Origin of the sequence: Granulibacter bethesdensis CGDNIH1, assembly GCF_000014285.2 — a bacterium.
GTDB lineage: Bacteria > Pseudomonadota > Alphaproteobacteria > Acetobacterales > Acetobacteraceae > Granulibacter > Granulibacter bethesdensis.
Genome location: NC_008343.2, coordinates 454,909 through 512,579, shown reverse-complemented (window position 1 = coordinate 512,579; position 57,671 = coordinate 454,909). Strand labels below are relative to the sequence as shown.

At 61.7% G+C, this 57,671-nt stretch carries 45 protein-coding genes and 1 other RNA gene (2 of these 46 only partly in view); 33 read left to right on the top strand and 13 right to left on the bottom strand.

Features of this window, described 5'->3' with window-relative positions:
- The 7 genes from GBCGDNIH1_RS14675 to GBCGDNIH1_RS14645 all read right to left on the bottom strand — a co-directional run.
- Positions 1 to 1,113 carry the 5' portion of an OprO/OprP family phosphate-selective porin gene (locus GBCGDNIH1_RS14675; RefSeq protein WP_011631158.1) on the bottom strand. 549 nt of this gene lie to the left of the window's left edge, so 1,113 of the gene's 1,662 nt are visible here — the first part of the coding sequence; the start codon lies at positions 1,111 to 1,113; its stop codon lies beyond the left edge, outside the window.
- Positions 1,114 to 1,302: 189 nt separating this feature from the next.
- Positions 1,303 to 2,025, bottom strand: coding sequence for an acetoacetyl-CoA reductase (gene phbB, locus GBCGDNIH1_RS14670; RefSeq protein WP_025318189.1), 723 nt, complete (start codon positions 2,023 to 2,025; stop codon positions 1,303 to 1,305).
- Positions 2,026 to 2,157: 132 nt separating this feature from the next.
- Positions 2,158 to 4,776: a cation:proton antiporter gene (locus tag GBCGDNIH1_RS14665; RefSeq protein ID WP_011631156.1), complete on the bottom strand. Its 2,619-nt coding sequence runs from the start codon at positions 4,774 to 4,776 to the stop codon at positions 2,158 to 2,160.
- 239 nt (positions 4,777 to 5,015) lie between these two features.
- Positions 5,016 to 6,197 (bottom strand): acetyl-CoA C-acetyltransferase, encoded by a 1,182-nt coding sequence (locus tag GBCGDNIH1_RS14660; RefSeq protein WP_011631155.1) that lies wholly within the window; start codon positions 6,195 to 6,197, stop codon positions 5,016 to 5,018.
- A 74-nt stretch (positions 6,198 to 6,271) separates the two neighbouring features.
- Positions 6,272 to 7,465 carry a 23S rRNA (adenine(2503)-C(2))-methyltransferase RlmN gene (gene rlmN / locus GBCGDNIH1_RS14655; RefSeq protein ID WP_011631154.1) on the bottom strand — a complete coding sequence of 398 codons (1,194 nt, stop codon included), beginning with the start codon at positions 7,463 to 7,465 and terminating at the stop codon, positions 6,272 to 6,274.
- On the bottom strand, positions 7,462 to 8,019 hold the full coding sequence (locus GBCGDNIH1_RS14650) for an invasion associated locus B family protein (RefSeq protein ID WP_025318186.1): 558 nt from the start codon (positions 8,017 to 8,019) through the stop codon (positions 7,462 to 7,464). Before GBCGDNIH1_RS14650 ends, rlmN begins: the two co-directional genes overlap by 4 nt.
- Positions 8,020 to 8,116: 97 nt before the next feature.
- Positions 8,117 to 8,695 (bottom strand): RNA methyltransferase, encoded by a 579-nt coding sequence (locus GBCGDNIH1_RS14645; RefSeq protein WP_043453524.1) that lies wholly within the window; start codon positions 8,693 to 8,695, stop codon positions 8,117 to 8,119.
- 136 nt (positions 8,696 to 8,831) lie between these two features.
- Between GBCGDNIH1_RS14645 and GBCGDNIH1_RS14640 the strand changes: the two genes are divergently transcribed.
- The 25 genes from GBCGDNIH1_RS14640 (at position 8,832) to ligA (ending at position 38,329) form a co-directional block, all read left to right on the top strand.
- Entirely contained in the window at positions 8,832 to 10,070 is a 1,239-nt protein-coding gene (locus tag GBCGDNIH1_RS14640; RefSeq protein WP_011631151.1) for a class I SAM-dependent methyltransferase, read from the top strand.
- 11 nt (positions 10,071 to 10,081) lie between these two features.
- Positions 10,082 to 10,633, top strand: a complete 552-nt coding sequence (locus GBCGDNIH1_RS14635; protein WP_011631150.1) for a YdcF family protein — start codon at positions 10,082 to 10,084, stop codon at positions 10,631 to 10,633.
- An 18-nt stretch (positions 10,634 to 10,651) separates the two neighbouring features.
- Complete coding sequence (locus tag GBCGDNIH1_RS14630; RefSeq protein WP_011631149.1) at positions 10,652 to 11,482, top strand: TerB family tellurite resistance protein; 831 nt, start codon at positions 10,652 to 10,654, stop codon at positions 11,480 to 11,482.
- 2 nt (positions 11,483 to 11,484) lie between these two features.
- Positions 11,485 to 12,237 carry an N-acetylmuramoyl-L-alanine amidase gene (locus tag GBCGDNIH1_RS14625; protein ID WP_011631148.1) on the top strand — a complete coding sequence of 251 codons (753 nt, stop codon included), beginning with the start codon at positions 11,485 to 11,487 and terminating at the stop codon, positions 12,235 to 12,237.
- A gap of 32 nt (positions 12,238 to 12,269) precedes the next feature.
- Positions 12,270 to 12,721, top strand: an RNA gene (rnpB, locus tag GBCGDNIH1_RS14620) — RNase P RNA component class A.
- A 391-nt stretch (positions 12,722 to 13,112) separates the two neighbouring features.
- Entirely contained in the window at positions 13,113 to 13,583 is a 471-nt protein-coding gene (gene mraZ, locus GBCGDNIH1_RS14615) for a division/cell wall cluster transcriptional repressor MraZ (RefSeq protein WP_025285991.1), read from the top strand.
- Complete coding sequence (gene rsmH / locus GBCGDNIH1_RS14610) at positions 13,580 to 14,584, top strand: 16S rRNA (cytosine(1402)-N(4))-methyltransferase RsmH (protein ID WP_011631145.1); 1,005 nt, start codon at positions 13,580 to 13,582, stop codon at positions 14,582 to 14,584. The genes mraZ and rsmH overlap by 4 nt, the downstream gene beginning before the upstream one ends.
- Positions 14,581 to 15,510: a cell division protein FtsL gene (locus tag GBCGDNIH1_RS14605; RefSeq protein ID WP_011631144.1), complete on the top strand. Its 930-nt coding sequence runs from the start codon at positions 14,581 to 14,583 to the stop codon at positions 15,508 to 15,510. Before rsmH ends, GBCGDNIH1_RS14605 begins: the two co-directional genes overlap by 4 nt.
- Positions 15,511 to 15,514: 4 nt before the next feature.
- On the top strand, positions 15,515 to 17,554 hold the full coding sequence (locus tag GBCGDNIH1_RS14600; protein ID WP_025318179.1) for a peptidoglycan D,D-transpeptidase FtsI family protein: 2,040 nt from the start codon (positions 15,515 to 15,517) through the stop codon (positions 17,552 to 17,554).
- A complete protein-coding gene (locus GBCGDNIH1_RS14595; RefSeq protein WP_080504531.1) occupies positions 17,541 to 19,013 on the top strand; it encodes a UDP-N-acetylmuramoyl-L-alanyl-D-glutamate--2,6-diaminopimelate ligase in 1,473 nt (490 codons plus the stop codon). The genes GBCGDNIH1_RS14600 and GBCGDNIH1_RS14595 overlap by 14 nt, the downstream gene beginning before the upstream one ends.
- A complete protein-coding gene (gene murF / locus GBCGDNIH1_RS14590) occupies positions 19,010 to 20,389 on the top strand; it encodes a UDP-N-acetylmuramoyl-tripeptide--D-alanyl-D-alanine ligase (protein WP_011631141.1) in 1,380 nt (459 codons plus the stop codon). Before GBCGDNIH1_RS14595 ends, murF begins: the two co-directional genes overlap by 4 nt.
- Entirely contained in the window at positions 20,389 to 21,477 is a 1,089-nt protein-coding gene (gene mraY, locus GBCGDNIH1_RS14585; protein ID WP_011631140.1) for a phospho-N-acetylmuramoyl-pentapeptide-transferase, read from the top strand. The genes murF and mraY overlap by 1 nt, the downstream gene beginning before the upstream one ends.
- A complete protein-coding gene (gene murD, locus GBCGDNIH1_RS14580) occupies positions 21,474 to 22,862 on the top strand; it encodes a UDP-N-acetylmuramoyl-L-alanine--D-glutamate ligase (protein ID WP_011631139.1) in 1,389 nt (462 codons plus the stop codon). The genes mraY and murD overlap by 4 nt, the downstream gene beginning before the upstream one ends.
- Positions 22,862 to 23,983: an FtsW/RodA/SpoVE family cell cycle protein gene (locus GBCGDNIH1_RS14575; protein ID WP_011631138.1), complete on the top strand. Its 1,122-nt coding sequence runs from the start codon at positions 22,862 to 22,864 to the stop codon at positions 23,981 to 23,983. The genes murD and GBCGDNIH1_RS14575 overlap by 1 nt, the downstream gene beginning before the upstream one ends.
- On the top strand, positions 23,980 to 25,134 hold the full coding sequence (gene murG, locus GBCGDNIH1_RS14570; RefSeq protein WP_011631137.1) for an undecaprenyldiphospho-muramoylpentapeptide beta-N-acetylglucosaminyltransferase: 1,155 nt from the start codon (positions 23,980 to 23,982) through the stop codon (positions 25,132 to 25,134). The genes GBCGDNIH1_RS14575 and murG overlap by 4 nt, the downstream gene beginning before the upstream one ends.
- Positions 25,131 to 26,576 (top strand): UDP-N-acetylmuramate--L-alanine ligase, encoded by a 1,446-nt coding sequence (murC, locus tag GBCGDNIH1_RS14565; RefSeq protein ID WP_011631136.1) that lies wholly within the window; start codon positions 25,131 to 25,133, stop codon positions 26,574 to 26,576. The genes murG and murC overlap by 4 nt, the downstream gene beginning before the upstream one ends.
- The gene (murB, locus tag GBCGDNIH1_RS14560) at positions 26,573 to 27,502 is read left to right on the top strand and encodes a UDP-N-acetylmuramate dehydrogenase (RefSeq protein ID WP_011631135.1); all 930 of its coding nucleotides are present in this window, start codon (positions 26,573 to 26,575) and stop codon (positions 27,500 to 27,502) included. The genes murC and murB overlap by 4 nt, the downstream gene beginning before the upstream one ends.
- Positions 27,499 to 28,422: a D-alanine--D-alanine ligase gene (locus GBCGDNIH1_RS14555; RefSeq protein WP_011631134.1), complete on the top strand. Its 924-nt coding sequence runs from the start codon at positions 27,499 to 27,501 to the stop codon at positions 28,420 to 28,422. Before murB ends, GBCGDNIH1_RS14555 begins: the two co-directional genes overlap by 4 nt.
- Positions 28,410 to 29,324 (top strand): cell division protein FtsQ/DivIB, encoded by a 915-nt coding sequence (locus GBCGDNIH1_RS14550; protein WP_011631133.1) that lies wholly within the window; start codon positions 28,410 to 28,412, stop codon positions 29,322 to 29,324. Before GBCGDNIH1_RS14555 ends, GBCGDNIH1_RS14550 begins: the two co-directional genes overlap by 13 nt.
- Entirely contained in the window at positions 29,321 to 30,619 is a 1,299-nt protein-coding gene (ftsA, locus tag GBCGDNIH1_RS14545; RefSeq protein ID WP_011631132.1) for a cell division protein FtsA, read from the top strand. The genes GBCGDNIH1_RS14550 and ftsA overlap by 4 nt, the downstream gene beginning before the upstream one ends.
- A 55-nt stretch (positions 30,620 to 30,674) precedes the next feature.
- Positions 30,675 to 32,336, top strand: a complete 1,662-nt coding sequence (gene ftsZ / locus GBCGDNIH1_RS14540) for a cell division protein FtsZ (RefSeq protein WP_011631131.1) — start codon at positions 30,675 to 30,677, stop codon at positions 32,334 to 32,336.
- Positions 32,337 to 32,563: 227 nt separating this feature from the next.
- Positions 32,564 to 33,520 carry a UDP-3-O-acyl-N-acetylglucosamine deacetylase gene (gene lpxC, locus GBCGDNIH1_RS14535; RefSeq protein WP_043452658.1) on the top strand — a complete coding sequence of 319 codons (957 nt, stop codon included), beginning with the start codon at positions 32,564 to 32,566 and terminating at the stop codon, positions 33,518 to 33,520.
- Between the two features lie 99 nt (positions 33,521 to 33,619).
- Positions 33,620 to 34,492 carry an outer membrane protein assembly factor BamD gene (locus GBCGDNIH1_RS14530; RefSeq protein WP_025318172.1) on the top strand — a complete coding sequence of 291 codons (873 nt, stop codon included), beginning with the start codon at positions 33,620 to 33,622 and terminating at the stop codon, positions 34,490 to 34,492.
- Positions 34,493 to 34,532: 40 nt separating this feature from the next.
- A complete protein-coding gene (gene recN, locus GBCGDNIH1_RS14525) occupies positions 34,533 to 36,230 on the top strand; it encodes a DNA repair protein RecN (RefSeq protein ID WP_011631128.1) in 1,698 nt (565 codons plus the stop codon).
- Positions 36,227 to 38,329 (top strand): NAD-dependent DNA ligase LigA, encoded by a 2,103-nt coding sequence (gene ligA, locus GBCGDNIH1_RS14520; RefSeq protein ID WP_011631127.1) that lies wholly within the window; start codon positions 36,227 to 36,229, stop codon positions 38,327 to 38,329. The genes recN and ligA overlap by 4 nt, the downstream gene beginning before the upstream one ends.
- Positions 38,330 to 38,344: 15 nt before the next feature.
- On the opposite strand, the gene puuE is transcribed toward ligA, so the two are convergent.
- Positions 38,345 to 39,280: an allantoinase PuuE gene (gene puuE, locus GBCGDNIH1_RS14515; RefSeq protein ID WP_011631126.1), complete on the bottom strand. Its 936-nt coding sequence runs from the start codon at positions 39,278 to 39,280 to the stop codon at positions 38,345 to 38,347.
- A gap of 25 nt (positions 39,281 to 39,305) precedes the next feature.
- A complete protein-coding gene (locus tag GBCGDNIH1_RS14510; RefSeq protein WP_125910970.1) occupies positions 39,306 to 39,740 on the bottom strand; it encodes a hypothetical protein in 435 nt (144 codons plus the stop codon).
- A gap of 218 nt (positions 39,741 to 39,958) precedes the next feature.
- Between GBCGDNIH1_RS14510 and mutS the strand changes: the two genes are divergently transcribed.
- The 3 genes from mutS to GBCGDNIH1_RS14495 are packed head-to-tail and all read left to right on the top strand — an operon-like array spanning position 39,959 to position 46,199.
- A complete protein-coding gene (mutS, locus tag GBCGDNIH1_RS14505; protein WP_011631124.1) occupies positions 39,959 to 42,739 on the top strand; it encodes a DNA mismatch repair protein MutS in 2,781 nt (926 codons plus the stop codon).
- The gene (locus tag GBCGDNIH1_RS14500; RefSeq protein ID WP_011631123.1) at positions 42,733 to 45,624 is read left to right on the top strand and encodes a [protein-PII] uridylyltransferase; all 2,892 of its coding nucleotides are present in this window, start codon (positions 42,733 to 42,735) and stop codon (positions 45,622 to 45,624) included. Before mutS ends, GBCGDNIH1_RS14500 begins: the two co-directional genes overlap by 7 nt.
- Before the next feature lie 47 nt (positions 45,625 to 45,671).
- On the top strand, positions 45,672 to 46,199 hold the full coding sequence (locus GBCGDNIH1_RS14495) for an asparaginase domain-containing protein (RefSeq protein WP_025285968.1): 528 nt from the start codon (positions 45,672 to 45,674) through the stop codon (positions 46,197 to 46,199).
- 3 nt (positions 46,200 to 46,202) lie between these two features.
- On the opposite strand, the gene GBCGDNIH1_RS14490 is transcribed toward GBCGDNIH1_RS14495, so the two are convergent.
- Positions 46,203 to 47,195, bottom strand: a complete 993-nt coding sequence (locus GBCGDNIH1_RS14490; protein ID WP_025318169.1) for a LacI family DNA-binding transcriptional regulator — start codon at positions 47,193 to 47,195, stop codon at positions 46,203 to 46,205.
- Between the two features lie 275 nt (positions 47,196 to 47,470).
- On the opposite strand from GBCGDNIH1_RS14490, the gene ptsP reads away from it, so the two are divergent.
- From ptsP to GBCGDNIH1_RS14470, 4 genes are read left to right on the top strand one after another with little or no spacing between them, the layout of a single operon-like run.
- Positions 47,471 to 50,053, top strand: coding sequence for a phosphoenolpyruvate--protein phosphotransferase (gene ptsP / locus GBCGDNIH1_RS14485; RefSeq protein ID WP_050748384.1), 2,583 nt, complete (start codon positions 47,471 to 47,473; stop codon positions 50,051 to 50,053).
- Positions 50,050 to 51,069: a 1-phosphofructokinase family hexose kinase gene (locus tag GBCGDNIH1_RS14480; protein ID WP_011631119.1), complete on the top strand. Its 1,020-nt coding sequence runs from the start codon at positions 50,050 to 50,052 to the stop codon at positions 51,067 to 51,069. The genes ptsP and GBCGDNIH1_RS14480 overlap by 4 nt, the downstream gene beginning before the upstream one ends.
- Positions 51,066 to 52,823, top strand: a complete 1,758-nt coding sequence (locus tag GBCGDNIH1_RS14475; protein WP_011631118.1) for a PTS fructose transporter subunit IIC — start codon at positions 51,066 to 51,068, stop codon at positions 52,821 to 52,823. Before GBCGDNIH1_RS14480 ends, GBCGDNIH1_RS14475 begins: the two co-directional genes overlap by 4 nt.
- A 29-nt stretch (positions 52,824 to 52,852) precedes the next feature.
- Positions 52,853 to 54,283 carry a carbohydrate porin gene (locus tag GBCGDNIH1_RS14470; RefSeq protein ID WP_157691967.1) on the top strand — a complete coding sequence of 477 codons (1,431 nt, stop codon included), beginning with the start codon at positions 52,853 to 52,855 and terminating at the stop codon, positions 54,281 to 54,283.
- On the opposite strand, the gene GBCGDNIH1_RS14465 is transcribed toward GBCGDNIH1_RS14470, so the two are convergent.
- The 3 genes from GBCGDNIH1_RS14465 to ccmA are packed head-to-tail and all read right to left on the bottom strand — an operon-like array spanning position 54,264 to position 56,889.
- Positions 54,264 to 55,439 (bottom strand): AI-2E family transporter, encoded by a 1,176-nt coding sequence (locus tag GBCGDNIH1_RS14465; RefSeq protein WP_011631115.1) that lies wholly within the window; start codon positions 55,437 to 55,439, stop codon positions 54,264 to 54,266. The genes GBCGDNIH1_RS14470 and GBCGDNIH1_RS14465 overlap by 20 nt on opposite strands.
- A gap of 52 nt (positions 55,440 to 55,491) precedes the next feature.
- The gene (ccmB, locus tag GBCGDNIH1_RS14460) at positions 55,492 to 56,151 is read right to left on the bottom strand and encodes a heme exporter protein CcmB (protein ID WP_011631114.1); all 660 of its coding nucleotides are present in this window, start codon (positions 56,149 to 56,151) and stop codon (positions 55,492 to 55,494) included.
- Between the two features lie 21 nt (positions 56,152 to 56,172).
- Complete coding sequence (gene ccmA / locus GBCGDNIH1_RS14455; RefSeq protein ID WP_025318163.1) at positions 56,173 to 56,889, bottom strand: heme ABC exporter ATP-binding protein CcmA; 717 nt, start codon at positions 56,887 to 56,889, stop codon at positions 56,173 to 56,175.
- A gap of 155 nt (positions 56,890 to 57,044) precedes the next feature.
- Here ccmA and acnA point away from each other — a divergent pair, with 155 nt between their 5' ends.
- Positions 57,045 to 57,671: the start of an aconitate hydratase AcnA gene (acnA, locus tag GBCGDNIH1_RS14450; RefSeq protein ID WP_011631112.1), read on the top strand. 2,067 nt of this gene lie beyond the right edge of the window; only the first 627 of its 2,694 coding nucleotides appear in the window; its start codon is at positions 57,045 to 57,047; the stop codon falls past the right edge of the window.

Here is a 57,671-nt window from a genome sequence, read left to right as displayed (position 1 = left end):
ATTGGCAATACGGACTTCCGGTCGATCACGCAGACGAAGCGTCGTGTTGCCATTCACATCATCAAGGTTGAACGCCTTGCTGGCCGAAAAGCCGACATGCATATCAACATCTTTGGCGGCGATCGGCCGGGTTGCCACACGCACGACACCACCCGTCTGGTTGCCGCTGAGGGTTTCGGTCATCTGGGAGCCATAGCTCGAACCCGTGCCATACAGTGCAGCATACCAACGCTTGCCATTGGCTTTGCCACCCGCCGTCGCACGCGCATCACCGGCAGCAATATTACGGGCTATATCAACAATAGACGGGCGCTCCAGGAACAGGAATTCGTTGGAGCTGGTGGAATCTTCCAGCGTCACCCGCGGCTGGAAGTAACCCAACGTGAACACAAAGGGCTGAATACCGGAATAATTCAGGTTGGCTTCATAAAGCCCTGCTGCACCATCCACCGAGCTGCCGAATTCCGGCGTGATATTGGCGGTTACGTTTCCATACCGGAACATGAAAGGGATACGCCCACGGCGCAGATTGGTACCGAATGAGGTCAGACGTGTCACCGCCGGGCGCGTGCCGGGGGCTGGATCGGGCATGATATACCCGCCCATATCGTAATGCAGCGCCAGACCGACGGCGAAGGCGTAACGACCGTCAATGGCCGACAGAGTGGGACGGCCACGCTCAAACCCGACACGGACCCCAGGGGCGCCTTTTTCAACCTGCGTGAAGGCCGGACCACCAATCGGCGACCCCTGCGGCGGAGGCGGCAATCTGGAGAAAGCATCGGTAATGTGCTCGGCATCGTGATGAACGACGAGCGCCTCCTGATGCGCCTTCTGGGCCTCCGCATGAGCCTGCGTGGCGGCAGCAATAGCCCGCTGATGAGCAACTTCGACCTTCTGGGCATGGATTGCCACCTGCGTACGCATATGGCGCAATTCAGCCTGCAATTGCTGTATCTGACGCGCCTGCTGCATCTGGACAGCGCGGATCTGGCGTTCCAGCTCCTGAATACGGCCGGAAGAATCCTGAGCCTGCGCCATCGCAGGCGCCGACATACAGGCAGTGGCGACGCCTGCCAGCAAGGCACGACGCATCGCAATAGAAAAAACCATTAAAGAAGACCCCTGCTTCCATCATCTCAATCAGATGATCGGGCGGGGTTTAGAAACAGGAGCAGAAATCTTCTATGTCAGTTTCAAGAAGATTTCTTTTTATATAAAACTATTATTTATTGTTTCTTGTTTATTTATGTATATTTCTATTTTGTTGCAAAATATTTCTTTCTGGCTGCATTGCTATCATCAATACATGTGCTGACCGCCATTGATGGACAGGGTGGAGCCAGTGATGAAATCTGCTGTCTCGTCGGTCAGGAAGCATACGCCACGGGCCACATCCTCCGCCCGCCCGAGCCGGCCGACCGGGATACGGGCTATGATCTTCTCCAACACATCGGCAGGAACAGCACGGACCATCTCTGTATCGACATAACCCGGTGCGATGGCATTGACCGTGATGCCATAGCGCGCACCCTCCTGAGCCAGCGCCTTCGTAAAACCATGAATGCCGGATTTTGCGGCCGCATAGTTGACCTGGCCATACTGCCCCGCCTGACCGTTAATGCTGCCGATATTCACGATCCGGCCGAATCCTCCCTCCCTCATGCCGGGAAAAGTCAGTTTGCAGAGGTTGAAACAGGCCCCGAGATTGGTATCCAGCACCGAATCCCACATATCCCTCGTCATACGGGCCATGGTGCCATCCCTTGTGATCCCGGCATTGTTCACCAGAATTTCCACCCGACCCGCCCTTGCGCCGATCTCAGCAATGGCGGCCTCGCAGGCACTGTAATCGGCCACATCAAAGCGGATGGTCTCGATTCCGGTTTCCTCCGCAAAATCGAGTGCCGCCACATCATTATGAAGATAATTCGCAAAAACACGATGACCCTGTGCCTGAAGGGCCTTGCTGATAGACGCACCGATGCCCCGGGTACCGCCTGTTACGAGCGCCACTCTTGCCATACTTCCCCCAACCAGCCTTCTTCCGAGGCTATTATTGATGATGTCCATTCTCGATAGCCAGAAGCCTAACGGGAATCATCTGCTGCCGTCACGCGAAAGCCCAGGCGCGGCAGACATTATCAAGCCTCCACCCTATTCAGCCGCAGGATAAGGGGCCGAAGCCTTCGCCGGCTGCCCTTTCTCCCCCAGCCGCTTGCGATCAAAGCTGATCAAAGGGCGCCCGGTGACATCATGCCTGGCTTTTTCTTCAACGAGCTGAGGCTCCTCCACTATAGAACGAGGATGACGGGAGGAGACAATACGTTCGATGAGGGATTGCAGATCAGGCTGCTCCGCCACCAGATCACGGAATACATCGGCCTTCAGCTCCAGCAACTGGCCGAAACTGCGTGAACGCGCCGTGGCATGCCGACGACCGCCTTTCAGCACCTCATCCTCACCGAAGAAATCACCTGCTCCGAGCGTGATGACATGATTGCCATCAACCAGCTCCACCGTGCCGGAGCTGATGAAGAACACGGATCGGGCAACCGCTCCACGCTTGAACACCGCCTCTCCCGGCACTGGAAAACGCATGCTGAAATTCATCGACAGGTCATGCAGCACAGCAGGCTGCAATTCATTCAGCAGGGGGAATTCGCGGATGCGGTTATCCATCCCCGTCTGGAGATTAAAGCGCAGAGGCTGGGCCAGCCGATCACGCCGCGCTTCGAGATCGCGCTGTAATTCCTCATACAGCTCCTCGCCGATCAGGGATTCCCGGTGCAGTTCGGCATATTCATTGGCTTCAAGACGCAGGGCGATCTGCCGCAACATGCGGGTCTCCAGCGCCTCCGCATAGCCGGGATACTGCACACGCAGCGTATCAAGCGCCTCGGACAGCAATTCCCGCCGGCGACCGACAATCTCGGACACGATCTCGGCCACGCGCTCACCCAGCACCGGCTCCATCCGCCGCTTCATAAAGCGCATCATGGTGAGATACACCAGATAGCTGAGCAGCAGAATTTCATACCGCTCCATCATACGGTACATCAGCGGCTTATTGATGCGCAGATGCTTGTGCATCCACTGGGCGACCCTGAATTTCAGGGTCGGGCGCAGCCGCCGCCGGGCGGCGCGGATATAACCGAGGCGCCCATCGGAACGGACCCCGTCCACCATGCTTTCTGCCGCACGCAGCAGGTTTTCCATCACATGACGGGAAATCGCGCGATCCTTGAACATCTCCAGCAAGGTGGCTTTTTCCTGACTGGCGAAGGTCAACAGACCAATCAACACGCGCTCCCGGTCGGTAATGGCGGTGTCGAAGGTGTTGGCTGCCGTTTCCTCGGCAATGCGGCGATTATAGATCCGCAGCACGTGATCAACAGATTGCGGAGAAAAACCATACTCCTGCCCGCGTTCCTCGATCGCATCCCGCACATCCTGAAGACCGATGGCGACCACCTGATTACGCAGCGCCTGATCGACCGGAGACAGCCGATCCAGCCCGAGCCATGTCACCAGATAACGGAGCGTGGTGCCATTCACCAGCAAGGTGATCAGGGCAAAGCTGGTAGCCAGAATGGCAACCATCCGCTTCACATCAGTAGAAATGAAGGAGTTCTCGGTCACGGACAGCGCCAGCGCCAGTGTGATGGCACCCCGCAGACCACCCCACAGGATCGTGACCTGAAATTTGGCCGGTACACGCTGGGATAGTTTCAACGTGGCCAAAGCCGGCAGCAATCCAAACAACACCAGCGCCCGTGCCGCCATGGCGGCCGCCACCACGATAGCCACCAGCAGCAGATCCGATCGGGTCACCCCGATCATCAGGCGAGGGACCAGCATCGAAGCGAGGATAAACACCATGGAACTGGCCCAGAAACTGATCTGTTTCCAGATATCCTGCAAAAAGGACCAGCTCTGCGGACGGAAGGTCGAGGGACCGATGGAACTGACGGTCAACCCGGCCACGGAGGCCGCCACCACCCCGGACACATGCAGAAATTCGTCGCCGACGATATAGGCCAGATAGGGCAGCGCCAGAGTTAATGTCACCTCTGCGGCGATGATCCCGTTCAGTCGCGGAATTGCGGCCAACATGATGCGGGCAAAGCCGTATCCCACCAGCAGGCCACCCATGAAGGCCAGTACGAAATTGGCGGCAGCCCCCATGACCGACGGCACCTGATGCCTGACCAGAGTGGTCATCAGCATGGTGAACAGGGAAATCGCGGCCGCATCATTCAGCAGCGCCTCCCCTTCCACCAGCCGGGTCAGCCGCGCATCCGCCCCGATCTCCCGGAAAACACCGACCACCGCGCTGGGATCGGTCGTCGCCACGATGGCGCCCACCATCAGGCACACGATCAGCGGCACAGGCGCAAAAGGACAAAGCGCAAATCCGATTGCTGCCGTGGTCAGAAACACGGCCACCACGGCCAGCAGCAGGATCGGTGCCGCATCATGCACCATGCCGCGCACATCAATCGACAGACCGCCATGAAACACCAGCAGCGGCAGAAACACGAACAGGAAGGCCTCACTGTCGACAGGAATTGCCAGCAACGTGCTCGCCACGTGATCAAGCGGAGTATGATGATCGATTTTCATCACCACCGTCGCTCCCACACCGATCGCCACCCCAACCACGGCCAGCAGCACCGCATCTGAAATCACCAGATGCCGCGCCAATGGCTGAATTGCACTGACAACAATAAGAAGTCCGGAAATGGCGAGCAGGATATGTGGCAGGTCGAGCATCGTTCTCCCTTACGGAAAAGGTATTCGGCTGAACTGATCTCTCAATGGTGCGCAACAGGATTTTCCTGAAGCATGAGCACCTTCCGTCACGTTCTTCACAAAAGAAAGTGAAGAAATGTCACTGACGGGGCCAGAGAAATGAATCTTTTGACAGATTCCCGGCCTGCCAGAAAACAGGCCGCCGAACAGGGAGGGGGAGATTCAACGAATGATCGCTTTCTGTCCACCCTGCTTCTGCTTCAGCTATGGAGTCTCTCGATGCACATGGCCACACCCATGCCGCCGCCGATGCAGAGTGTGGCGAGACCTCGCCGAACCTGACGGCGCTGCATTTCATGCAGCAACGTCACCAGCACACGGGCACCGGATGCCCCGATCGGATGCCCGAGCGCGATGGAGCCTCCATTCACATTGACCCGGGCGGTATCCCACCCCATCAGGGCGTTGACGGCACAGGCCTGCGCGGCAAAGGCTTCGTTCCCCTCGATCAGATCCAGATCGGCGACCCGCCATCCGGCCAGCGCAAGCGCCTTGCGGCTGGCAGGAACCGGTCCCAGCCCCATCATGGCCGGATCAACCCCCGCGGAGGCAAAGGAGACAATCCGCGCCAGCGGCAGCAATCCCCGGCGGGACGCCTCCACCGCACTGGCAATCACCAGCGCCGCAGCGCCGTCATTGATGCCGCTGGCATTGCCTGCCGTCACGGTGCCGGTTTCGGAAAAGCCGGGCCGCAAGGCCGCCAGGGCCTCCAGCGTGGTATCAGGGCGGATATGTTCATCTTCGTTGACTTCTACCGTGCCGTGACGACCGGGCAGGAACACGCTGGCGATTTCCTCCCTGAAAACACCGGCCTGCATGGCCCGGGTCGCCCGGCCATGACTTTCCAGAGCAAAGAGATCCTGCCTCTCACGGCTGATCCCGTGGGCCGATGCTACGTTCTCCGCCGTGATGCCCATGTGATAGCCGTTGAACACATCCCACAGACCGTCCCGTATCATCGTATCGACAAGCTGAATGTCACCGAACCGGGTTCCGTTCCGCAGATGGGCGATGTGAGGGGCCAGACTCATGTTTTCCTGACCACCCGCCACCATCAGTCGGGCATGGCCAGTCATGACCTGCTGCGCTGCCAGCATCACCGCCCGCAAGCCGGAGCCACAGACCTGATTGACACCAAAGGCGGTATGTTCAACCGGAATACCGGCAGCGATCGCCGCCTGACGCGCAGGATTCTGCCCCTGCCCCGCCGTCAGCACCTGCCCGAGAATGACTTCCTCCACATCCTCCGGCGCCACGCCACAGCGTTCCAGCGCCGCCTTGATCGCAACCGACCCCAGTTGATGGGCGGGAACAGAGGACAGGCCGCCCCCGAAGCGGCCAATGGCGGTCCGGGCCGCGCTCAGGATAACGGGCTGCTCCATGATCGGCTTTCTTCCCCAGCTTTATTGTTTCGTTTTTATTATTTTATTTTACAGGGGTCGGCACGGGCAAGTCATCAGTCGATCCGGCGCTCTTTCCTGCTTTCCGTCCGCAACTGCCCGCAGGCGGCCAGAATATCCCGGCCACGCGGTGTGCGAATGGGGGAAGCAAAGCCCGCCTCCATCACGATCCGGGAGAATCGTTCCAACGCTTTCGGACGGCTCGGCGTATACTGGCTGCCCGGCCATGGGTTGAAGGGGATCAAATTCACCTTCGCGGGAATGCCCGCGATCAGACGCACCAGCTCGCGTGCTTCGGCCTCACTGTCATTGATGCCATCCAGCATGATGTATTCAAAGGTGATACGGCGCGCATTACTCGCAGCCGGATAACGGCGACAGGCGGCAATCAGCTCCCTGATCGGATATTTACGATTCAGGGGCACCAGTTCGTCCCGCAATTCATCAGTAACGGCGTGCAGGGAAATGGCCAGATTAACCGCCAGTTCGGTCCCGCAGCGATCCATCATCGGCACCACACCGCTGGTAGACAAAGTGATACGGCGGCGTGACAGGGCGATGCCGTCGCCATCCATCACGATGCGCATCGCCTGCTTCACGTTTTCGTAATTATAGAGCGGCTCGCCCATGCCCATCAACACGATGGTGGATAGCAGCCGCGGCGTCTCCCCTTTCGGGCTGGGCCACTCACCGTAGGCATCACGGGCGGCCATGAACTGACCGACAATTTCCGCCGGGCCGAGATTACGCACCAGAGGCTGCGTGCCGGTATGACAGAAGCGGCAGGACAGCGTGCAACCCACCTGCGAGGAAATGCACACCGCCCCACGGTCCTCGACCGGATCGGGGATGTAAACCGTCTCCGCTTCCTGCCCGTCGCGGAAACGGAACAGCCATTTGCGGGTCTCATCCACGCTGGTCAGACACTCGGTGACCGCCGGGCGGCTGATGACGAAACGCTCGGCCAGTGTCTCCTGCTGGGGCTTGGCGATGCTGGACATGACCCGGAAATCGGTCTCACCGCGATGATAGATCCAGTGCCAGAGCTGCTTGGCCCGAAAAGCCGGAAAACCGATCTCCGCCAGTGCTTCCGTCAATTGCTCCCGCGACAGACCGACCAGATCCTTGCGCCCGTCCTCCATGACGGATGGCGGCGGAGCGAACAGGGCAGCCTTCGCCATGATGCGGGCATCTTCCGCATCCGGCATCACAGGAAGGGCGACAGGAGCAGCCTGGGAAGCGGAGGTCATGATGACGGACAGGCTTTCAGAATAGTGGCGTAAGCAGCGGAAAAACCGCGCAGACTGAACGTGTCGGCAACCTCCGTCTGTTGACGGGGACCGGGACCACGCGCCACGGCCTGCCTGCCATTACGGAATGCCGCCACCGCCTCGTTGCCTTGACGCGCAAAGGCGGATCGCTGGGCGGTATAGAAATCGAAGGCTGTCCCATCCACTGTCACATGCCCATCCACCGTCACATGCACTGTGGCATTGGGGGGATAAGCATATCCGGCGCTGATCGCGACGGCATCGCGGTCCTTCGCCCGTTCAGTCACGGTCAGTACGACACGGGAACGCCCCGACAATTTTGGATCGGAAGTATGGGCGTAGGTAAAGGCGTAGCAAACCGTTTCCCCGGCTTCGATATGTGTGGCAGCCGTCCAGTCATCGAAACGCCCCAGCACATGCGCACCATCGGCCCGCGCCTTCGCGCCATGGCGATGCGATGCTGCCGAAACGGCAGGCATCCAGCCGGCAACAGCCAAAATAAGGACGGTCAGACAGGGTAAAACGCGGGACATTGCAGGTAGATACGGAACCCGCTCCGGCGGAGCAAGCGTTGCGTGCTCAATGCACCCTCGCAGGTGAGCAGGCCCGGATCCCGTCAGGAACCCCAAATTATGTCTTATCGGTGTTTTTCATCCACTCAGGCACGGTACGCCGAAAAACCGGACTGCCATGACCGCCGCGTGGTCCGGCAGGCTGTGCTGCTCCACCTGCCATCACCGGACGCTCGGCATAACGCCCATGCTGGAGCAAGCGGTCATACAACACCAAGGCTCCCGCCACCGACAGGTTGAGCGAAAACCGCGTCGGTATCCGCACCACATGCGTACAACGTTCCAGCAGCGCAGGAGAGAGGCTGGACCGCTCAGGCCCCAGCACATAAGCGGCATTGGCCGGATGGCGAAAACTGGGCAGCAGGGACGCATCATCGGTGATTTCCACCCCCACCAGCGCGCAGTTTTTGGGCAGCACCACCGTCTCGACAGAATCGAAGCGGTAAAACGGCACATGAGCAGGCGTATCGGCAGTATCCGCACTTCTGCCAGCCCGCGCATCAAATCCGGCAGCAATGGAAAAGCAAAAATGCGCTCCGAAGGCGTGCGCGGTGCGCAATAACGCGCCGACATTGGCGGATTTTGAAATACCCTCCACTCCGATGCCGAAATACCCCCGCGAAGACAGTGCCGTCATACGCCCGCTTGCTCCCATGCTGTCATCCAGTCAGGCTTTGCGGCGTTGCAGCCTGCGATGCAAGTCCCGATAACAGGATGCGGTATGCTCCAACAGCCCCCTGCAAGGTTGGCTTCAGACAGGCTATGCCACATGCATGAATGACAGCACCGACCGCCATCTGGCCGATCAGTACGAAGCTTTTCCCTATCCGCAACGCGATCCGCGGGACGAGGCCAAACGCCTGATCATCGGCAGCCCGAGCCATCTGAAAGAAATTGATTACTGGGTGTTCGGGGCCAACCGTCCCCGCTCCGCAGGGCTGCGCGCATTGGTGGCCGGGGGCGGCACCGGAGACGGCACGATCATGCTGGCGACACATCTGGCGCGTGACGGGCGACCCGGTGGCGTGACCTATCTCGATCGTTCCCGGGCCGCCCTCCAGACCGCGCAGGCGCGGGCGGAGGTACGCAATCTGACGGTCGATTTCAGGGCTGGCTCGATCCTTGATCTGCCAGCCGTCGCCCCTGGTCCTTTCGATTACATTGATTGCTGCGGGGTGCTGCATCACCTGCCGGACCCCGCTGAAGGATTGCGCGCCCTGACCTCGGTCCTTGCCCCCGGGGGCGGGATGGGGCTGATGGTTTATGCCCCGCATGGCCGAACCGGGGTCTATATGCTTCAGGATGCCCTCCGCAGCCTCGCCTCGCCGGAGGAAGAGCCTCGCCAGCGTCTGGATGTCGCAAAACGGGTCATGCGCCATCTGCCGGAGACGGCATGGCTACGCCGCAATCTGTATTTCGGTGACCATTTCGAGGGCGGTGATGCCGGGCTGTACGATCTGCTGCTCAACCCGCGCGATCGCGCCTACACGGTGCCAGTCCTGCACGCCCTGCTGGATGACGCCGGTCTGGAAGTCCGCGCCTGGATGGAGCCGCTTCGGTACGATCCCTCCGTCTGGCTGCCGGACCCGAAACTTCGGGCGAGAATGGCCGACATGACTCCGCTGGAAAAAGCGGCTCTGGCAGAAAACCTGGCCGGAAACATGAGCACGCATGTGGTCTACTGCGTTCGCAAAGGGGAGGTTCCAGCCCGCGCCGATCCGCTCGACCCGGCAGCCATTCCGATTGCGCGTGAAATGCCCGTCCCCGAGCTGGCCCGGGCCATCAGACCGGATGGTGTGCTGCCTTTGACCTTTGACGGGCTGACCGTGCCGCTGGCCCTGCCGCCACAGGCAGCTTCAATTCTCAAGCTGATCGACGGCGCACACAGCGTTGGGGATGTCCGCGATATGCTGGGCAGCCGCTTCTCCGGCGAGGCCTTTGACCGGGTCTGGAGCACCACCTTTAACGCTCTGGAACGTGCCAACCGCCTCCTTCTGCGGGCACCGGACTGATCAGGCCGGGCATGACCCATCCTTCTCCCCGGCCCGGCCAGCGTCCCTGCATCGTCATCTTCGGTGCCGCTGTGCATCCGGGCGGCATTCCAAGCCCGACGCTCCGGCGCAGGGTAGAGGCGGCTCATGCGCTGGGGCAGACGATACCGGACGTTCTGTTCATGCCAACAGGCGGCGTAGGCCGTCATGGGCCTGCCGAAGCGGAAATCATGCGTCGTCTTCTGCTGACGCTCGGCGTGTCGGATGCCGCGATTCTGATGGAACCGACCGGCACGGATACGCTTTCCTCCGCAAAAGCCGTCGCAGCCTTGTTGCGGGAGGATGGTGCGTGTCATGCTCCGGTTTTCGTGGCGACCTCACGCTACCATATGGGGCGTTGCGTGACGCTGCTCCGGCTGGCCGGGATTGCCGCAAGCGCCGGGATCGCCCCCGATTTCCGCGCCTCCGGCGAATGGAAATGGTGGCTGAGGGACTGGCTCGCCTGGCCATACGACGTCATGCTCATGACTGTATGGCGACTCAATCAGCTGATGACATGCTCCCGTCACAGCACCACCGGTTGAAACCTTGGACGGAATCACGTGAGTTATTGGGGTAAAATCCTCGGCAGTGTGGCCGGTTTCGCAGTAGGCGGTCCGTTCGGTGCCATGATGGGGGCGGCGCTCGGCCACGCAGCCGATAAGGGCATCCTGCCGGGAGCAGGGCAGTTCAAAGAGGGGATAAACGGTTTCAAACTGCCTTTCGGTCAAGTGCTGGGTGGTCTTTCCACACAGGGACCGGCCCGCATTGCGGCCCTGCTCGGACAGAAGGAACAGCTTTACGCACTTTCCATCATCGTGCTGTCGGCCAAGCTGGCCCGGGCAGACGGGCCGGTGAAACGTGTGGAAATCGACACATTCAGGCAATTGTTCCGTATCCCGCCGGAAGCTGTGAAACAGGTCGGTCATCTGTTCGATCAGGCCCGTGACAGTGGCGAATCCTTTGCTTTCTACGCTGACCAACTGGGGGAAAGCTTTGCGGATGATCAGGGCCGTCTGGAAGACACGCTGTCAGCCCTTTTTGCCATTGCCCGGTCTGACGGGCCGATCAATCAGGCTGAGAATACATTTCTGCTGCGTGTCAGGAAGGGTTTTCGCCTGAATGACATTGCGTGGGAGCGTGCCCGCGATCCGGACGCAGCCCGAGCAGCCCGCCCCGCCCCGGATGAGCCGGACCCCTATACGGTACTGGGAACCAGCCGCGGTGCGGATGATACGACGCTGCGGCAGCGTTGGAAGACGCTGATGCGGGATCTTCACCCCGACAGCATGGCTGCACGCGGTGCTACACCGGCAGAGATCGAGGCAGCCTCCGATCAGGCGGCCGTCGTCAATGCGGCATGGGACCGGATCAAGCGGGAGCGAGGATTGTAAACATGCCGGTGGAACCTTTCCCCATGCCACCCATCCGGGAACGGCCAAGCCCCAATTACGATGCAAGACCCTCTGCCACGGCTGGAACACCGGGAGCGGTCGATATGCTGGTCCTGCATTATACCGGCATGACCAGCGCAGCGGCAGCGATCGACCGGCTGTGCGATCCGGAGGCGCGAGTCTCTTCCCACTATGTGGTCGAAGAAGACGGCACTGTCTGGCGACTCGTGTGGGAACAGTACCGGGCCTGGCATGCCGGTATTTCCCACTGGCGGGGGCGATCATGGCTGAATGATTTTTCGGTCGGCATCGAGATCGTCAATCCCGGCCATGAATGGGGGTATCGCGCTTTCCCCGAGGCCCAGATGCGCTCGGTCCTGGCGCTGGCGCATGCCATTGTCAGGCAGCATTCCATTCCCGCCGCCCACATCGTAGCCCATAGCGATATCGCGCCGGATCGCAAACAGGATCCAGGCGAGTTGTTCGACTGGCGCTGGCTGGCGCAGCACGGGATCGGCGTCTGGCCCGATGCAACTCCGGTGAAGGACAGGCCGAAGCAGGAGAACGATCCATGGGATTTTCTGCGCCGCATCGGCTACCGGACCGATCTTCCGCTGGACATGGTATTACGCGCCTTTCAACGACGTTTCCTGCCTGACCGGCCCGATGGAAGCGCGGATGCGGCGACCCTCGCCCGTCTGGCAACCGTCGCCCATGCGTACGAAATGGCAGACCGTGCGACATCGCACGGTTGACAGAACCTGTCCGCTGCGCGACCTACCCCCTGCCAGACGGTCGGACGGCCGCTGACCCTCCCGCTTTCGGGCAGAGGGGTTGGAGGAAAGTCCGGGCTCCACGGGAATACGGTGCCGGCTAACGGCCGGCGGGGGCGACCCCAGGGATAGTGCCACAGAAAACAAACCGCCCTTCCACCATGCTTCGGCATGATCCGAAGGGCATGGGTGAAACGGTGCGGTAAAAGCGCACCGCGCCCCCGGCAACGGGGGTGGCAGGGCAAACCCCACCGGGAGCAAGACCGAATAGGGGCGGCCAGCGAGGCCCGTGTGCTCAGGACCGCAAGGTCATGGGATTTCATGGGCCGGCGCAGGAGCATTCCCGCTCCGCTGCCCGGGTTGGTCGCGTGAGGCGTGCAGCGATGTACGTCCCAGAGGAATGGCCGTCTCATCCGCTTCTTTGGAAACGGGTGGACAGAACCCGGCTTACAGGCCGTCTGGCGCTTCTTTTCCACATCGCTATGGGCGGCGCGTTGAATCGATTGCCGTCTTTTGAGCCGAACAGGCCCTCTCTGTTTCGCACAAAGCCGTGAAGGCCGGGGCAAGGATGGCCCCCTGCGTCCGGAGATATCGCTAAGAAACTGGAAAATAATAAGAATTTAAGCCCATCACCATGGTTTTGGCGCAGAATATCTTTTGACGCCCATATTATCCCATGGTAACCCATGACATCCCAGAAAAGGCGGGGGGCCCGCAGTGATGGGGACGGGGGCATCAGCATCCGTAAGACGGTCGCCACCTCAGACATTCGGTCAGGGGATGGTGCTTTGTGACAACAAACCTTGCACGCCCGGTCCGGTTCGGGTGCGCATCAACGAGGGGCGGTTCCTGGGCGGATGAGCCACTTTCTTGGCACCCACCAGAACAGGTTGGACGCCAAGGGACGAGTTTCCGTCCCTGCCCCCTTCCGTGCGGCCTTAAGGGCATTCGGCGAAGGCAATGGACAGATCATCCTGCGCCCTTCCCACACCCATCCCTGCATCGAGGCCTGGCCACTGCCCGTTTTCCAGACGCTTGCGACCCCGCTCGATCAACTGGATATGTTCAGCGAAACTCATGATGATCTTGCGGCAGCCCTTTATGCCGATGCCTTCCCGGTCGATGCCGACAAGGAAGGCCGCATCATCCTGCTCGACAGCCTGACCGCCCATGCCGGGCTGACCGACAGCGTCGTGTTCATGGGACTGGGCCGCACCTTCCAGATCTGGGAGCCTGCCGCCGCAGAGCGCCGTCGGGCGGAAGCGCGTGAACGTGCCCGCGCACGCGGGCTGACCCTGCCCGGCACACCACGTGGAGGGGCCGCATGAACGCCCTTCCCATACGTACAGCCGCTCCTTCAGGGCATTCCGGCGGCCATTCCTCCACGGGAACCCATGTCCCGGTTCTGTTGAACGAGGTACTGGAAACCCTTTCTCCTGCTCCGGGCGGCGTGTTCCTGGATGGCACGTTCGGAGGTGGCGGCTATACCCGCGCCATTCTCGATACGGCGGAAGACAGCACGGTCTGGGCCGTCGACCGTGACCCGGCCGCCATTACCCGCGGCGAAGCGTTGGCCGCACGGTATCGAGGCAGGCTGCATCTGATCCAGGGCAATTTCAGCCAGATGGCAAGCCTGCTGACCGATCGGGGTGTCAACGCGCTGGACGGAATCGTGCTGGATATTGGCGTTTCTTCCTTCCAGATCGATGATCCGGACCGCGGTTTCAGTTTTCGCACCGATGGCCCGCTGGATATGCGGATGGCAGGGGAAGGCACGTCCGCGGCAGATCTGATCGCACGTCTGCCGGAAGCAGAAATCGCCAATATTCTGTATGAACTGGGTGAGGAACGTAAATCCCGCCAGATCGCGCGCGCCATCGTCAGTGCACGGGCAGAAGAACCGATCACGACCACTGGTCGTCTTGCCTCCATCATCCGTTGCGTCGTGCCGCCTGATCGCTCCGGCATTGATCCGGCGACCCGCAGCTTTCAGGCGCTTCGGATTGCCGTGAATGATGAACTCGGTGAGCTGGAACGGGCGTTGCAGCAGGCAACCAACCTGCTGCAACCGGGCGGACGGCTGGTCATCGTGTCCTTCCATTCGCTGGAGGACCGTATTGTAAAGCGTTTCATGAACGATGCCGCTGGCAATGCCCCTTCCCCTTCCCGTTACGATCCACGTGGCCTGGTTGCCCGCACTGAACCGCGTTTTCGCCTGATCACATCCAAGGCAGTGCGTCCCGGCACAGCCGAGCAGAACGCCAATCCACGCAGCCGAAGCGCCCGGCTGCGCGCAATAGAATGCCTGCGCAGGGAGACGACGCCATGATTCGCCCCATCACCTGCATCTGCATGCTCGCCGCGAGTATCTCCGGCCTGTATCTGTATCAGACCAAACATCGCACCCGCATGCTGGATCGCCAGATCACCGAGATCGAGCGCGATACCCGCCAGGTGCGTGCGCGCATCGACACGCTGAAAGCGGAATGGGCACTGCTGAACACACCGGACCGCCTGAACGAACTGGCCACGCGCTATCTGAACCTGAAGCCGACCGCGCCGACGCAGTTTGCCTCCCTTGCCGATCTGAACGCCCGCTTGCCTGCCGTTGTGCCGCCGGGCAGCCAGCCCGCCACACCGCCTGACCTGCTGCCGCCAGAGAGCGATCTGCAGGTGCCGTCCGGCCCGACCGTAGCACCGACAGCCGTACCGATGGCACGTCTGGACCGGACGCCGCATCCGCAGATGGCCCGCAACACTATGGAACCGGCAGAACCGGGCCATACCCAGCCACATAAGGATGCCAGCGGCATTGCTCCGCGTGGCATGGCTTCGCTGTCCGCGCCTGCCTATGCCGGGGACGATATGGACAGCACGGTGACCAGAGAGGCGAACCAGGATACGGCCAGCAAAGCCGCATCGCATGATGGCATGAAACTGAAGTCGACTTCCACGAACCACACCCGGACGCCGCGTACCGTAACGGCTTCCGTCGGCACAGGCTTTGGCTCATCCCCCGCCCAGCCCTCAGCACGGTCCGCCATCGCCGCCCCCAAACCGGTTCTGTTACAGACCGCTGCTCATGGCACACCGCGTAACAATGGCGGATATCAGGCCAAGGGTGCTTTATCCGGCAATCTGGTCGTGGCCCGTGCCGCGCCGGTTGCATCCGCTGCCCCGCTGATGGCGTCCGCGCTCGGGATGAACCGGGGCTCCAGCCTGCCTCCTCCGGTTCCGGTAGGAGGCGGCTATTGACCCTATGACTGACGATTTCGGCACCCAGGCACCCCCACCCGATTCTGCCCCCCGCCGTCCGGCGGGGTTGGGTTTTGTACAGCCCGATCCGTCCGGCCTGCCATCTGAAACAGTGCGCATCACGGCACCCGATCTTGCGCGCCGCGCCTTGATGGACCGTACGCGGGGGCGATTGCTGTTTGCCGCTTTCGGATTTCTGGGTCTTTACACGGCCGTCATGCTGAAGCTGGCAGATGCGACCGTACTCCAGCCGATGCTGCCGCATATCCCGGTCCACACCGCCTATAAATCAGGGGAAGACGAGCATAAATCCGACGCGCCCACCGCCTTTGTGCAGCGCGCGACCATTGTAGACCGGAACAACCAGATTCTGGCGATTTCTCTGCCGACTTCCGAGCTATACGCCAATCCCCGCGAAATGATCGACACGGCGGAAGCGGCTCACAAACTCAAGACCGTGCTGCCGCAACTGGACGAAGACGTCGTGAAGGCACGACTGGCCAGCCAGAAACAGTTCGTCTACATCGCCCGCCAGATTACACCCCGCGATGTGCTGAAGGTGAATGCGCTGGGCATTCCCGGTGTCTATTTCCAGCCTTCGGAAAAGCGGCACTATCCGCTGGGACGCGTGGCGGCCCAGATTCTGGGCGGGGTCGATGTGGATGAACACGGGGTGGCCGGCGTCGAACGCGCTTTCGATGATCGACTGCGCAAGGACACAACGCCGCTGCGCCTGTCCATTGATGTGCGCGTGCAGGCCGTGCTGAGTGAAGAACTCCAGTCCGCCATGACCACCTTCACCGCGATCGGCGCGTGCGGAATCGTGATGGATGTGCGCACCGGCGAAGTCATCGCCATGGTCAGCCTGCCCGATTACGATGCCAACGCCTTCGGCCAGACCGAGGCCAATGATCGATTCAACCGGGCGGTCACCGGCATGTACGAACCGGGATCGACCTTCAAACTGCAAACTGCCGCGCTGGCGCTGGATACCGGCTCTGCCCATCTGTGGGATTATTTCGATGCGGCCAACAACATCCGTATCGGTCGCTTCACGATCACGGATTTCAAAGGCAAGCATCGTGCGCTGGCTTTTCCCGAAGTGCTGGCGTACTCCTCCAATCTCGGTGCCGCACATATGGCGATGACGGCAGGGGCGGAAAAACAGCGCACATGGCTCCGTGCCATGGGTATGTTCCAGCGGATCGGCATTGAATTGCCGGAAGCAGGTCTGCCGATTGTTCCGCCCGCCTCCCGCTGGAAAGAGCTGACCACCATGACGGTGGGTTTCGGCCATGGCATCGCGGTCTCTCCGCTGCATGTCGTGCGGGGAACGGCGACATTGGCCAATGGCGGAATTCTGGTAAAACCGACCATTCTGGCAGCCCCGGAAGATGCTCCGGCCGGGGAAGCCATCGGCACGCGCGTCATGGCACCGGAAACCTCGGCCACCTTGCGCAAGCTGATGCGGCTGGTGGTGACCGCAGGATACGGCAAGGCCGCGGACGTACCTGGGTATTTCGTCGGCGGCAAAACCGGCACGGCGGAAAAAATCGGTGCGCATGGTTATAAAAAACACGCCAATGTCAGCGCCTTCATGAGCGTGTTTCCGATGAATGCGCCGCGCTATGCGGTGTATTTCATGCTCGATGAACCGCACGGCACCAAGGAAACCGGTGGCTACTCCACCGCCGGGCAGGTCAGTGCGCCGGGTGCGGGGCGTGTCATCGCCCGTATCGGGCCGATGCTGGGCCTGATGCCCGCACCGGAGGACAAACGCGCCGCCATTCAGGCCAGTCTGGACATCCCCCTGCAACCCGGCGTCCCTGCGGGCGCACGACGCACCATGGTGTCCTCCGCCGAAGAAAAAGCCAATGCCGCCCGTGAAAAGGCCGCTCTGGCCGCCGAAAAGCGCAGCGCACGTGAGCAAGCCTCTCCGGAGGTCTCAACCCCGACAGAAAGGCAACTCAGGGAGCAGCATATCAAGGATCTGCGCCATCAGGCACGCTTCGACGTACCGGCGGGTCATGATGATGCTGAGTAATCTCCTGGCAGATACTTCCGCAGCCCCGGTCACAAGCCTGACCGGCATGGCGGGCGTTCATATCAGCGGGATTACGGCCGACAGCCGTCAGGTTATGCCCGGCTGGGTCTTTGCCGCTCTGCCCGGCCAGAAAACGGATGGAAGACGCTTTATCGCCGATGCCGTGGAGCGCGGCGCGGCCGCCATTCTGGCACCCGCCGGCACGGCCTGGCCGCCCGGCGTTCCGCCCCGCCCGATGATTCAGGATGCTGAACCGCGCCGATTGCTCGCCTTGATGGCGGCACGGCTGGCCGGAGCACAACCTCACACCATCGCGGCCATCACCGGCACCAACGGGAAAACCAGTACGGCGGATTTTCTGCGGCAGATATGGACTCTGCTGGGTCGTTCTGCTGCCAGCCTCGGCACACTCGGCCTGATCGCGGAAGGCTTTCACCCGCAGGACAGCCTGACCACGCCTGATCCGGTGACACTGGCCCAAACTCTGGCCATGCTGGCACGGGCCGGGATTCAGCATACCGCGCTGGAAGCATCCTCTCACGGTCTGGATCAGTTCCGTCTGGATGGCGTCCGGTTATCGGCTGCCGCTTTCACCAACCTCACCCGCGATCATCTGGATTATCACGGGACCGAAGCCGCCTACCGCACCGCCAAGCTGCGCCTGTTCGCCGATCTGCTGCCCGCTGGCGCGCCTGCCATTGCCTCCCCCACGCTCGATCAGATCACGCTGGAGGCGCTGCGCGGTATTGCGAGACGGCGTGGGTTGAGGCTGATCATTGCGGGTTCGCCAGACTCTCCGCTGCCGCTGCTGGCGATCGAGCCTCATGCCGGGGGACAGTATCTGACCATCCGGGAAGAGGGCACCACACACCGCATCAACGTGCCTCTGCCAGGCCGTTTTCAGGCAGACAACATCATCACCGCCGCCACGATTGCCGCCTCGCTCGGCAAAAGGGGGATTGTGCCTCTGCTGTCACGCCTGACCGGCGTGCGCGGCCGGATGGAGCAGGCCGCCACCCTGCCCAACGGGGCTGCGATCTATGTCGATTACGCTCATACCCCCGACGCTCTGGAGCGTCTGCTGGATGCGTTGCGGCCGCATACCAGCGGAAAGCTGCATGTCGTGTTTGGGGCGGGCGGAGATCGCGATCCCGGCAAAAGACCGCTGATGGGGGAAGCGGCCCGCACCCATGCCGACCGTCTGATCGTGACCGACGACAACCCCCGCTCGGAAAATCCGGCGAAAATACGTGCTGCCATTCTCGCTGCCTGCCCCGATGCCGAGGAAATCGGCGACCGGGCCGAAGCCATTGCCCATGCCATCCGCAGCCTTCAGCCTGGCGATGTGTTGGCCATTGCAGGCAAGGGGCATGAGCAGGGCCAGACCATCGGCAAAACGGTGCATCCTTTCGACGATGTCTCGGTCGCCCGCGCTATCGCCGCTCAGGTGACGTCATGAGCGCACTCTGGACCCGTGAGGCCCTGCTGGCCGCAACCGGCGGCCGCTTCTCCATGCCCTTCGATGCGCATGGCGTCTCGATTGATACCCGCACGCTGGAGCCTGCCGATCTTTTCGTGGCGCTGCAAGGAGACAATGGCGATGGACACGACCATGCCGAGGCGGCCCTGGCGCGGGGTGCGGCAGGTGTTTTAGCCCATCGTGACGGTCCCGGACCACGCCTGCTGGTGAACGATACCATGAGTGCCTTGCAGGCGCTGGGCCGCTTTGCACGCGACCGCTTCCACGGCACCGTCTTCGCCGTAACCGGCAGTGTCGGCAAGACCACGACCAAGGAAATGTTGCGCACCGCGCTGGCTCCATTCGGGCCGGTACATGCGGCCTATGCCTCCTACAACAATCATTGGGGCGTGCCGCTGACCCTCGCCCGACTGCCGGAAAGCGCCCGGAGCTGCGTGGTCGAAATCGGCATGAACCATGCCGGAGAAATCGCACCCCTCGCAGCCCTTGCCCGCCCGCATGTCGCCATCATCACCACGGTCGAACGCTCCCATATCGGTCACCTCGGCAGTATCGAGGCCATCGCCGACGAAAAAGCGGCTCTTTTCTCCGGGCTGGCAGCGGATGGCGTGGCGATCATGCCCGCCGACAGCCCGATGCTGCCGCGCCTGATGGCGCAGGCTGCTCCTCATCGCGTGATGACCTTCGGCACTGACGCCAACAGCATGGTCCGACTGCAACAGATCGAAGCGGCAACGGACAGTTCACGGCTCGATATTGTAGTGCGGGGGCAAAGCCTGTCCTGCACCATCGGCGCACCGGGCCGTCATATGGCCATGAATGCGCTGGCAGCCCTCTCCGCCGTGGATGCGGCAGGGTTTGACCCGCACCCGGCTGCCGCTGCGCTGGAAAATTTCCATGCGCTGGCAGGGCGTGGCGCGAAGCGTTCCATTGCCCTCAATGACGGTCAGGCCGTGTTACTGGATGAAAGCTACAACGCTTCCTCCGCCAGCATTCGTGCCGCTCTGGACGTGCTGAGACTGACCCCGGCCAGCCGGCGCATCGTCGTTCTGGGCGATATTCTCGAATTGGGCGATCAGGCGGTTGCCGAACATGCCGGTCTGGCGCAAGACATCGCCGCCTGTGCCGATCTTGCCTTTACCTGCGGACCCATGATGCGCCACCTGTTCGATGCCCTGCCTGCCTCTGTTCGGGGTGCGCATGAAGCCGATTCTGCCTCCCTCGCCCCGGTGGTGAGCGCCGCTATCCGGGATGGTGATACCATTCTGGTCAAAGGCTCCTTCGGCAGCCGCATGTGCATCGTGACGGCAGCGCTGGATGCCCTGACCCATTCTATCCGCGAGGGAGCACGCTGATGCTGTATGATCTCGCGCATCCGCTGGCAGAGCAGTTCTTTCTGTTCAACCTGTTCCGCTACATCACCTTCCGCTCCGGCGCTGCGTGTATGACGGCGCTGATCGTCAGCTTTCTGCTTGGCCCCGCGCTGATCCGCTGGCTGAAAAGCGTGCAGCGCGGTGGTCAGCCGATCCGCGAGGACGGACCGGAACGCCATCTGCTGGAGAAAAAGGGCACTCCCACCATGGGAGGCGTACTGATCCTCGCCGCCACCGGCATCAGCACCCTGCTCTGGACCGATTTGCGGAACGGCTATGTCTGGGCGGTCCTGCTGCTGACCCTCGGCTATGGCGGGATCGGCTTTGCGGATGATTACCTGAAGCTCAGCAAGCGCAACACCAAGGGGCTGCCCGGTCGCGTCAAGCTGATCGGTCAGGCCGTCATCGGGCTGATAGCAGCGATCTGGATCATGTCGCTGACGCGTGATCCGCTCTCCACCGGATTGGCCATTCCGCTGCTGAAGGACGTGCTGATTCCGCTCGGCTTCGCCTTTCCGCTTTTTGGCATGCTGGTCGCCATGGGGGCCTCCAACGCCGTCAATCTGACCGATGGTCTGGACGGGCTGGCCATTGTCCCCACCATCATAGCCGCCGGTGTATTTGCGCTGATCGCCTATCTGGTCGGCAATCATGTCTTCGCCACCTATCTGCAACTGAACGAGGTCGCAGGCACCGGGGAGCTGACCGTATTCTGCTCCGCCCTGATCGGCGCCGGGCTGGGCTTTCTCTGGTTCAATGCACCACCGGCCCGCGTCTTTATGGGCGATACCGGCAGCCTTGCGCTGGGTGGCGCACTCGGGGGTGTCGCCATCGCCACCAAACACGAAATCGTGCTGGCCATTGTCGGCGGCCTGTTCGTGGTGGAAACCATCTCCGTCATCGTGCAGGTGTTCTGGTACAAGCGCACCGGTCGGCGCGTGTTCCTGATGGCCCCTCTGCATCATCATTTCGAGAAGAAAGGCTGGCCTGAATCCACCATCGTGATCCGCTTCTGGATCGTCTCCTTCATCCTGGCTCTGGCCGGGCTGGCGACGTTGAAAATCCGATGAGCGGCTTTTCCGACAGGCTGCTGCACGGCAAGCGCTACGGCGTGCTCGGGCTTGGCCGGAATGGTCTGCCAGCCGCGCAAGCGCTGGTGGCGATGGGTGCAGATGTCACCGTCTGGGATGACGGCGAGGCCGCTCGGAGCGAAGCCGGCAATGCCGGACTGACTGTCTCCCCCCTTTCGGTCGAGGGGCTGGATGCGCTGATCCTGTCCCCCGGCATTCCACATCGCCTGCCGAAACCACACCCTGTCGCCGTAGCAGCGTTGCTGGCCGGTGTGCCGGTACTGTCGGATGCCGAGCTGTTGTATCAGGCCGTGCGCCTGAGCGGATCCCGCGCCCGTTTCGTCGGCATCACCGGCACCAACGGCAAATCCACCACCACCGCGCTGACCGCGCATATTCTGCGGGAAGCGGGCTGCCCGGTTGCAGCCGGCGGCAATCTGGGGCCTGCCGCGCTGGCGCTGCCCCTGCTGCCTGATAACGGCGTCTATGTGCTGGAGATGTCCAGCTACATGCTGGAACGGTTGCAGACCCTGCGCTTCGATGCCGCCGCCATGCTCAATCTCAGCCCGGATCATATCGACCGCCATGGCGATATGGCGGGTTATGAAACGGCCAAACGGGAGATTTTCCAGCGCCAGACCGGGGCTGATCTCGCTGTCATCGGCATCGACGATCCGCTTTCCGCCGCGATGGCAGAAACGCTCCGGAAAGATGGTCATCCCGCCCGCATAGCCCTGGTTTCAGGGGCGCTCTGCGGCGATACGCAAGCAGAATACGGCATGCAGTTCGGCACCCTGACCGACATGCAGGGACCAATCCTGCCCATGGTGCAGGCTGCCGCGCTGCCGGGGGCGCATAATGCGCAGAATGCGGCGGTAGCGGCGGCAATCACGCTTTTTCTGGGTGTGAAGCGTGAGCAGGTTGCAGCGGGCGTCGCCAGTTTCCCCGGCTTGCCCCACCGTCAGGAACGCATTGCCGAGGCGGATGGCATCCTGTGGATCAATGACAGCAAGGCGACCAATGCGGATTCTACCGCGCGCGCCCTGATCTGCCATGAACGGATCCTCTGGATTGCCGGCGGCATCGCCAAGGAAGGCGGGATCGAGGATCTGGCCCCCTTGCTGCCGCGCGTGACGCATGCGCTGCTGATCGGGCGGGATGCGCCGATATTGGCCGAAACGCTGCGGGCGCATGGTGTTCCGCATACCGATGCCGGTACGCTGGACAACGCCGTCACCATGGCTGCCGCACTGGTGAAGGAAAGTGGCAGTAACATCGTGCTGCTCTCCCCTGCCTGCGCCAGTTTCGACCAGTTCGCGCATTTCGAGGCCCGTGGCGATCATTTCCGCAGCCTGGTGCAGCAGCAGATCGGGGGAGGCGTCTGATGCCGAGCCTGTCCCGCACCGACACATCCCTTTTGGGCCGCTGGTGGTGGACGGTCGATCGCTGGACATTGCTGGCTGTCAGCACGCTGATCGGATTCGGCTATGTCATGATGCTAGCCGCCAGCCCCGCCGTAGCGGAACGCATCGGTGAAAACCGCGATATGTTCATCCTGAAGCAAGTGATCTTTCTGGCGCTTGCATCGGTGACTGTTGTGGCCACCTCACTGCTGACCCCGCGCAATATCCGCAGGCTGGCACTGGTGGCCTGTGCAGGGGCCATCCTGCTCACCGCCATGACACTGGTGCATGGGGTGGAGATCAAGGGGGCCCGACGCTGGATCGCCCTGCCCGGCATGGCCTTGCAGCCCAGCGAATTCCTGAAACCTTCCTTTGCTGTCGTGGCCGCATGGCTGATCGCGGAGGGCAAGCGCAGCCGTGGTTTTCCCGGCACGCTGGTGGCGGTCGGGCTGTTTCTGGTGATGGCCATGCTGCTGAAATCACAGCCGGATATCGGCATGCTGGCGGTGCTGTCCTCCGTGTTTTTCGCCCAGCTTTTCATTGCAGGGCTGAACATGCTGCTGGTGCTGATCGGGGTCGGCGGCTTTGCCGGGGCAGGCTTGGCCGCCTACACATTATTCCCCCATGTGCGTAGCCGCGTGGAGCGCTTTCTGCATCCGCAATCCGGCGACAGCTATCAGGTGGACAAGGCGCTGGAAGCGTTTGGCAATGGTGGCTTGCTGGGGCGCGGCCCCGGCGAAGGCTATGTGAAAAACCAGCTTCCCGATGCCCATGCCGATTTCGTGTTCGCGGTGGCGGGTGAAGAATTCGGCATGGTGCTATGCAGCATCATCGTGCTGATTTTTGCCTTCATCGTCATCAGGCAGTTGCTGCGTCTGATGCGGGAGCAGGATCTGTTCATCGTGCTCGCCTCTGCCGGGCTGGTTACCAGCTTCGGGTTGCAGGCTTTCGTCAACATGGCCTCCACCCTGCATCTGATCCCGACCAAGGGCATGACGCTGCCTTTCGTTTCCTATGGCGGCTCCTCGGTGATCGCGATTTCGCTCGGGATGGGCATGCTGCTGGCCCTGACCCGCACGCGCCATCATGGAGACGTGTCATGAGGCGCGATCAGGCACAGCGCCCGATCATCATCGCCGCAGGCGGTACGGGCGGTCATTTCTTCCCGGCCGAGGCGCTGGCCGCCGAGCTGAAAAGGCGCGGGCGGCAAATTGTGTTGATGACCGATGCTCGCTCCGGCGGACTGACCAGCACCGTATTTGCCGATACGGATCGCTTCGTGCTGCCGGGGGCCGGGATTGCCGGACGCGGCATCCGGCGGGCCGGTCAGGCCGTGATCGCATTGGGGCACGGCGTTGTGAAAGCCGGAGCCTTGCTGCGCAGGCTGGAGGCTGGCTGCATCGTCGGTTTCGGTGGCTATCCCTGCATTCCACCCGTGCTGGGGGCCAGGCTGCGCGCCCGCAACGTCCCGGTCATCCTGCATGAACAGAATGCCGTGCTCGGACGGGCCAACCGGTTGCTGGCCCGCAAAATACACTGTCTGGCGCTCAGCTTCGCCAGCACCAGCCATGTGCCGGCAGGCACCAGAACTCTGGTGACCGGCAATCCGGTCCGGCCCGCCATCGCCGCACTGGCAGGCACGTCCTACACACCGCCCGGCACGGAGGGGGTCATCAATCTGCTGATACTGGGCGGGTCACTCGGTGCACGCGTGTTGAGCGATGTGGTACCTGCCGCTCTCGCGCTGCTACCCCCGGCTCTGCGGCAGCGCATGCGGGTGACTCAGCAATGCCGTGCCGAAGATATCGATCGCGTGCGGATGGCCTATGCGGCCTGCGGAATCGAGGCTATTCTGGCGCCGTTTTTCACCGATGTCGCAACCCTGATCGCAGACGCGCATCTGGTGATCGCCCGGGCTGGAGCCTCCACCGTCGCCGAACTGGCGACAATCGGGCGACCGGCCATCATGGTGCCTCTGCCGGGGGCTATTGATGACCATCAGACCGCCAATGCCCGCATCCTCGTTGATGCGCAGGGCGGCTGGATGATCCGTCAGCCGGATTTCACCCCGGATACGCTGGCGGCCCGCATCGCCGGGCTGCTGGCCGAACCCGGCACCCTTGCCGATGCGGCCCGCAACGCGGCTCGCCTTGGTATGCAAGACGCCGTGGCACGGCTGGCCGACACGGTGGAACAGAGTCTGGATACAGCCCGTGCGCCCCAGGGCGACTTCAAGGGGGAGATTAAGTCATGAGGGCGCTGCCACTGACCATCGGCACGATTCACTTCGTCGGTATCGGCGGCATCGGCATGTCCGGTATCGCAGAAGTGCTGCACAATCTTGGCTATGCCGTGCAGGGAAGCGATATCAGCGACAACCAGAATGTGCGACGGCTACGGGAAGCAGGCATTCAGGTGATGATCGGCCATGATGCCGCCAATCTCGGCACGGCTCAGGTGGTGGTGATTTCCTCCGCAGTCGGGCGTGACAATCCCGAAGTCGCCGCCGCCCGCGCAAAACTGATCCCTGTCGTACGCCGCGCCGAGATGCTGGCCGAGCTGATGCGGCTGAAATGGGCAGTGGCCGTGGGCGGCACCCATGGCAAGACCACCACGACCTCCCTGATCGCCGCGGTGCTTGAAGCGGCCCAGCTTGATCCTACCGTCATCAATGGCGGCATCATCAATGCCTACGGCACCAACACCAGGCTCGGAGCGGGTGAATGGATGGTGGTCGAGGCCGATGAAAGCGATGGCAGCTTTCTGCGTCTGCCTGCCGTCATCGCCGTGGTGACCAACATGGACCCGGAACATCTGGACCATTGGGGCACCGCCGAGGCCATGGAGGCCGGATACCAGCAATTCGTCAGCAATATCCCGTTCTACGGCTTTGCGGTTCTGTGTATCGATCATCCGACTGTGCAGAAAATGATCCCCCAGCTTTCGGATCATCGCATCATCACATACGGGTTCTCGCCGCAGGCCGATGTGCGGGCCGAGCGCATCAACACCGATAAATTCGGCGCGACTTTCGAGGTCGTGATCACCGACCGGCAGACACGCCGCACCCGCCGCACGCCACCGCTGCGCCTGCCCATGCTCGGCGAGCACAATATCGCCAATACGCTGGCCGCTATTGCTGTCGCAGTGGAAATGGGGATTTCCGATTCCGTGCTGCAAAGCGCGTTTGCATCGTTCAAGGGCGTGAAGCGGCGCTTTACGAAAACCGGGGAAACCGGCGGCATCACAATCATCGACGATTACGGCCATCACCCGGTGGAAATTGCTGCCGTGTTACGGGCCGCCCGGCAGGCCGGTGCCCGCGATGTGATCGCGGTGGTACAGCCGCACCGCTACTCCCGTCTTGCCAGTCTGTTCAACGAATTCTGTACCTGCATGAATGATGCTGGTACCGTCATCGTTGCGGATGTCTATAATGCGGGCGAATCTCCGATTGAGGGTGTGGATCGTGACAGTCTGGTCGATGGCCTGCGCACCAGCGGGCACAAAAGTGTTGTACCCCTCCCCGGTCCGGAGCATCTTGCCGAGATGATCCATGCCATAGCACGCCCCGGTGATTTCGTGGTCTGCCTCGGCGCAGGCAACATCACCGCATGGGCTCAGACCCTGCCGGAGGAACTCGCCACGTTACAGGCAAAAAGCAGCAAAATCCGCAGGACAGGGAGCGGAGGATGATCGTTTCGGCGCAGCAGAACCCGGACGTCTTCACCGCCCTGCGCGGGCGGGTGACGCATGCTGCGCCGTTGGCACCGCAAACCTGGTTCCGTGTAGGCGGCCAGGCTGAAACCCTGTTTCGTCCCGCGGACACGGATGATCTGTGCACCCTGCAGCGGCGTGTCAGCAATCTGGTGCCGATGACGATCATCGGCGCGGCCTCCAACCTGATTATCCGGGATGGCGGGCTGCCGGGGATTACCGTCAAACTGGGACGCGGTTTCAACGAGATCACCACCGATGGCGACGGGATGATCGCAGGGGCGGCAGCACTGGATGCGACAGTGGCTGAACATGCAGCGCAGGCAGGTCTGGCCGGGCTGGAATTTCTGTGCGGCATTCCCGGCACAATTGGGGGCGCCATCGCCATGAATGCAGGCGCTTATGGCAGCGACATCGCATCCGTGCTGGACTGGGTGGAACTGGCGCTGGATGGTGACATCGCCCGGCTGGAAGCGTCCCGCCTGTCGCTGTCATATCGCCATGCCGCGCTGCCACCGGGCTGTGCCGTAGTACGGGCGCGCCTGCGAACCCGACCGGGCAATACCGCCGACATCATCGCCCGCATGCAGGATATACGCGCCGCCCGGGATGCCGCCCAGCCGGTGAGGGCGCGTACCGGCGGCTCCACATTCCGCAATCCGGACGGACAAAAAGCGTGGGAGCTGATCGACGCAGCCGGCTGCCGCGGTCTGAGCCGCGGCGGTGCGCAGGTCAGTGAAAAGCATTGCAACTTCCTGCTGAACACGGGCGAAGCCACCGCCGCCGATCTGGAGGCGCTGGGCGAAGAAATCCGGCAACGGGTGCAGGCTAGTTGTGGCACGACCCTCCATTGGGAAATCAAACGGATCGGAATTCCGTTCCATCATCCGGAGTGTCAGTCATGAGCATCAGACGCGTTGTGGTCCTGTATGGCGGCATCTCCGAAGAACGGGCCGTCAGCCTCATCTCCGGTCAACAGGTCGTCGCCGCCCTGCGTGAAGCAGGCTATGAGGTCACCCCGATCGAAGTCGGGGCTGATCTGCGCGATACCATCGCCGCCCTGACGCCCGCGCCGGATGTCGTGTTCAACGCGCTCCATGGCCGTTTCGGCGAGGATGGCGCCATTCAGGGTGTGCTCGACTGGCTCAACATTCCCTATACCCATTCCGGGGTTCGCGCTTCCGCCATTGCGATGGACAAGGCCGCCGCACGCACCGCCTTTCTGGCCGCTGGTCTACCGGTTGCCGAAGGCAGGCTGGTCACGGTGGAGGAACTGGCGGAACAGGATCCGCTTCCACGCCCCTTCGTGATCAAGCCGGCCAATGAAGGCTCGGCGGTGGGCGTGCATATCCTGCATGAAGGCGATAACCGGCGCACGGAAATTGCCCGCAGCTGGAGCTTCGGCGGACAGGCGCTGGTCGAGGAATATATCCCCGGCCGCGAACTGACCGTGGGTGTGCTGAATGATCGCGCCCTGACGGTCACGGATATCAGGCCGCGCTCCGCCTTCTATGACTATGAATCCAAATATGCTGAAGGTGGCTCCCGCCATATCCTGCCCGCCCAGATGCACCCGGATGCATTCAAGCGGGCGCTGGATGTGGCTCTGGCCGCGCATCATGCGCTGGGATGCCGGGGCGCGACCCGTTCGGATTTCCGCTATGACGATACACGCGCCGAGCCGGGGCGGCTGGTGCTGCTGGAGGTCAACACCCAGCCAGGTCTGACGCCGACCTCCCTGCTGCCGGAACAGGCAGCCCTGATGGGGATGGACTTCGTCTCCCTGTGCCGATGGATGGTGGAGCAGGCAACATGTCGCGCGTGACCCAGACGCGCGAACGGCGCGCATCCTCTTCCAAAAATCAGCGCATACAGGACCGGCCTGCCCGCATGACCATCCTGCTGCGGCGGCAACGCAGGCTGCTGCGCCCGCTGGGCTGGGGCGTGCTGGGAATCAGCGCCGTCGTGGGAATCGGCGTGCTGCTGCATGTCGCAGCACCACAGCCCAATATCAACGGGAACGGAGCCTCCGCCACATTGGCCAGCCTGCGCAAAACACTGGGGGAGCATACGGCCACCCTTGGCATGCGCATTCAGGATATCGTGATCGAAGGCCGTTCCAACACGCCGGAGCCGCTGCTGAATGCGGCGCTTGGGGTGCGTAAAGGCGATCCCCTGCTTGGTTTCTCGGTCGCTGAAGCCCGGCAGCGCATCGAAACCCTGTCCTGGGTTGAAAACGCATCGGTAGAGCGGCGATTGCCCGGTACCATCGTGGTCAAGCTGACCGAACGCCGTCCCTTCGCCATCTGGCAGAATCAGGGCAAATTCGTGCTGATCGACCGGGATGGTCAGATCGTGGCCGATCAGGATGTCGCCACCTTCCGCACCCTGCCGCTGGTGGTCGGAGCGGGCGCCCCTGCCGCCGCAACCACGTTGCTGGATGCGCTGAAAACCGAGCCGGAGGTGAAAGCCCACGTCATCGCCGCCGTCCGGGTCAATGGGCGCCGCTGGAATCTCCGGCTCCAGAACGGAACCGACGTGCTGCTGCCGGAGGATCATCCGCTGGAGGCTATCAAACGTCTGGCGGCCCTTCATAAGGAGCATGAACTGCTCGACCGGCCCCTGCAATCGGTAGATCTTCGACTGCCTGACCGCATGGTGCTGCGTCCCCGTTCCGAGGCGATCACGGAAAAACCCGCAATCCGGACCGTGCGGAGACAGACGTGAGCGACAGCGCCCGCCATCTGCACCAGCCCTCGGCTGGTCCTGAAACACTGCCACGGAATCGCCACTTCCGTAGCGGACCGTTTGGCGTGCTCGATATCGGAACCACCAAGATTGCCTGCGTGATCGGTCGTGCCGAGGCCGACGGCACCCTGCGTGTGTTGGGCTTCGGCTGGCAGAAAGGACGGGGCGTGCGCGGCGGCGGCGTGACCGATCTGGATGAAGCCGAACGCGCTATTCGCGCGGCGGTCGGTCAGGCCGAGGATATGGCCGATACGCGGCTGCGCAGTGTCACTGTCAACCTCTCCTGCGGTCAGCCGGAGAGCAGGCTGTTCAACGTGCAGTGGCCCGTGGGCGGCAGACCGGTGACCGATGCCGATATCCGCCGCGTGGTGCAGGAAGGACGCTCCCGCGCGATGACGGAAGGACGGGAAACGCTCCATGCGATACCGCTCAATTTTGCCGTGGATGAAATGGGGGGGGTGGCCGATCCCAGAGGCATGCACTGCGATACACTGACCGCACGGCTGCATGTGATCGACGCCACCAACACCGCGCTGCGTAATCTCAGCGCCTGCATCGGCCGGTGCGATCTGGACATTGCCGAACTGGTGTCCGCACCGATGGCGGCGTCCATGTCCACCCTGGTGGATGATGAGCGTGAACTGGGGGCCACCGTCATTGATATGGGCGGCGGGACCACGGGAATGGCTGTTTTTGCAGAAGGACAGGTGCTGCATACCGCCCAGCTGCCGATTGGCGGCGTGCATGTCACCAACGACATTGCCCGCCTGCTGTCCACCACGGTCGCGCATGCCGAACGGCTGAAAACGCTGTATGGCAGTACGCAAGCCTCCCCCGACGATGAGAGGGAAATGCTGCCGGTTCCTCTGGTCGGGGAAGACGAAGAACACATTACGAAGGTGCCGCGCAGCACCATCGTCTCCATTATCAAGCCCCGGCTCGAAGAAACGTTCGAGCTGGTGCGTGAAAGGCTGGAAAGCTCAGGCCTGGGTCGTGCCTCCGGTGCCCGTGTCGTGCTGACGGGCGGCGCAAGCCAGCTTTCCGGCGTTCGGGAAATGGCGGCTGCCATCCTGAACAAGCAAGTAAGACAGGGCAGGCCCCATAATCTCCGTGGCCTGCCCGATAATGCATCCGGCCCCGCCTTCGCCACCGCAGCCGGGCTGCTCGCCTGGGCCGCCGGGCAGGGTCGCAGCATGCATGATCTCGATCTTGAGGCGGAGCGCCCGACCGGTCTGGTGCGCCGCTTCGTCAATTTTCTGAAGGAGCGGGTCTGATGCCTGTTCCTGTCACCCATTTCGTCCAGCCAGCGCCCAAGGGGGGAGACCGCCCATGACTCTGAACCTGACCATCCCGCAGCAGATGCACACAGATTTCACCCCGCGCATTACCGTGATCGGTGTAGGCGGCGGCGGCACGAACGCGGTTGACAACATGATCGCGCTCAATCTGGCCGGTGTCGATTTCGTCGTTGCGAATACCGATGCGCAACAGCTGATGCACAGCCGCGCCGATCGCCGCGTGCAGCTTGGCCCGCACATCACGCAGGGTCTGGGCGCGGGAGCCAAGCCGGAAATCGGCCGCGCCGCCGCCGAGGAAGCCGCCGATGAGCTGTACCGGCATCTGGACGGTGCCCATATGGTATTCATCACCGCCGGCATGGGCGGTGGCACCGGCACGGGGGCGGCCCCGGTGATCGCCCGCATGGCACGGGAACGCAACATCCTGACGGTCGGCGTCGTCACCAAGCCGTTCAGCTTCGAAGGCAGCCGCCGCGCCAAATCAGCCGAGGCCGGGATCGAGGAGCTTCAGCAATACGTCGATACGCTGATCGTCATCCCCAACCAGAACCTGTTCCGCCTGGCCAATGAGCGCACCTCCTGGAAGGAAGCGTTCAAGATGGCCGACAATGTCCTTTATATGGGCGTGCGCGGCGTGACCGATCTGATGGTGGCACCGGGTCTGGTCAATCTGGACTTCGCCGATATCCGTACCGTCATGGCTGAAATGGGCAAGGCCATGATGGGCACAGGCGAGGCGGAAGGTGAAAACCGTGCCATCCGCGCCGCCGAACTGGCCATCAGCAATCCTCTGCTGGAAGACACGTCGATGAGCGGTGCGCGCGGCCTGCTGATCAACATCACCGGCGGCGAGGACATGACCCTGTTCGAAGTCGATCAGGCCGCCAACCGAATCCGCGAGGAAGTGGATGAGGAAGCCAATATCATCTTCGGCTCTGCCATTGACGAAAGCCTGAACGGCAAGGTGCGGGTCTCGGTCGTAGCCACCGGGATCGACAGCCCGGCCAACCATATGTCCTCCCTGTCCTCCGAGCGTCCCCGTCTGGTGGCAGTCGGTGGCGGTGCGGCCATGCCGGTCGATGCCGTCTCGCCCGGTCCTTCCCTGTCGGCGCAGTCTGCCGAGCAGGCTGAGGCGGCCGCCTTCGCCGCCTATCAGCCCGGCCATTATGCGCCGGCAGAAACGGCCCCTTTCCCTGCGCAGGGTGGGACACCGACCCAGCAGCATCAGGCTCCGCAAGCTCCCTCCCCCACCGCTCCGGTCCGGGCGCCTTTCGTGCAGTCGCCGCCGCCTTCGGCCGGCCATGGGCATGGCTATGCCGGAACGGACGCTGAAGCACCGCGCGCGCCGCTACCCGCCAGCGCACCGCGCGGCCTGTTCACGCAGGAGCCTGCCTATGCGCCACAGCCTGCCTATGCGCCACAGCCTGCCCACCAGGCCGCACCGCCGCGCAGCAGCATCTTCAATGTGGTGACCGGCGCCATCCGCCGCAGCATGGGGGGTGGCAGCGCCCCCGCCCATGAAGCCCCGGTTACGCCGCAGCCGCCCCGTACCGAACCCGTGTTGCATGATGGTCAGCAGGCCGCCGACAATCATGCCTCGCCCGACCAGCAGGCGCGCCCCTCTGTTCGGCCAGCGGCAACCGAAGAAATAGGGCTGGACATTCCGGCCTTCCTGCGCCGTCAGTCCTCCTGAGTGACAAAGCCTGACCGAGTGTAACGGATTGATACAAAATCTTTGAAAATCAGCCGCTTATAGCGTAATAGTCAGAAATAATCCTTGAATTGGCCGGCAGGGCAAAGCGCGTTAGCTTCTCCCTGCCGGCCATTTTCATGATGGGTGGGCACTGACTTCAATCCTTTCTGCGCGGCCATATGCATAACAGGCCGCGCGGGACAGTGATGACAGGAAAGGGTAAAGGAATGGATGGAATGACGGGAATGCCGAGCGGTTTTTCGCCTGCCTCCCTTTCCAGCCCTTCTTTCACACCGGGCAAGCGGCAGGTGACCCTCAAATCACCGATCGACTGCGTCGGCCACGGATTGCACAGCGGTGCACCGGCAAGGCTGCGGCTGATCCCCGCTGCACCGGGAACCGGTATTGTATTTCGCCGCACTGATCTCGGCTTTGATATTCCGGCCGCTTTTGACAACGTGACAGATACACGCCTGTGCACTCTGCTGACTGCGCCGGATTTCCCTGATGCGAGCGTCGGAACAGTCGAGCATCTGATGGCCGCACTGGCCGCGCAGGGTATCGACAATCTGCTGATCGAAATTGACGGGCCGGAAGTACCGATCCTTGATGGCTCCGCTGCACCGTTCATGTTCCTGATCGACTGTGCGGGGGTCGAAGAACAATCCGAGTCCCGTCTCAGCATCAAAATCCTGAAACCTGTTCGCGTCGAGGCAGGAAGTGCCTTCGCCGAGCTGCATCCTGCGGAAAGCGGCTTTTCCCTTTCGCTGTCCATTGAATTCGATGCCGCTGCCATTGGGCGACAGGCTCTGACCATGACGATGGACACGGATAATTTCCGTCATGATCTGGCCAGTGCACGCACATTCACCATGGCCAAAGAAATCGAGGCCATGCGTGCGGCCGGACTGGCCCGTGGCGGCAGCCTCGATAATGCCATCGTTGTCGATGGCGATCAGGTCTTGAACCCTGAAGGCCTGCGCATGCCGGATGAATTCGTGCGCCACAAGCTGCTGGATGTAGTGGGCGATCTGGCTATGGCCGGGCACCCTCTGATCGGTCGTTTCGTGGGGCATCGTACCGGCCATGCCCTCAATAACCGTCTGCTGCGCGCGCTGTTGAGTGACGCATCCGCCTGGCAGACCGTTTCAGCCAATACAATGGATTGGCTTTCTGCCGCCTGATACCCCTTCCGCTGGTCCTTGTCTTGCGACAACAGCTTGCCCCGCGCCAGTCCGTGCTATAAGCGCGGTAAGGTGCGTCTCACAGATCAGTCGGTGTCCATGGTGCTTCTCTCATCCTTCGCGCGCGCAAAGGCGGCTCGCCGCATCGGCGCAGCCCTGCTTCTTCCCCTGCTCGCCAGCGGGTGCGGCAGCAGCAAAGATGACGAACTGGCCAAACTCGATCCGGCGAAAATGTCGGTTGAAGAACTCTACAATACCGGCGTCGACGCCATGCAGGACCACCGCTACACCACGGCGGCCCAGCAATTCGATGCCGTCCAGCAATATTATCCCTACTCGTCATGGGCGGCGAACGCCCAGCTGATGCAGGGGTATTCCCAGTATCTGGAACATAAATATATGGATGCGATCGGTTCGCTCGACCGTTTCATCCAGCTGCATCCGACTCATAAGGACATCGCCTACGCCTATTATCTTCGCGCGCTGTCTTTTTATGAGCAGATCGCGGATATCCAGCGTGACCAGAAAGGCACAGAGGATGCCATGACTGCTCTTCAGGAAGTGGTTTCCCGCTTCCCGGACAGCGGCTATGCCCGCGATGCCCGCCTGAAGATTGATCTCTGCCGGGACCATCTGGCCGGCAAGGAAATGGAAATCGGTCGTTATTATGAGCGGGAGCATCTCTATGCCGCCGCCATTAACCGCTTCCAGACCGTCGTCAAGGAATATCAGACGACCAATCATGTCCCCGAAGCCCTGCACCGCCTGACCGAACTGTATCTGCTGCTGGGTTTGCGCAGCGATGCGCGCCGCACGGCGGCGGTGCTGGGACACAACTATCCCGGCAGTTCCTGGTATCAGAGCAGCTGGGATGATCTGGCCGCTGAAAATCTGGTGAAGGGGGAGCCTGTTCCCCGCGCCGGCACCACCGGTTCCGGTTTCTTCTCCCGCATGTGGCACTCCGTATTCTGACGGAATGGTGGCTGGCGTTTCCTGAACGGGGTTCATCCCGATGCTGACGGCGCTCTCGATCCGGGATGTGGTGCTGATCGAACGTCTGGATCTGACGTTCAGCACCGGCCTGACCGTTCTGACCGGCGAGACCGGGGCCGGTAAATCCATCCTGCTCGACAGTCTCGGTCTGGCGCTGGGCGCACGGGCCGAGGCCGGGTTGCTACGTGCCGGGGCCGATCAGGCCTCGGTCACAGCGTGTTTCGCTCCACCGCCCTCCCATCCTGTCGAAGCCCTGCTGGCCGAGCATGAGCTGGAGATAGAAGATGAGCTGGTCGTGCGCCGTATCCTCGGCAAGGATGGACGGTCACGGGCCTTCGTCAATGACCAGCCAGTCAGCATTGCGTTGCTGCGGCGTATGGGTGCTTTACTGGTTGAGGTTCAGGGTCAGCATGAGCAGATGGGGCTGGCTGATCCCGCCCTGCATGGACCGATGCTGGATGCGTTCGGCGTCGATCCGTCCCTGCGGATAGCAGTTGCCACGTGCTGGGCTGACTGGCGCGTGGTAATCGAGCGTCTTTCACAAGCCCGCATCGCACTGGAAGAAGCCGAACGGGATCGTGACTGGCTGACGCATGCCGCCAACGAGTTGTCTTCACTCGCCCCGCAGGAAGGAGAGGACATTCAACTTGCCGCCGAGCGCACCCGGCTTCAGCAGGCGGAACGCCGAGGAGAAGCGATCGCCGCCGCTCTGGCAGAGCTGACACCGCGGGACCGGCGCTCGGCTGGCCCTGCCGCTGCCTTGCGGGCGGCCACACGGTCCCTTCAACGGGCCTCCACCACCCTTCACGGTGAGGATCAGGGGGCAGACCTGCCGACCGCCCCGGCTCTGGCCGCACTGGAAAGGGCGGAAGAAGCGCTCGCCGAAGCGGAGATGCTGCTGAGCCGGCTGATCAACGATTCCGATGCCGATCCCCGGCAACTCGAAAATATCGAGGAACGGCTTTTCGCGCTCCGGGCCGCGGCCCGCAAGCACAATGTGACAGTGCTGGAACTGCCGGGCCTGCTGGAAACGCTGCGCCAACGACTATCCGCACTGGAAAGCGGCGATCACGCCATCGCCGTACTGACGGCGGAGGAAAGCCGGGCCCGCCACGCCTATCTGGAGGCCGCCGCAGCCCTGAGCGCGGCACGGCAACAGGCCGCGACCCTACTGGAACAGGCCATCAATGCCGAACTGCCACCGCTGAAGCTGGAACGCGCCCGTTTCTTCACCCGGATTGAAACCCTGCCGGAACGGCAATGGGGAGAAGCGGGGCAGGACAGTATTGCCTTCCTGATTGCCGCCAATCCGGGTCAGCCGCCGGGACCATTGGCGAAAGTCGCCTCGGGCGGGGAACTGTCCCGGCTCATGCTGGCTTTGAAAGTGGTGCTGGCCAGTCGCTCCACCGTGCCGACACTGGTCTTCGATGAGGTCGATTCCGGCATTGGCGGGGCGACGGCCGCCGCTGTCGGCGAAAGGCTGGCGCAGGTGGCCCGGCACAGCCAGGTGCTGGTCGTCACACACAGCCCGCAAGTAGCGGCGCGCGGTCAGGCGCATCTTCGTGTGGCCAAATCGGTGACCAAAGACCGCACCGCCACCACGGTCGAGAATCTGACCGGAGCGGAACGACGTGAGGAAATTGCCCGGATGCTATCAGGCGAAACCATTACCGAGGCGGCCCGCGCCGCCGCTGACGATCTGCTGGCGAAACCATGACAAATCCGGATTCCCCCTCTCTTTCGCTGACTCCGCCAGAGGCTCTGTCACCCGCGGAAGCACGGGCGGAGCTTGAACGGCTCGCCAGCCGCATCGCCGAGCTGGATGATGCCTATTATCGCGATGATGCTCCGCTGGTGACGGATGCGGACTATGATGCTCTCCGGCAACGCAATGCCGAGATCGAGCGTCTGTTCCCCGATGCCATTCTGAAAAACAGCCCTGCCAACCGCGTCGGCACGGCCCCCTCCTCCGCCTTTGCGAAAATCCGGCATCGTGTGCCGATGCTGTCGCTGGACAATGTGTTCGACACGGAAGAGTTTGCCGAATTCTGTGCCCGCGCCAGACGGTTTTTGAATTTACCAGCCTCGCCCCGCTTCGTGGCGGAGCCGAAAATAGATGGTCTTTCCATTTCCCTGACCTACGAAAACGGCATCCTGACCAGAGCGGCGACACGCGGTGACGGGATGGAGGGGGAGGATGTCACAGCCAATGTCCGCACCCTGCGCGACGTGCCACAAACCCTGCATGGAGAGGCACCTGCCTTCATCGAAATTCGCGGCGAAGTCTTCATGAGCAAGGCCGCGTTTCTGGAACTGAACGAAACGCAGGCCCGGCTGGGGCAGAAGATTTTTGCCAATCCACGCAATGCCGCCGCCGGATCACTGCGACAACTGGATGCGTCCGTGACTGCCAACCGTCCTCTGGCACTCTTCGCCTATGCGCAGGGAGAGAGCAGCGCACCGGTCGCGGAAACGCACTGGGATTATCTGACGCGTCTGAAAGACTGGGGATTTGTCGTCAATCCGTTGTCGCAGCTGATCGAGGATGAAAACGCTGCCGCCGCGTTCACCACGCGGATCGCGGCAGGGCGTTCCACTCTGCCGTACGATATCGACGGTGTCGTGTTCAAGATCGACGATCTGTCTCTGCAACGACGACTCGGTTTTGTCGGGCGTGCCCCGCGCTGGGCGACGGCATGGAAATTCCCCGCCGAACAGGCGACAACCGTGCTGGAGAAAATCGACATTCAGGTCGGCCGCACCGGTGCGCTGACACCGGTGGCCCATCTGCAGGCGGTCAATGTCGGCGGTGTGCTGGTCACACGCGCCACCCTGCATAATGAGGATGAAATCGCCCGCAAGGACGTTCGGGAGGGCGATACCGTCATTCTGCAACGAGCGGGCGATGTCATTCCGCAGATCGTCTCGGTCGTGCTGGAAAAGCGGCCGGACGGTGCCCGGCCTTTCGCGCCACTGGAGCACTGTCCGGTCTGCGGCAGCCTGGCAATACGACCACCGGGAGAGGTCGTACGCCGCTGCACGGGCGGCCTGACCTGCGAAGCACAGGTGGTGGAACGGCTGATCCACATGGTATCCCGCCCCGCCTTCGACATTGACGGGCTGGGGGAGAAAAGCATCCTCGAATTTCACCGTGATGGGCTGGTCTCCGGCCCCGCTGATATTTTCCGCCTCCCCGCCCGCGAGGATGAGATCGCCCGCCGTGATGGGTGGGGATCCCTGTCGGCCCGCAATCTTTCACAGGCGATCGAGGCACGGCGCAGCATACCGTTCGACCGCTTTCTCTACGCGCTGGGCATCAGGCGCATCGGCGAGACCAATGCCAGATTGCTGGCGCGCCATTACGGCAGCTTCACGGAATGGAGAACCCAGATGCTGGCCGCCAGACAAATCGGCTCTGACGAAAGGCTGGCGCTGGGCAGCATCACCGGAATCGGACCCACCATCGCCGAGGAGCTGGTGGATTTCTTCGCCGAGCCACGCAATATCGACACGCTGGATGAACTGGCCGGGATGCTGACCATCACCGCCCCGTCCGGCGGCCTGTCCTCTGCGGCGCTGGACTCTCCCCTCAACGGGAAAATCATCGTTTTCACCGGCACGCTTCAGGCCATGACCCGCCCTGAAGCAAAAGCCCGGGCCGAATCAATGGGCGCAAAAGTCACAGACAGCGTCTCTAAAAAAACCGACTTCGTGGTGACCGGGGCGGATGCCGGCTCCAAAGCGAAAAAAGCCGCAGAACTCGGCATCCGCACCCTGTCGGAAGAGGAATGGCTGGCACTCGCCGGAGGGGGCTGAAAACAGTCCGGCCTGCTATCCCGGCACACATTGGGCCGGGGGAGGATGGGTCTCATGCCAGTGGCGAGCGATATCCTCGCGACGGCAAATCCACACACCGTCATGCGCCAGCACATGGTCGATGAAGCGTTTCAGTCCCGGAAGACGCCCCGGCCGCCCGGCCAGACGGCAATGCAGCCCGATCGACATCATGCGCGGGGTCACGGCCCCTTCCTCATACAAAGTATCGAAACTGTCGCGCAGATAGGTGAAGAAATGCTCGGCCGTATTGAATCCCTGTGCCGTAGCAAAACGCATGTCGTTGGCATCCAGCGTATACGGCACCATCAGTTGCGGCCGATCATGGTGCAGATCCCAGTACGGCAGATCATCGGCATAGGTATCGGCATTGTAGAGAAAACCGCCCTCCTCCGCGATCAGACGGTGCGTATGAGGGGAACAGCGGCCCAGATACCAGCCGAGCGGGCGCTTGCCAGTCACACGGCGATGCGCCTCGATCGCGCGCGCCAGATCGGCTCTTTCTGCGTCCTCGGTCGCGAACTGATAATCGATCCAGCGATAACCATGGCTCGCTATCTCATGGCCTGCTGCCATCATTGCCTGCGCCGCTTCCGGATGACGCTCCAGCGCCATGCCTACTGCAAAACAGGTGAAGGGCAACCTGTATGAGTCGAACAGACGCATCAACCGCCAGAACCCGACCCGGCTGCCATATTCGTACAGGCTTTCCATATTCATATGGCGCAGGCCGGGTACGGGCTGTGCGCCAATCATCTCCGACAGAAAGGCCTCCGATGCCGAATCGCCGTGCAGGATGCTGTTCTCGCCACCCTCTTCATAATTCACGACGAAATTGACTGCGATTCTGGCGCCCCCCGGCCAGCGCGCAAAAGGCGGCGTTTTGCCGTAGCCGATCAGATCACGCGGATATGTCTCATTATCCAGAGCCATGCGCCCGCTCCCAATGCAGTCTGTATCAATGGATATTGCCGATCAGGCGGCGCTGCAACACGGCATCCATCACAACCTGTCGGACCAGATGGCCATCCCTTGCCCACAGAACGACACGTTCACTCAACAGATCGCTTTCTGTCACCGGTTTTTCGAGAGTCAGCGTAAAATCGAGGGGAGAATCCCCATTCTGCGGCATCGCCAGTGTCGTCAGGCCGATCATCCGGCCATGGCGATGAGCAGAAACGACAATCGGCCCTTGCGAGCGATCAACCCGCCTGTCCAGCAGCCAGCCACTGACCGTATCGCTTGCCAGCCGGGTAAAGCAGCCGAAAAATGCGGCTTCCTCATCGCCCCAGCGCCGCATTTCACGCTGATAGCGGGAGGTCGCAAAGCCGTGCGAGGCCACGATCATGATAATCGCGGCCAGATAGAATACGCCGAAGATCAGCGCCGCCACGATATGCCGTTCCTTTCCATACCGCCCCTCAGTCGCACCAGACTCCGGCGGGATCAACCGCAACTGGAGACAATATCATGATTTTCAAGGGGGCGCCGCTGACAGGCTGCATAAACTGGAACAGAGTCGGCTTTCTTTGCCCGACGGCTGGCCAAGCTTACGGCAGACCATAAAAAGATGTTGCGATTATACAACAGTCTACGCTCCGCCATCTCGGCATGCTGGCCGAAAAAATGGGAGCCATTACACTGCATTGCATGCCCGTTGCATCGACTCCCACACGCCGGGGCCGTCCCCCCGGAAGCAGTGCCGCCCGTGCCTCCAACGGGGCCGGCAGTGAAGCGGCTACCGCCATTCCGGCAGGCGCCACACCCGCCATGGCGCAATGGTTCGTCCTGAAAAACCAGCATCCCGATGCGCTGCTGTTTTTCCGCATGGGCGATTTCTACGAACTGTTTTTTCAGGATGCGGAAAATGCCGCCGCCACGCTGGATATTCAGCTGACGAAGCGCGGGCTGCATGAAGGCGAACCGATTCCCATGTGTGGCGTGCCGGTCCATGCCGCCGAGATGTATCTGTCCCGACTGATCCGCCGCGGTTGGCGGGTTGCCATTGTCGAGCAGATGGAAAACCCCAAAAACCGCGCTGGAAAAGGCCCGATTCGCCGCGATGTCGTACGTCTGGTGACCCCCGGTACCATTACCGAGGAAACTTTGCTGGATGCGGGCCGTCCCAATCTGCTGCTGGCCATTACGCAGTCCGGGAATCGTCTGGGGGCAGCCTGGCTGGATATCTCCACCGGGCTGTTCGAGACGGAATCACTGGACGAATCCGGCCTGACCGCCCTGCTGGGCCGGCTCGATCCGGCGGAAATTCTCTGCCCCTCTTCCCTGCATCTGGAAATGTGGGATGCACGGCGCGGACCGGAACAACCGGTCAGCGACCCGGCCAATGCCAGGGCACGACTCGCTGAAGCATACGATGTCAGCCATATCAACGTATTCGGCAGCTTTACCGATGCCGAGGCCATGGCGGCCATGCAGGCGCTGGATTACGTGCGGGATGCACAGATGGGGGCTTTGCCTCGCCTCGGTCATCCCGTGCCGGTGGGCGAGGCCGGGCGACTGGCCATGGATGCCTCCACCCGCGCCAGTCTGGAGATCGACCGCGCCCGCGATGGCGGCACCGAACGCACTTTGCTGTCCGCTGTTCAGCGCACCCTGACCCCGGCTGGCGGCAGAATGCTCGCCGCATGGCTGGGTGCTCCCTTGACCGACCGAACAGTCATCACCGCCCGACAGGATGGATGGGGCTGGCTGCTGGAACAGCCGACTTTGTCCATGCGCCTGCGGGAAACTCTGCGGGGCTGCCCCGATATGGCCCGCGCGCTGGGGCGTATCGCGCTGGGACGCGGCACGCCTCGCGATCTGGCCGCCATTCGCGATGGTGCACACATTGCCATGGAAGCCGCCGGATTGCTGGAAGGCATCCTGCCCTCCGCACTGGCTGAATTACACGCCGCCCTGCATCTGCCACCCGATCTGCCGGAAATGCTGGAGGCGGCGCTCGCCGATCCAGTACCCGCTCGCATCGAGGATGGCGGCGTAATCGCCAGCGGCTTCGACGGGGAACTGGATGCCGAACGCGGGCTGCGGGATGACAGCCGCAAGGTCATCGCCGCACTTCAGACCGAATACGCCCAGCGCTATGGCGTCGCCAGCCTCAAGATCCGTCATCACGCGCAACTCGGTTACATGATCGAAGTGCCTGCCGTCGCGGTGGAAACACTGCGGACGGTGCCGGAGTTGATCCTGCGGCAAGGCATGGCCAACGGGGCACGCTTTACCCATCCGGACCTGTCGGAGCTGGACCGACGCATTACCGAGGCCGCCGAACGCGCCCGGCAACGGGAAATGATCGTCATCACCGCCCTGCGGCAAAAGGTGGAGGCCCATGCCGGTTCCATCGCCGCCTGCGCCGAGGCGCTGGCCCGTCTGGACGTGCTGCAATCCGCTGCCCGTCTGGCGGAAAGCGGCACATGGTGCCGCCCCGTCATGACCGATGACCAGACGCTGACTATCGAGGCCGGACGCCATCCCGTGGTGGAAGCAGCCCTGGAAGGCGGTCCGACCCCCTTTATGCCCAACGATACGGATCTGTCCGCCAGCAGACGCGTCATGCTGCTGACCGGGCCGAATATGGCGGGCAAATCCACCTATCTGCGGCAGAACGCCCTGATTGTCATTCTGGCGCAGGCGGGACTACCGGTTCCGGCCAGAGCAGCCCATATCGGTATTGTAGATCGCCTGTTCAGCCGGGTCGGCGCGTCGGATGATCTGGCACGCGGGCAATCGACTTTCATGGTCGAAATGACTGAAACCGCCGCCATTCTGCATCAGGCGGGTCCCCGTTCCCTGGTCGTCGTGGATGAAATCGGGCGTGGCACCTCCACGCTGGATGGTCTGGCCATCGCCTGGGCAGTGCTGGAAGCCCTGCATAGCCGTATCGGCGCACGCACGATTTTCGCCACCCATTTCCACGAACTGGCGCGCCTGCAAGGGGAACTGCCGATGCTGCGCCCCTATACAATGAAAGTGCAGGAATGGCGCGGTAAGGTCGTGTTTCTGCATGAAGTGGCGGAAGGGGCCGGAGGACGAAGCTGGGGTGTCCATGTCGCGAAACTGGCTGGTGTGCCTGCCGCCACCGTCCGCAGGGCCGGACAGTTGCTCACGGCACTGGAGGAACGTTCCGTCGGGCTGACCGATAACGCGACTCTGCCCCTGTTCGCCGCCAGCCATGGCAACGAAACAGAGACAGAGCCGGCAGAAGGCATTCATGAAGCAAAACCCGCCTCTCTACCGCCGGAATTGATCGAGGCACTGGGTCAGATGGAACCGGATAAACTCACTCCACGCGAAGCACTCGATCTTATGTATCATTTTAAGTCTATGCTTTCTTCGCAGGCGCACAATGGCGATGTAGAAGCGGAATCATGGTGACATCTTCCTCCCCCGGCCTTGCGCAGAAAGCGCCTCGACAGACGGCATCCGAGCTTGCCGCCCTGGAACTAGATCGTGCTCTGACGGCGTTAGAGGAAGAGTTCGGCCCCGGCCCCCGCAAGGGTCCTTTATCGCAACTGGAACGCAATGCCGCGCTGGGTGTGTTCCGTCGCCATCTGGCGCGGATTCAAGGCCGGGTGCGTGATACGTTTGAACAGGGCAGGCTGGCTGGCCTGACGGCTGCCCATCTACTGTCCGACCTGACCGACGGACTTGTCGCCGCACTCTACCAATATACTGACAGTATCGCCATTCCGGCCTCTGCCACACAGCAGACTGAACCCGTCACTGTCGCCGCCACCGGCGGCTATGGACGGCAGGAACTGGCTCCATTCAGCGATATCGATCTGCTGTTCATCACAGCGGATACCCCTTCGGCCCGCACGCTCGCCGTAGTCGAATTCATGCTGTATTTCCTGTGGGATCTTGGGCTGAAAGTCGGGCACGCGACCCGTTCCATCAGCCAGAGCCTGCAAGCCGCAACCGAAGACACGACCGTCCGCACCACCCTGCTGGATACGCGCCATCTGGCCGGTAACCAGCCCCTGTTCGACGCATTCATTACCGCGTTCCGGGAAGCCTGCACCGAGGCGGGCGAACATGATTTCATCGCCGCAAAACAGGCAGAGCGCCATGCACGCCATCTTCGGTATGGCGAAAGTCCGTTTTTCGTCGAGCCGAACATCAAGGAAGGCCGTGGCGGGTTGCGGGATCTGCAAACACTTTACTGGCTGTCCCGCTATGTCTTCGGTACCCGCAAACTGGTTGATCTGGTAGGCACAGGCGCCCCTGGCGGCGGCCTGATTACGGAAAACGAAGCCCGCCTGGCGAAACGATCCTGGAATTTCCTGTGGACGCTGCGATTTCATCTGCATTACGTCGCCGGACGGGCAGAGGAACGCCTGACCTTCGATGTCCAGCCCGTGATTGGCGCACGGATGGGGTATACGCGCCATGGCCGCCAGAATGGCGTCGAGCGCTTCATGCGCCATTACTTTCTGACGGCCCGCGAAGTCCTGCGCCTGACCCGCGTGCTTGAACCGGCATTGATCCGCGCTGCGCTCGGCCCTCCCGCTATCGCCGCTGAAACCGATATAGCGTTGATCAATGCGGGCTTCGTGCTGGCGGAAGGCAAACTCCTGCCTGCCCCTTCCCACGATTTCGAGCGCGAGCCGATTCAGATGCTGCGCATCATGAAGCTTGCGCGTGATCGCGATCTGCAAATCCATCCTCTCGGCATTCGCAGCCTGATCCGCAATGAGCGGGGCGCCATCGCCCTGCGTGACGATCAACGCGCCGCCGCATTGTTCCTTGATCTGCTGTGCGGCAATACAGTGCCGGATGGCGTCCAGCGCCCGACCCAGCGTCCGAGCGGCGCACGCTGGATGTCGATCCTGAATGAAACCGGCTTTCTGGGCCGGTTCATTCCCGAATGGGCGCGTATCGTCGGACAGATGCAGTTCGACACTTACCACGTCTTTACCGTGGATGAGCACACGATCGAGGCTATTCGCGTTCTGAACCAGCTTGAACATGGCGATCTGGCCGATATAGCCCCGGTCGCCACCGGGGTGGTTGATCACCTTCAGTCCCGCCGTGCCCTGTATGTGGCAATGCTGACGCATGATATCGCCAAGGGACGGGGTGGCGATCACTCCGAACTCGGGGCCGAACTGGCGCTGGAGATCGGCCCGGCACTGGGGCTGGATTCAGAAGAGACGGAAATGGTCTCCTGGCTGGTGCTGCATCATCTTCTGCTCAGCCAGACCGCGTTTCGGCGCGATATAGACGATCCGAAAACCATTCTCGATCTGGCCGACACCATCCAGTCACCGGAGCGGCTGAAGCTGCTGCTGGTGCTGACGGTCGCGGATATGCGGGCCGTCAGCTCCAAGGTCTGGAACGGCTGGAAAGCAACATTGCTGCGTGAACTCTATGCCCGCGTAGCCGAGGTTTTGGCAGGCGGGCTGGCCACCACAGAACGCGACACCCGCGTCGCCCGCGCCAAGGAAGCGGCCGCCGAATTGCTCTATGACTGGCCGGAGGAGCAGCGGGAAGCCTTCCTGACGCTTGGTTATCCCGGGTACTGGCTGTCCTTCGACCCCGAGACCCATGCGCGTCATGCCCGCATGATCCGTGCCGCAGGCACGCAGCTTCTGACCGTCGATACCCAGCCTTTACCTGCCCGCGCTGTGACGGAAGTGACCGTCTATGTCGCCGATACGCCCGGTCTGGTCGGCAAGATCGCCGGTGCACTGGCCGTGGCCGGAGCCTCCATCGTCGATGCCCGTATTCACACCATGACCAATGGCATGGCCATGGATACGTTCTGGGTGCAGGACACGTCCGGCGAAGCCTTCGATCAGCCGAATCGGCTGGCGAAAATCGCCGTGCTGATTGAACAGGCCCTGTCCGGTCAACTCGATATCGACGAAGAAATCCGCAAGGCCTCCAACCCCCTGCTTGGCACACGGATGCGGGCGATCCATGTACCGCCGCGTGTGGTGGTGGATAATCATGCCTCCCATACCCATACGGTGCTGGAAGTGAACGGGCGTGACCGCCCCGGACTGATGCATGATATTGCCGCCGCGATCGCGCAGCAGGGCCTTCAAATTGCCAGCGCCCACATCACCACTTACGGCGTGCGAGCGGTGGATGTCTTTTATGTGAAAGACGTGTTCGGGCTAAAAGTCGAAAACGAACGCAAGCTCGCCAAGTTGAGACAGGCTCTGCTGGGGGCACTGACCTCCCCCGATGATACCGGCCCCATGCCCTTGCCTCCGCCGATGCGTCGCACACATGCCACCGGTGATGATTTTTAACGACCCGTTTTGATCACTTCCAACATCTTGTTGCCATGGAGCCTGTGATGCGCAGCGGCCCTCTTTCCGTTCTGATCGTGTCCACTGGCGGGACAATTTCCAAGCGTTATGTAGAAGCCACCGGGGCACTGGACCCGCATCCTGACTGGTTAGCAGCGCTTGGTCCGCGACTGCGCCTGCCGCAGACGGAGATCACCATGGTGCAGCCGGTGCTGAAGGACAGTCTGGACTTCACCGACGCGGATCGTGATGCGGTTGCAGATGCGGTTTTTGGTGCGGAGAGCCGCTTTGGCGGCATTCTTGTCACTCATGGCACCGATACGGTGCGCGAGACGATGCGTCACCTGGAAGCCCGCGTCGCGGCCGGAAAAGCCGTCCTGACGCGCCCCGTCGTGTTTACGGGGGCCATGGCGCCCCTGCATATTGATGGCTCGGATGCCGTGCAGAACCTGTCAGCGGCGCTGACGGCGCTGCGCCTGCTGCCACCCGGGCTGCATCTTGCATTCCATGATCAGGTTCTGAGCGGCACGCAGTTCGAAAAAGATCGGACGATCGGCACGTTTCGCCAGCTTTGAAGGCTAGGCGGCTGTCCGGACAGAAGACCCGCGGGTAATCTGACGGCCACTGAGCACGATTTTGCGCACCGGTTGATCCGGATCACGCAAGCGGCTGAACAGCATATCCATCGCCATGCGCCCGATTTCCTCGACCGGCTGGGCCATGACGGTCATGCCTGGTCCGACCAGTTCGGTCCAGTGATCATTATCGAATCCGGCCAGCCCCAGCTGCTGGGGAATCGACAGGCCGAGCGAGCGGGCGGCACGCGTAACCCCCATCAGGGTCAGACTGTTACTGACCAACAACGCCTCTGGCGGATGAGGGCTGCTCAGCCAGGCATGGGCCGTCTGCTCGCTGTCCGGGATCGTGGCGGGAGACTGCCGGGATTCAAAAGCCAATCCCGCTTCACGCATTGCCTGTTCATAGCCCTCCCGACGTTCCACCGCCGTGGTACTGGCCATTCCGAACAGGCCGCCGATACGGCGATATCCATTTTGCAGCAGATGGCGGGTCAGGGTTCGGCTGGCCTCCCGGTTATCCAGCACCACGGAGTCCAGACAGCCGGCAGGGCCTTCACGGTCGATCAGAACCACCGGTAGCGAAGGCCGGTGTATCGCCAGACGGCTGATCGCAGGGAGAGTCGGGGCAAGGATCAGGCCGGTTGCACGCTCCTCTTCCATCAATTGCAGGTACATGGCTTCGCGTTCCGGATCTTCATCCGTATTGCACAGGATCACCCGCATGCCAGACGCAAAGGCAATCTGCTCGACCGAACGGCTGACAGCGGTAAAAAACGGATTCCGGATATCCGCAACAATCAAACCGATCGTCTGGGTATTGCGGGAGCGCAGACGGCGAGCCGACAAATTGGGGCGATAGCCGGAGCGGGCAATAGCATCCTCCACCTGCGCCTTCAGGGCTGCACTGACCTTGCCACCAGCCAACACGCGGGAGACCGTTGCAGGTGAAACACCCGCCGCCTCTGCCACGTCCTTGATACCGACGGCTCGCATTGTGGAGGAAGTTCCATCCACTGAATGGTTCAAGACTTTCTCCGTGGTTCTAACTGCGGACAAATCATCTGGAAAACGTTTTCCTTATTATATTTGGAACCTATCCGCATAAGCAACTTTCAGCAATTTTTTCGCAGGTGCAGCAAAGATAGAATGCAGCATAAATCAGTTTCACGAAATAAATTCTTTGACGTAGCTGTGAAAACGTTTTCATATAACCTTACACCCGGCTTATAGACCGGCCGTTCAAAATGGATTGGGGAGGACGCCGCGAGATGAATGCAATCGCGAGCGCACAGACCGCGCCGCGTGCCATGGTGCGCGTGGGAGCGGCGCCGGCAGACAAGCAGCAGGCGATTGAGGAAGTCGCCCAGCTTCTGGCTGCTGCCGGGCATGTTGATCCCGCCTACACCGAAAGCATGCTGAAGCGGGAAAATGTCGCCAATACATGGCTCGGCCACGGCGTCGTCATTCCTCACGGCATGGTGGATGACCGCGCCATGGTGCGCACCGATGGCATCGCGGTGCTGCAGGTGCCGCAAGGCGTCGTGTGGAATCCGGGACAGATCGCTCATCTGGTTGTCGGGATCGCCGCCCGATCTGACGCACATATCGCCATTCTCCGCCGCCTGACCCGGCTGTTGCAGGATGAGGAGCGTCTGAAAACACTGTTCCAGACTGGCGATGCCGCCCTGTTGCAAGCTGCCCTGAGCGAGGATGCACATCCTGCCGCCGTCAGCATGTCCTCTGATACGGTGATAACCGATCTCCGCCATCATTTTGAATGGAGCATCCCCTATCCAAGCGGCCTGCATGCAAGACCCGCTTCGGCGTGGGCTGAAACAGCAAAACGCTTCCGCGCCCGGCTTCAAATCAGGCATGATGCCGAAACTGCTGATCCGCGCCAGTTGATTGGCTTGCTGCAGCTTGGGCTGAAACAAGGCGACCGCATTACCGTCTCCGCCGATGGAGACGATGCAGAACAGGCCTTGCAGGCTCTGAAATCCACCATGGACGGCCTGACTGCCGCAGAACGCGCCGCCGCTGAAAAAGCCATCCGTGCTGCCCGGCCCGTCGCAGGCTGGACGCCACCCCATGCTCTGATGCGGATTGATGGCGTTTCCGCCGCTCCCGGACTGGCTATCGGGCCGGTCTATGTCCTGAAAGGGCAGAGCATATCCGTGACTGATCATCCGCAGGATCTGCGGGAGGGGGCGGACCGGCTGAATGAGGCATTGCGCGTCACGCGCGCGCAGCTTCATGCCTTGGCCGATGACGCGGGCCGCCGTCTGGGAGCCGCCGATGCCGCGATTTTTCAGGCGCAGGCAGGGTTGCTGGATGATACCGACCTGATCACCCGCGTCTGTCAGTTGATGGTGGATGGACATGGCGCCGCCTGGGCCTGGCATCATGCCGTCGAACAGACCGCCGAAGGTATGGCTGCACTCGGCAATCCGGTTCTGGCCGCCCGTGCGGCCGATCTGCGGGATGTCGGCAGGCGGGTTCTGGCCCAGCTTGATCCGTCCCAGGCCGGGGGATCGCTGCTGACCCTGCCGGATTATCCCTGCATCCTGGTGGCTGATGATCTCGCCCCTTCCGATACGGCGGGACTGGACCCGGAGCGCGTGCTGGGGTTGATCACGGCGCTGGGCGGCCCGACTTCCCATACTGCCATTCTTGCCCGGACGCTGGGCCTGCCCGCCATTGCGGCAGCCGGACCTGATGTGATGGAACTGACGTCGGGCAACATGGTCATTCTTGATGGCCGTGCCGGCGTGGTGCATCTGCACCCGGATGAGACAGCCATTGCCTCGGCACAGGACTGGTCATTACGCCAGACCGAGCTGCGCAATGAAGAAGCTGCGCAGCGGAGCCGCCCGGCCCGTACCACGGATGGTTATCACCTGACTGTGGCCGCCAACGTCAATCGCCCCGATCAGGTGGCTTTCGCGCTTGAACAGGGCGGTGAAGGTGTCGGCCTGATGCGGACCGAGTTCCTGTTTCTGGAGCGCGACCATGCCCCGGATGAGGAGGAACAGTTCGAAACCTACCGTGCGATGCTGGAGGCGCTGGATGGCAGGCCGCTGGTTGTACGCGCTCTGGATATTGGCGGAGACAAACAGGTGCCGCATCTGAACCTTCCGCACGAGGAAAATCCTTTCCTCGGCGTGCGGGGTGCCAGACTTCTGCTGCGTCGCCCTGATCTGCTGGAGCCTCAGCTGCGTGCGCTGTACCGTGCCGCCGGTCATGTCAGGCGCTGGCAGGCAGAAACGGAACCCGCCGCGGAAGCGCCACTGTCAATCATGTTCCCGATGATCACGTCACTGGCGGAAATTGCCGGCCTGCGTGCCGTCTGCGACCGGGTCCGCACCGCGTTGCAAGCTCCGGAAGTGCCATTGGGCATCATGGTGGAAGTCCCGGCGGCGGCTTTGCTGGCCGACCGAATCGCCCCCCATGTCGACTTCTTTTCCATCGGCACCAATGATCTGACACAATACGCACTGGCCATGGACCGGCAGAATTCCGGGCTGGCCGCGGAGGTGGACGGATTACACCCTGCCGTGCTCGCGCTGATCCGGCGCACGGCCGAAGCCGCCGCACCGCTGCGCCGCTGGGTCGGGGTCTGCGGTGGTCTGGCCGGTGATCCGTTCGGTGCGGCGCTGTTGGCCGGGTTGGGTGTTACCGAGCTGTCAATGACGCCCCGCGACATTCCCGGTGTCAAAGCCTGCCTGCGCCAGTACCGCATGGACGACCTGAAGGCATTGGCCGAGCGCGCTCTGGCCGCTTCCTCTCCGGCTGAAGTGAGAGCGCTGGAAACCACCTTCCATGCTGATACCGGCTTTGGAGAAGCCATATGAGCGCGATTCTCACCATCACCCTGAACCCCGCCATCGACGAAACGGTGGAGTTGACGGCCCTGCATCCCGGACAGGTCAACCGGGCCTTGGCTGCGGCCTCCTATCCCGGTGGGAAAGGGGTCAATGTCGCAGGCTGCCTTGCGGACTGGTTCGCGGCCAGAGATGAAAATGCTCCGCCCGTCAGAGCCTGCGGCATTCTGGGGGATGCCAATGATGCATTGTTCTCGACGTTTTTTGCCGAACGCGGGATCGAGGATCTGTTCCTGCGCGTATCCGGTCATACACGCCGCAACCTGAAACTGATCGATCATACAGCCGAAGAGACCACCGACATCAACACGCCGGGCCTGCCCTGCAATGATGAAGGTGCGGCGATCATCGCGCATATCTCTTCAGTGTCACAGGCCGGAGACATTGCCGTATTGGCCGGCAGTGTCCCCAGCGCAATGCCGCACGATATCTATGTCACGCTTCTGGACATGCTGCACCGTCAAGGTCTTCGCACAGTACTGGATACCAGCGGAGCCGCGCTGGGAGCTGTGCTGAACGAAGCGGAGACATTGCCCTTTTGTTTGAAACCTAACCGACATGAATTGGAAGAATGGGCGGGTACCCCGCTGGGCCATGTAACCGACCTCCTGCGTGCAGGGCGGGAGCTGACAGCGCGTGGCGTAACCCTCGCCGCTATTTCACTGGGAGCAGAGGGTGCCCTGTTTGTCACTGACGATCAGGCTGTCCATGTGCAGCATCCCCCCATGCAGGTGCTGAACACTGTTGGCGCGGGTGATGCGCTGGTTGCCGGGATTGTCACGGCACTGCATGACAATCTGCCACTGGAACAGCTGGCACGCCGCGCCGTGGCGCTTGCATCCGCCAAATTGACATTACCGGGCGCATCCCTGCCGGGACCCGATCTGGTGCTAACGCTTGAAAGCCGCCTGATCGTTCAGACGCTGCAAGATAATGCATGCCATTTCCGAAATACCGGCCATACCGCGGGAGTGTTGCCGTCATGACCATTCTCGCCATCATCGATGGACAGGCACGCCGCACACATGCAGTCCTGGCGGCCGAAGCACTGCGCAAAGCTGCCTCCAACCGTAACCGTAGCATTGAAATCGATCTGCGCGTCGTTGGCTCAGCATCACCTGAGCCCGACACACGCATGATCTCCACCCTGTTGCTGGTCGGCGAAGGTGAAAGCGATAGCACATATCTGGATATAGCAGACAAGCTTTCAGGTTTTCCAAAACATACGACTACATTGGATACTATTCTGGCTGATGCAGATCTTGTTCTGGATAATATTGGAGACGTACAAAGTTCACCCTCTGCATCACTGGATGGGAAACCTGCAAAGGGGGGCAGGATCGTTGCCATCACCTCCTGCCCCACTGGTATCGCCCATACTTTCATGGCCGCCGAGGGACTGCAACAGGGTGCTGCCGCGCATGGCTGCATGATCCGGGTGGAAACGCAAGGGTCGGTCGGTGCACGGGATACGCTGAGTGCTGAAGAAATTGCCTCTGCCGATCTGGTCATTATTGCAGCCGATACACAGGTTGATCTATCCCGCTTCAACGGAAAGCGACTTTTTAAAACCGGCACCAAAGCGGCCATCAGGGATGGAGCGGCCCTGATTACAGAAGCTTTTGAGCAGGCCGGCATATGGGGTCAGGACAACAGAGAGCAGGCTGCTCCCTCCACCTCCGACCGGTCGAAAGATAACGCCACGCCGCCCCGTACAGGCCCCTATAAACATCTGATGACCGGTGTTTCTTTCATGCTGCCAGTCGTGGTGGCAGGCGGCATTCTGATCGCCATGGCCTTCGCACTGGGCGGCGTTAATGTCACCGATGCATCGCAGGCAGGCACACTGGCACATGCGCTGTTTCTCATCGGTGCGAAATCGGCTTTTCCACTGATCGTGCCGGTTCTGGCAGGATATATCGCCTATTCTGTCGCTGATCGTCCCGGTATTGCTCCTGGATTGACCGGCGGCATGATCGCGTCCTCAATGGGCGCCGGATTTCTCGGTGGTATTCTCGCAGGGTTTATTGCTGGATACAGCACGGCTTTTTTCAATCGCTGGATCAAGCTTGGCCGTAATCTGGATGGTCTGAAACCGGTTCTGATCCTGCCCGTGCTCGGTAGTCTGGTAACGGGCCTCGCCATGATGTATGGCGTTGGCGATCCGGCAGCCCACCTGCTCTCTGCCCTGACGCATTGGTTGCAAACTCTTCAGGGCAGCAGTGCCATTCTTCTCGGTCTTCTGCTGGGCGGCATGATGGCAATCGACATGGGCGGCCCGATCAACAAGGCCGCCTATACTTTCTCCGTCGGATTGCTCGCCAGCGGGATCTATACGCCAATGGCGGCTGTGGTGATCGCAGGCATGACACCCCCGCTCGGTATGGCGCTGGCAACACGACTCTATCCAAACCGTTTTACCACGCAGGAAAGAGAGGCTGGTAAAGCTGCCAGCATTCTGGGGTTAGCCTTTATTACAGAAGGCGTCATCCCCTTTGCCGCCGCCGATCCTCTGCGCGTTCTGCCCGCCACAGCAGGGGGTGCCGCCATCGCCGGAGCCATCTCCATGGCCTGTGATGTGCAGATGCGCGTGCCACACGGGGGGGTGTTCGTACTGCCGATCCCCAATGCCATCAGCCACCCGCTCTGGTATCTGGCCGCACTCGCAGCCGGAACAATCATCACCGCCGTTCTGGCCGGGCTACTCAAGAAAAAACGCCCGAAAGAAGCCGTCCTGTAAAATCATTTCACATTCAGAACATTATGGCCATGCTCCGTTTTTTCATAGCTCTTTTCCTGTTGACGGCAGAACTGTCCCCGCTCGCTCCGGCGCTTGCTACCGAGCCGGACAAGCCGGTCACCCGTCACAGCGACCCCTGGCGGGTTCAGAAAAATAGCATTGGAGAAATCACGAGAGATACGACCCGGCTCGGCATTGATGCGACGCCGCATAATCTTCCCGATCATGTCGCACTTGCAAACGGAGTCGATTTCATCGCCGCCTATACGGCAGAAATGGCCGCCAATCCGGTGGGTGGAATCAAACAGGAAGCCGCTTATGCCGGGCAGATTCTGGCCGGTGCCGATTTAGACATGAATAAACTGGTCGGGCTGAGCGGTGTCAGTGTGCATATTGCTGTCACCAATCGTCAGGGCCGCAACCTGTCCCGCGATGCCATCGGCAACAGTACCTCCGTACAGGAAATCTGGGGTGGCGGCCAAACAACGCGTCTGACCCAGTTCACCATCGAGAAAAAAGCCTTCAATAACCGCCTTATTCTTGAAGCAGGCCGGAGCATCGCGAATACCGAATTCCTGTCATCACCATTTTATTGCCAGTTTCAGTCAAACTCTGCCTGCGGCAATCCCACTTTCGTATTCCGCACCAGCAGCCTGACATGGTGGCCTGTTTCCAGCTGGATGGGACGCGTCAAATTCTGGATGACCCCGCGCGTGTACCTGCATGCCGGTGCCTATGAAGTAAATCGGAGCTTTCAGGGCAATAACGATCATGGCTTCAACTGGTCCACAAACCGTGCCAATGGCGTGATGATCCCTTTCGAACTCGGATATGCTACAACTTTTGAAAATGACCGTCTGCCCCGTCATTACCAGATTGGTGGATGGTACGATGCCACGAACTACAATGATCCATCACGGGATACACAGGGTGGATATGTACAGGTCAGCGGCCTTCCGGCACAGTCGCTGTATGGCCGTTCAGGCGCCTATATCCGCTTTGACCAGATGGTATGGCGCCCAGATCATTCCGCCCGCGGTCTGACATTATTCGGCGTAGCCATGACCGGCTTGTCTGGTCGTTTGGCCGAGGATTATTTTCTGGAAGCTGGGATGGTAATGACAGCACCTTTCAAAAAGCGTCCTTATGATACGCTGGGTTTCATGATCAACAATCAATCCCTGAGCGGTGCGGCCCTTCAAGGCGTCAGCGAAGCCAGAACGCTGGCCGGGCTGCCACCTGGAACCAACCGCAATCAGGTCATGATGGAGTTGAACTACACGTTTCAGGCTCTGGAGACGGTGCGGATTACTCCAAACCTCCAGTATATCATCAACCCGGATCAGTTACGTTACCCGACCCGGCCAAAATCCATTCCGGATGCTTTTGTAGTCGGGCTGAAACTGACCGTCAGTATTGCTAATCTGGTCGATAACATGATCAAGGGGCATCCTCTGTGATGCCCTGACGATCCCGGTTGTCTGGCCCGGCGGCGCTGAATTCACGCCACAGATGGGTCACAGCCGCCATCAGTGCCGGGCCGAGAAAAAGGCCGAATAAACCCCAACACTCTACGCCGCCCAGAATACCGAGCAGAACCAGAATAAACGGCAGTCGCGTGGCCCCACCGATCAGGAACGGGCGCACGAAATGATCCGCAATGAACACGATCAGACAACCGTATCCGGCAATAATCGCAGCGGACAGGAGTGCACCATTCGCGGCCAGAAGCAGTGCCGCCAGCAGAAACGCCGCCGGTGCACCGAACGGGATCATGGCGGCAATAGCTGTGACGGCACCGAACAAAGTGGGATGGGGCACACCCGCAATGGCATAGCCGATACCGATCAGGATTCCCTCGGCCAGCCCGACCAGAACCAGCCCATCGACCGTACCATGGATCGAGGCGATCACCTGCCGTCCGACCCGTGCTCCATGAGGACCAAAAGCGCGGGCACTGGCACGGGAGAGCTGAGCCGTCAGCGTATCCCCATCACGGTACAGGAAAAACAGCGTCACCAGCATGAAGCTGAACAGGACCACACGATGTGCCAGCACGGCGCTCAGATGACGGCTGATCGCCACCAACTGGGAACGGTCGATATGTCTGGCGAGGCGGGCTGCTCCTTCACCACTGCCGAGATTATCCTGCCACCACTCCACCACCGGGCTGCCGAATGGCAGGGAGGACAGGGCTGATGGCACTGGAAGACCATTATGCAGCACATGCTCGACCCCGTCGATCACACCGCGCGCGTCATTGGCGACTTCAATCCCCGCCAGGGTCAAAGGCCCCAGAAACAGCAGCGTGACCGCCACGGTAAACAATAACGGCAGCAACACGCGTCCACCGCCCGGCCAGGCATTGCGCGCGCGTCGATAAAGCGGCCAGGTCGCAATGGCGAACACCGCGGCCCACGCCAGCGCAGGCATAAAACTGCCCAGCGTCCAGAGTGCACCTGCAGTAATGATCAGGGCAAGCACACAGAAAGCGATCTTCTGGCCGGGCCGCTGGTTGCCGCCATCCTCACAATCCTGCCGGATCACATCCTCTTCAGACCAGACGGGCTCTTCGGACCAGACGGGCGGAGAAGACGGAGAGAGGGGCTGGATCATGGATGACCTTCAATACGCTCAAAATCTCGGGTGGTGGCAGAATATGGCATACTCATTCAGCCGCGGCACGCAGGCCTGCGCCGGCCGCGAACGGACACAGGGACATCGCCACCACAGCAACAGCGCAGAGCAGTAGAAGATGCGGACGTGGGGAGAGACCTCCCGCCGCTGCATCGGCTGCCGCCGCGCCAAAAATCAGGATCGGCGTTGTCAGTGGCAGTACCAGCAGCGGCAACAGCACCGCGCCCCTGCGTGCCCCCAGCACCACCGAAGCCCCCATTGTGCCGAGCAGAGAGAGCGCCATCGTCCCCGGCAGCAATCCCGCAAGCAGAACCGGGACGATCTCCGGCCGCATGCGCAGCATCATGGCAAGTGGGCCGGCACAGAGCAGCAATGGCAGGCCAGTGACCAGCCAGTGGGCCACCGCCTTGCCCACTGCCACCCCGAAAGCCGGCAGGCCGGACAGCAACAGGTGGTCCATTGACCCATCCTCCTGATCCGCGCCGAGCAACCGTTCCAGCGGCAGCAACGCCGCCAGCAAGGCGCATACCCACACCACCCCCGGCGCCATCCGCGCCAGCATCTCCGGTCCCGGCCCGATCGCCAGCGGGAACAGACTGCCAGTCACGAAGAAAAACAGCAGCACGGCCAGCGTATCAGCCCCGTGACGCAGGGACAGACGCAACTCACGGGCCAGCAATGCCGCGATCATGACGTGATCATCCAGTTATCCCTAACCCCACTCATCTCCGGCCCACTCATCGCCGGCCCCCTCAATCGCGGCCTGCCCCGTTTGCGCAGCCAGTGCATGAGGATGCAGCGACAGCACACCCGCACCCGGCAAAGGCAGCGGCACATGAGTGGCCGCCATCACAACGCCCCCGCGGGCGCGATGCGCCCGCAACATATCACCGAACAGGGCAATCGACGCATCGTCCAGCCCCAGCGTGGGTTCATCCAGCAGCCAGACGGGAGTTTCCCTCAGCATCAGCCGCGACAAGGCCAAGCGCCGTTTCTGCCCTGCCGACAACATCCGGCCCGGCAGGGCCGACAGGGCCGACAGGCCTACTGCCTCCAGCGCGTTCAAAATGGCTTCCCGTCGTCGGCCACGCGGGTGCCATGACGCATCGAACAGCAGATTTTCCGCCGCCGTCAGCCCCGGCTTGACCGCATCCTGATGCCCGATATAGGTGACGATCCGGGCACGATCGGCAGGATCCGCCGGCAGAGGCTCCTCCTGCCACCACACGGTCCCCACGGCCGGGCGGACGAAACCAGCCAGCAGTCGCAGCAGGGTCGACTTGCCCGATCCGTTCGGTCCGATCAGGGTCACGGCATCCGGTGCCCCCTCTCCTGCCGGTCGCAAAGTGGCCGGCACGAGGGAAAAATCCAGATCGCGGAACACCAGACGCTCCGCCCGGAAAACTGCCAACCCCCTTGCAGTCAGCATCCCGCCAGGCCCATCTCTCGTGCAGATTTTATTGCTTTCACGCTGACGGCATCCCTGCATCCTTGTCCTGATGCTGCCTATGCTCTAAGCGGTGCCGTGTTGCAACGCAGCCATCCGCGGGGGCGGGCAGGCGTGCCATTGATGAGGCAAGCACTATGAAGTCAGTCGGTCGGGACACCCTGCAAACACGCCGGACATTATCTGTCGGCGGCAAGACCTACAATTATTTCTCCCTTCCCGAAGCAGCCAAGACAATCGGTGATATCAGCCGTCTTCCGGTGACGCTGAAAATCCTGCTGGAAAATGTCCTGCGTTTCGAGGACGGCACTTCCTACACCGTCGAGGATGCAAAGGCCGTCGTGCGCTGGGTTGAAAAAGCCTCCTCGACCGAGGAAGTTCCGTTCAAGCCCGCACGCATTCTGATGCAGGATTTCACGGGCGTTCCCGCCGTGGTGGATCTGGCCGCCATGCGCGACGGGATCACCCGTCTGGGTGGCGATCCGCAGAAAGTGAACCCGCTGGTGCCAGTCGATCTGGTGATCGATCACTCCGTGATGGTCGATACCTACGGCACGCCCAGCGCGCTCAAGACCAATGTCGATATCGAATTCGACCGCAATGGCGAGCGCTACAAGTTCCTGCGCTGGGGTCAGGAAGCGTTCGAGAATTTCCGCGTGGTGCCGCCCGGCACCGGCATCTGCCATCAGGTCAATCTGGAATATCTGGCACAGACCGTGTGGACCGCCGATGTGGATGGCGCGACCTATGCCTATCCCGACACC

Coding starts and splice junctions, on each gene's coding strand:
- phbB (WP_025318189.1), bottom strand. CDS start 2,025: ATGGCAAGAGTGGCGCTCGTAACAGGCGGTACCCGGGGCATCGGTGCG.
- GBCGDNIH1_RS14665 (WP_011631156.1), bottom strand. CDS start 4,776: ATGCTCGACCTGCCACATATCCTGCTCGCCATTTCCGGACTTCTTATT.
- GBCGDNIH1_RS14660 (WP_011631155.1), bottom strand. CDS start 6,197: ATGGAGCAGCCCGTTATCCTGAGCGCGGCCCGGACCGCCATTGGCCGC.
- rlmN (WP_011631154.1), bottom strand. CDS start 7,465: ATGACCTCCGCTTCCCAGGCTGCTCCTGTCGCCCTTCCTGTGATGCCG.
- GBCGDNIH1_RS14650 (WP_025318186.1), bottom strand. CDS start 8,019: ATGTCCCGCGTTTTACCCTGTCTGACCGTCCTTATTTTGGCTGTTGCC.
- GBCGDNIH1_RS14645 (WP_043453524.1), bottom strand. CDS start 8,695: ATGACGGCACTGTCTTCGCGGGGGTATTTCGGCATCGGAGTGGAGGGT.
- GBCGDNIH1_RS14640 (WP_011631151.1), top strand. CDS start 8,832: ATGAATGACAGCACCGACCGCCATCTGGCCGATCAGTACGAAGCTTTT.
- GBCGDNIH1_RS14635 (WP_011631150.1), top strand. CDS start 10,082: ATGACCCATCCTTCTCCCCGGCCCGGCCAGCGTCCCTGCATCGTCATC.
- GBCGDNIH1_RS14625 (WP_011631148.1), top strand. CDS start 11,485: ATGCCGGTGGAACCTTTCCCCATGCCACCCATCCGGGAACGGCCAAGC.
- mraZ (WP_025285991.1), top strand. CDS start 13,113: ATGAGCCACTTTCTTGGCACCCACCAGAACAGGTTGGACGCCAAGGGA.
- rsmH (WP_011631145.1), top strand. CDS start 13,580: ATGAACGCCCTTCCCATACGTACAGCCGCTCCTTCAGGGCATTCCGGC.
- GBCGDNIH1_RS14605 (WP_011631144.1), top strand. CDS start 14,581: ATGATTCGCCCCATCACCTGCATCTGCATGCTCGCCGCGAGTATCTCC.
- GBCGDNIH1_RS14600 (WP_025318179.1), top strand. CDS start 15,515: ATGACTGACGATTTCGGCACCCAGGCACCCCCACCCGATTCTGCCCCC.
- GBCGDNIH1_RS14595 (WP_080504531.1), top strand. CDS start 17,541: ATGATGCTGAGTAATCTCCTGGCAGATACTTCCGCAGCCCCGGTCACA.
- murF (WP_011631141.1), top strand. CDS start 19,010: ATGAGCGCACTCTGGACCCGTGAGGCCCTGCTGGCCGCAACCGGCGGC.
- mraY (WP_011631140.1), top strand. CDS start 20,389: ATGCTGTATGATCTCGCGCATCCGCTGGCAGAGCAGTTCTTTCTGTTC.
- murD (WP_011631139.1), top strand. CDS start 21,474: ATGAGCGGCTTTTCCGACAGGCTGCTGCACGGCAAGCGCTACGGCGTG.
- GBCGDNIH1_RS14575 (WP_011631138.1), top strand. CDS start 22,862: ATGCCGAGCCTGTCCCGCACCGACACATCCCTTTTGGGCCGCTGGTGG.
- murG (WP_011631137.1), top strand. CDS start 23,980: ATGAGGCGCGATCAGGCACAGCGCCCGATCATCATCGCCGCAGGCGGT.
- murC (WP_011631136.1), top strand. CDS start 25,131: ATGAGGGCGCTGCCACTGACCATCGGCACGATTCACTTCGTCGGTATC.
- murB (WP_011631135.1), top strand. CDS start 26,573: ATGATCGTTTCGGCGCAGCAGAACCCGGACGTCTTCACCGCCCTGCGC.
- GBCGDNIH1_RS14555 (WP_011631134.1), top strand. CDS start 27,499: ATGAGCATCAGACGCGTTGTGGTCCTGTATGGCGGCATCTCCGAAGAA.
- GBCGDNIH1_RS14550 (WP_011631133.1), top strand. CDS start 28,410: ATGTCGCGCGTGACCCAGACGCGCGAACGGCGCGCATCCTCTTCCAAA.
- ftsZ (WP_011631131.1), top strand. CDS start 30,675: ATGACTCTGAACCTGACCATCCCGCAGCAGATGCACACAGATTTCACC.
- lpxC (WP_043452658.1), top strand. CDS start 32,564: ATGGATGGAATGACGGGAATGCCGAGCGGTTTTTCGCCTGCCTCCCTT.
- GBCGDNIH1_RS14530 (WP_025318172.1), top strand. CDS start 33,620: ATGGTGCTTCTCTCATCCTTCGCGCGCGCAAAGGCGGCTCGCCGCATC.
- recN (WP_011631128.1), top strand. CDS start 34,533: ATGCTGACGGCGCTCTCGATCCGGGATGTGGTGCTGATCGAACGTCTG.
- ligA (WP_011631127.1), top strand. CDS start 36,227: ATGACAAATCCGGATTCCCCCTCTCTTTCGCTGACTCCGCCAGAGGCT.
- puuE (WP_011631126.1), bottom strand. CDS start 39,280: ATGGCTCTGGATAATGAGACATATCCGCGTGATCTGATCGGCTACGGC.
- mutS (WP_011631124.1), top strand. CDS start 39,959: ATGCTGGCCGAAAAAATGGGAGCCATTACACTGCATTGCATGCCCGTT.
- GBCGDNIH1_RS14500 (WP_011631123.1), top strand. CDS start 42,733: ATGGTGACATCTTCCTCCCCCGGCCTTGCGCAGAAAGCGCCTCGACAG.
- GBCGDNIH1_RS14495 (WP_025285968.1), top strand. CDS start 45,672: ATGCGCAGCGGCCCTCTTTCCGTTCTGATCGTGTCCACTGGCGGGACA.
- GBCGDNIH1_RS14490 (WP_025318169.1), bottom strand. CDS start 47,195: ATGCGAGCCGTCGGTATCAAGGACGTGGCAGAGGCGGCGGGTGTTTCA.
- ptsP (WP_050748384.1), top strand. CDS start 47,471: ATGAATGCAATCGCGAGCGCACAGACCGCGCCGCGTGCCATGGTGCGC.
- GBCGDNIH1_RS14480 (WP_011631119.1), top strand. CDS start 50,050: ATGAGCGCGATTCTCACCATCACCCTGAACCCCGCCATCGACGAAACG.
- GBCGDNIH1_RS14475 (WP_011631118.1), top strand. CDS start 51,066: ATGACCATTCTCGCCATCATCGATGGACAGGCACGCCGCACACATGCA.
- GBCGDNIH1_RS14470 (WP_157691967.1), top strand. CDS start 52,853: ATGCTCCGTTTTTTCATAGCTCTTTTCCTGTTGACGGCAGAACTGTCC.
- GBCGDNIH1_RS14465 (WP_011631115.1), bottom strand. CDS start 55,439: ATGATCCAGCCCCTCTCTCCGTCTTCTCCGCCCGTCTGGTCCGAAGAG.
- ccmB (WP_011631114.1), bottom strand. CDS start 56,151: ATGATCGCGGCATTGCTGGCCCGTGAGTTGCGTCTGTCCCTGCGTCAC.
- ccmA (WP_025318163.1), bottom strand. CDS start 56,889: ATGCTGACTGCAAGGGGGTTGGCAGTTTTCCGGGCGGAGCGTCTGGTG.